The 57671-nt window shown below is 41.0% G+C and carries 50 protein-coding genes, 2 pseudogenes and 1 riboswitch (2 of these 53 running past the window's edge); of the genes and pseudogenes, 21 read left to right on the top strand and 31 right to left on the bottom strand.

The window, feature by feature from the left end:
- The 9 genes and pseudogenes from PR809_RS08460 to purM form a co-directional block, all read right to left on the bottom strand.
- A protein-coding gene (locus tag PR809_RS08460) for an MdtB/MuxB family multidrug efflux RND transporter permease subunit (protein WP_206276861.1) crosses the window boundary here: on the bottom strand, positions 1–1287 show its beginning. Its footprint begins 1836 nt before the window's first position; the window shows 1287 of its 3123 coding nt (coding positions 1–1287); the start codon lies at positions 1285–1287; the stop codon falls past the left edge of the window.
- A complete protein-coding gene (locus PR809_RS08455; protein ID WP_102139817.1) occupies positions 1287–2531 on the bottom strand; it encodes an MdtA/MuxA family multidrug efflux RND transporter periplasmic adaptor subunit in 1245 nt (414 codons plus the stop codon). The genes PR809_RS08460 and PR809_RS08455 overlap by 1 nt, the downstream gene beginning before the upstream one ends.
- A 248-nt stretch (positions 2532–2779) precedes the next feature.
- Positions 2780–4132, bottom strand: coding sequence for an MFS transporter (locus tag PR809_RS08450; RefSeq protein ID WP_102139818.1), 1353 nt, complete (start codon positions 4130–4132; stop codon positions 2780–2782).
- Positions 4133–4717: 585 nt separating this feature from the next.
- Positions 4718–6004 (bottom strand): annotated as a pseudogene (gene mgtE, locus PR809_RS08445) (magnesium transporter); the annotation flags it as partial.
- A gap of 360 nt (positions 6005–6364) precedes the next feature.
- Complete coding sequence (locus PR809_RS08440) at positions 6365–7894, bottom strand: exopolyphosphatase (RefSeq protein WP_206276769.1); 1530 nt, start codon at positions 7892–7894, stop codon at positions 6365–6367.
- Positions 7895–7898: 4 nt separating this feature from the next.
- A complete protein-coding gene (ppk1, locus tag PR809_RS08435) occupies positions 7899–9968 on the bottom strand; it encodes a polyphosphate kinase 1 (RefSeq protein WP_102139821.1) in 2070 nt (689 codons plus the stop codon).
- A 54-nt stretch (positions 9969–10022) separates the two neighbouring features.
- Entirely contained in the window at positions 10023–10610 is a 588-nt protein-coding gene (gene speG, locus PR809_RS08430; protein ID WP_102139822.1) for a spermidine N1-acetyltransferase, read from the bottom strand.
- Between the two features lie 236 nt (positions 10611–10846).
- On the bottom strand, positions 10847–11485 hold the full coding sequence (gene purN / locus PR809_RS08425) for a phosphoribosylglycinamide formyltransferase (protein ID WP_206276768.1): 639 nt from the start codon (positions 11483–11485) through the stop codon (positions 10847–10849).
- Positions 11485–12525 carry a phosphoribosylformylglycinamidine cyclo-ligase gene (purM, locus tag PR809_RS08420; protein ID WP_195697230.1) on the bottom strand — a complete coding sequence of 347 codons (1041 nt, stop codon included), beginning with the start codon at positions 12523–12525 and terminating at the stop codon, positions 11485–11487. The genes purN and purM overlap by 1 nt, the downstream gene beginning before the upstream one ends.
- A 352-nt stretch (positions 12526–12877) precedes the next feature.
- On the opposite strand from purM, the gene upp reads away from it, so the two are divergent.
- The 3 genes from upp to hda all read left to right on the top strand — a co-directional run bounded on the left by upp (position 12878) and on the right by hda (position 15727).
- On the top strand, positions 12878–13504 hold the full coding sequence (gene upp / locus PR809_RS08415; RefSeq protein WP_004253541.1) for a uracil phosphoribosyltransferase: 627 nt from the start codon (positions 12878–12880) through the stop codon (positions 13502–13504).
- Positions 13505–13602: 98 nt separating this feature from the next.
- Complete coding sequence (gene uraA, locus PR809_RS08410; protein ID WP_206276767.1) at positions 13603–14898, top strand: uracil permease; 1296 nt, start codon at positions 13603–13605, stop codon at positions 14896–14898.
- A 109-nt stretch (positions 14899–15007) separates the two neighbouring features.
- Positions 15008–15727 (top strand): DnaA inactivator Hda, encoded by a 720-nt coding sequence (hda, locus tag PR809_RS08405; RefSeq protein WP_102139826.1) that lies wholly within the window; start codon positions 15008–15010, stop codon positions 15725–15727.
- A gap of 43 nt (positions 15728–15770) precedes the next feature.
- Here the strand turns inward: hda and arsC are convergent, their stop codons facing one another.
- Both arsC and PR809_RS08395 read right to left on the bottom strand, forming a co-directional pair.
- The gene (arsC, locus tag PR809_RS08400; RefSeq protein WP_206276766.1) at positions 15771–16127 is read right to left on the bottom strand and encodes an arsenate reductase (glutaredoxin); all 357 of its coding nucleotides are present in this window, start codon (positions 16125–16127) and stop codon (positions 15771–15773) included.
- Between the two features lie 12 nt (positions 16128–16139).
- Positions 16140–17603: a beta-barrel assembly-enhancing protease gene (locus PR809_RS08395; protein ID WP_166264791.1), complete on the bottom strand. Its 1464-nt coding sequence runs from the start codon at positions 17601–17603 to the stop codon at positions 16140–16142.
- Between the two features lie 194 nt (positions 17604–17797).
- On the opposite strand from PR809_RS08395, the gene PR809_RS08390 reads away from it, so the two are divergent.
- Positions 17798–18862: an AI-2E family transporter gene (locus PR809_RS08390; protein ID WP_102139829.1), complete on the top strand. Its 1065-nt coding sequence runs from the start codon at positions 17798–17800 to the stop codon at positions 18860–18862.
- A gap of 47 nt (positions 18863–18909) precedes the next feature.
- Here the strand turns inward: PR809_RS08390 and bcp are convergent, their stop codons facing one another.
- Entirely contained in the window at positions 18910–19380 is a 471-nt protein-coding gene (gene bcp, locus PR809_RS08385) for a thioredoxin-dependent thiol peroxidase (RefSeq protein WP_004253548.1), read from the bottom strand.
- 14 nt (positions 19381–19394) lie between these two features.
- On the bottom strand, positions 19395–19952 hold the full coding sequence (locus PR809_RS08380; RefSeq protein WP_102139830.1) for a glycine cleavage system transcriptional repressor: 558 nt from the start codon (positions 19950–19952) through the stop codon (positions 19395–19397).
- Positions 19953–20239: 287 nt separating this feature from the next.
- Between PR809_RS08380 and dapA the strand changes: the two genes are divergently transcribed.
- The 4 genes from dapA (at position 20240) to purC (ending at position 24199) form a co-directional block, all read left to right on the top strand.
- Positions 20240–21148 (top strand): 4-hydroxy-tetrahydrodipicolinate synthase, encoded by a 909-nt coding sequence (dapA, locus tag PR809_RS08375; protein WP_102139831.1) that lies wholly within the window; start codon positions 20240–20242, stop codon positions 21146–21148.
- Between the two features lie 16 nt (positions 21149–21164).
- A complete protein-coding gene (gene bamC / locus PR809_RS08370; RefSeq protein ID WP_102139832.1) occupies positions 21165–22220 on the top strand; it encodes an outer membrane protein assembly factor BamC in 1056 nt (351 codons plus the stop codon).
- A 196-nt stretch (positions 22221–22416) separates the two neighbouring features.
- Positions 22417–23064 carry a hypothetical protein gene (locus tag PR809_RS08365; RefSeq protein WP_241098748.1) on the top strand — a complete coding sequence of 216 codons (648 nt, stop codon included), beginning with the start codon at positions 22417–22419 and terminating at the stop codon, positions 23062–23064.
- A 421-nt stretch (positions 23065–23485) separates the two neighbouring features.
- Complete coding sequence (gene purC / locus PR809_RS08360) at positions 23486–24199, top strand: phosphoribosylaminoimidazolesuccinocarboxamide synthase (protein ID WP_102139833.1); 714 nt, start codon at positions 23486–23488, stop codon at positions 24197–24199.
- 238 nt (positions 24200–24437) lie between these two features.
- Here the strand turns inward: purC and PR809_RS08355 are convergent.
- From PR809_RS08355 to PR809_RS08335, 5 genes and pseudogenes are all read right to left on the bottom strand, one after another.
- Positions 24438–25073, bottom strand: a pseudogene (locus PR809_RS08355) (energy-coupling factor ABC transporter ATP-binding protein); the annotation flags it as partial.
- On the bottom strand, positions 25060–25923 hold the full coding sequence (locus PR809_RS08350; protein WP_206276764.1) for an energy-coupling factor ABC transporter ATP-binding protein: 864 nt from the start codon (positions 25921–25923) through the stop codon (positions 25060–25062). The gene PR809_RS08350 and the pseudogene PR809_RS08355, both read right to left, overlap by 14 nt.
- The gene (locus PR809_RS08345) at positions 25914–26618 is read right to left on the bottom strand and encodes an energy-coupling factor transporter transmembrane component T (protein WP_168222846.1); all 705 of its coding nucleotides are present in this window, start codon (positions 26616–26618) and stop codon (positions 25914–25916) included. Before PR809_RS08345 ends, PR809_RS08350 begins: the two co-directional genes overlap by 10 nt.
- Entirely contained in the window at positions 26619–27200 is a 582-nt protein-coding gene (locus PR809_RS08340) for an ECF transporter S component (RefSeq protein ID WP_125891130.1), read from the bottom strand. It lies immediately after the preceding gene.
- 36 nt (positions 27201–27236) lie between these two features.
- A complete protein-coding gene (locus PR809_RS08335; RefSeq protein ID WP_206276763.1) occupies positions 27237–27662 on the bottom strand; it encodes a PPC domain-containing DNA-binding protein in 426 nt (141 codons plus the stop codon).
- 577 nt (positions 27663–28239) lie between these two features.
- On the opposite strand from PR809_RS08335, the gene PR809_RS08330 reads away from it, so the two are divergent.
- Together PR809_RS08330 and PR809_RS08325 are read left to right on the top strand one after the other, a co-directional pair.
- Positions 28240–28692, top strand: a complete 453-nt coding sequence (locus PR809_RS08330) for a DUF441 domain-containing protein (RefSeq protein WP_102139838.1) — start codon at positions 28240–28242, stop codon at positions 28690–28692.
- Between the two features lie 7 nt (positions 28693–28699).
- Positions 28700–30721, top strand: a complete 2022-nt coding sequence (locus PR809_RS08325; RefSeq protein WP_206275954.1) for a tRNA(Met) cytidine acetyltransferase TmcA — start codon at positions 28700–28702, stop codon at positions 30719–30721.
- Here the strand turns inward: PR809_RS08325 and PR809_RS08320 are convergent.
- Positions 30702–30893, bottom strand: coding sequence for a YpfN family protein (locus tag PR809_RS08320; protein ID WP_125891127.1), 192 nt, complete (start codon positions 30891–30893; stop codon positions 30702–30704). The genes PR809_RS08325 and PR809_RS08320 overlap by 20 nt on opposite strands.
- A gap of 342 nt (positions 30894–31235) precedes the next feature.
- Here PR809_RS08320 and PR809_RS08315 point away from each other — a divergent pair, with 342 nt between their 5' ends.
- Positions 31236–31628, top strand: a complete 393-nt coding sequence (locus tag PR809_RS08315) for a DUF454 family protein (protein WP_102139840.1) — start codon at positions 31236–31238, stop codon at positions 31626–31628.
- Positions 31629–31682: 54 nt separating this feature from the next.
- Here PR809_RS08315 and PR809_RS08310 read toward each other — a convergent pair whose 3' ends face one another.
- The 4 genes from PR809_RS08310 to PR809_RS08295 form a co-directional block, all read right to left on the bottom strand.
- Positions 31683–32351, bottom strand: a complete 669-nt coding sequence (locus PR809_RS08310) for a M15 family metallopeptidase (RefSeq protein ID WP_102139841.1) — start codon at positions 32349–32351, stop codon at positions 31683–31685.
- A complete protein-coding gene (dapE, locus tag PR809_RS08305) occupies positions 32348–33478 on the bottom strand; it encodes a succinyl-diaminopimelate desuccinylase (protein WP_206276002.1) in 1131 nt (376 codons plus the stop codon). Before dapE ends, PR809_RS08310 begins: the two co-directional genes overlap by 4 nt.
- Positions 33479–33491: 13 nt before the next feature.
- Positions 33492–33863, bottom strand: a complete 372-nt coding sequence (locus PR809_RS08300; RefSeq protein WP_168222845.1) for an ArsC family reductase — start codon at positions 33861–33863, stop codon at positions 33492–33494.
- A 146-nt stretch (positions 33864–34009) separates the two neighbouring features.
- Positions 34010–34630 carry a LuxR C-terminal-related transcriptional regulator gene (locus PR809_RS08295; RefSeq protein ID WP_206275955.1) on the bottom strand — a complete coding sequence of 207 codons (621 nt, stop codon included), beginning with the start codon at positions 34628–34630 and terminating at the stop codon, positions 34010–34012.
- A gap of 539 nt (positions 34631–35169) precedes the next feature.
- On the opposite strand from PR809_RS08295, the gene maeB reads away from it, so the two are divergent.
- From maeB to PR809_RS08270, 5 genes are all read left to right on the top strand, one after another.
- The gene (gene maeB, locus PR809_RS08290; protein ID WP_102139844.1) at positions 35170–37449 is read left to right on the top strand and encodes an NADP-dependent oxaloacetate-decarboxylating malate dehydrogenase; all 2280 of its coding nucleotides are present in this window, start codon (positions 35170–35172) and stop codon (positions 37447–37449) included.
- 119 nt (positions 37450–37568) lie between these two features.
- Positions 37569–38435 (top strand): ChaN family lipoprotein, encoded by an 867-nt coding sequence (locus PR809_RS08285; protein WP_206275956.1) that lies wholly within the window; start codon positions 37569–37571, stop codon positions 38433–38435.
- Positions 38436–38580: 145 nt separating this feature from the next.
- Entirely contained in the window at positions 38581–39384 is an 804-nt protein-coding gene (locus PR809_RS08280; RefSeq protein WP_206275957.1) for an energy transducer TonB family protein, read from the top strand.
- A 12-nt stretch (positions 39385–39396) separates the two neighbouring features.
- Positions 39397–41529: a S9 family peptidase gene (locus PR809_RS08275; RefSeq protein ID WP_206275958.1), complete on the top strand. Its 2133-nt coding sequence runs from the start codon at positions 39397–39399 to the stop codon at positions 41527–41529.
- A gap of 140 nt (positions 41530–41669) precedes the next feature.
- Complete coding sequence (locus PR809_RS08270; protein ID WP_206275959.1) at positions 41670–43928, top strand: TonB-dependent receptor domain-containing protein; 2259 nt, start codon at positions 41670–41672, stop codon at positions 43926–43928.
- A 62-nt stretch (positions 43929–43990) separates the two neighbouring features.
- Here the strand turns inward: PR809_RS08270 and xseA are convergent, their stop codons facing one another.
- Positions 43991–45358, bottom strand: coding sequence for an exodeoxyribonuclease VII large subunit (gene xseA / locus PR809_RS08265; protein WP_206275960.1), 1368 nt, complete (start codon positions 45356–45358; stop codon positions 43991–43993).
- Between the two features lie 171 nt (positions 45359–45529).
- Between xseA and guaB the strand changes: the two genes are divergently transcribed.
- The gene (gene guaB, locus PR809_RS08260) at positions 45530–46996 is read left to right on the top strand and encodes an IMP dehydrogenase (RefSeq protein ID WP_102138717.1); all 1467 of its coding nucleotides are present in this window, start codon (positions 45530–45532) and stop codon (positions 46994–46996) included.
- Positions 46997–47081: 85 nt separating this feature from the next.
- Positions 47082–48659 carry a glutamine-hydrolyzing GMP synthase gene (guaA, locus tag PR809_RS08255; RefSeq protein WP_206275961.1) on the top strand — a complete coding sequence of 526 codons (1578 nt, stop codon included), beginning with the start codon at positions 47082–47084 and terminating at the stop codon, positions 48657–48659.
- A 124-nt stretch (positions 48660–48783) separates the two neighbouring features.
- Here guaA and PR809_RS08250 read toward each other — a convergent pair whose 3' ends face one another.
- Positions 48784–49266, bottom strand: coding sequence for a glutathione peroxidase (locus PR809_RS08250; RefSeq protein ID WP_206276000.1), 483 nt, complete (start codon positions 49264–49266; stop codon positions 48784–48786).
- A 645-nt stretch (positions 49267–49911) separates the two neighbouring features.
- Positions 49912–51006 (bottom strand): porin, encoded by a 1095-nt coding sequence (locus PR809_RS08245; protein ID WP_102138697.1) that lies wholly within the window; start codon positions 51004–51006, stop codon positions 49912–49914.
- A gap of 379 nt (positions 51007–51385) precedes the next feature.
- Between PR809_RS08245 and alr the strand changes: the two genes are divergently transcribed.
- Together alr and PR809_RS08235 are read left to right on the top strand one after the other, a co-directional pair.
- The gene (gene alr / locus PR809_RS08240) at positions 51386–52615 is read left to right on the top strand and encodes an alanine racemase (protein WP_206276001.1); all 1230 of its coding nucleotides are present in this window, start codon (positions 51386–51388) and stop codon (positions 52613–52615) included.
- 218 nt (positions 52616–52833) lie between these two features.
- Positions 52834–53571 (top strand): phosphatase, encoded by a 738-nt coding sequence (locus PR809_RS08235; protein ID WP_166264831.1) that lies wholly within the window; start codon positions 52834–52836, stop codon positions 53569–53571.
- Positions 53572–53684: 113 nt separating this feature from the next.
- Here PR809_RS08235 and PR809_RS08230 read toward each other — a convergent pair whose 3' ends face one another.
- Entirely contained in the window at positions 53685–54155 is a 471-nt protein-coding gene (locus PR809_RS08230) for a GNAT family N-acetyltransferase (RefSeq protein ID WP_166265033.1), read from the bottom strand.
- Positions 54156–54290: 135 nt separating this feature from the next.
- Here PR809_RS08230 and rlmA point away from each other — a divergent pair, with 135 nt between their 5' ends.
- Complete coding sequence (gene rlmA, locus PR809_RS08225; protein WP_102138693.1) at positions 54291–55115, top strand: 23S rRNA (guanine(745)-N(1))-methyltransferase; 825 nt, start codon at positions 54291–54293, stop codon at positions 55113–55115.
- 32 nt (positions 55116–55147) lie between these two features.
- On the opposite strand, the gene mntP is transcribed toward rlmA, so the two are convergent.
- From mntP to PR809_RS08205, 4 genes are all read right to left on the bottom strand, one after another.
- Positions 55148–55729 (bottom strand): manganese efflux pump MntP, encoded by a 582-nt coding sequence (gene mntP, locus PR809_RS08220; RefSeq protein ID WP_102138692.1) that lies wholly within the window; start codon positions 55727–55729, stop codon positions 55148–55150.
- A 46-nt stretch (positions 55730–55775) separates the two neighbouring features.
- Positions 55776–55920, bottom strand: a riboswitch (yybP-ykoY riboswitch).
- Positions 55921–56071: 151 nt separating this feature from the next.
- Positions 56072–56530, bottom strand: a complete 459-nt coding sequence (locus PR809_RS08215) for a DUF986 family protein (protein WP_004911283.1) — start codon at positions 56528–56530, stop codon at positions 56072–56074.
- A gap of 89 nt (positions 56531–56619) precedes the next feature.
- The gene (locus PR809_RS08210; RefSeq protein ID WP_102138691.1) at positions 56620–57471 is read right to left on the bottom strand and encodes a PTS mannose transporter subunit IID; all 852 of its coding nucleotides are present in this window, start codon (positions 57469–57471) and stop codon (positions 56620–56622) included.
- A 12-nt stretch (positions 57472–57483) separates the two neighbouring features.
- Positions 57484–57671: the end of a PTS mannose/fructose/sorbose transporter subunit IIC gene (locus PR809_RS08205; protein WP_004253851.1), read on the bottom strand. 616 nt of this gene lie beyond the right edge of the window; only the last 188 of its 804 coding nucleotides appear in the window; its start codon lies beyond the right edge, outside the window; its stop codon occupies positions 57484–57486.

Genomic DNA, 57671 nt, shown 5'->3' with positions numbered 1-57671 from the left:
CAGTGGTTTATCGCCTTGCTCTAAGTAGCGGGAAATATTTTCAATCACCACTATCGCATCATCGACCACAAAACCGGTGGCGATGGTTAAAGCCATTAGCGTGAGGTTGTTGACAGAAAAACCACAAAAGTACATCACAGCAAAAGTACCAACGAGCGACAGTGGTACGGCAATGCCTGGTATTAAGGTGGCAATTCCATTGCGTAAAAACAAGTAAATCACCATCACCACGAGGGCAATAGCTAACATTAACTCAAACTGTACATCATTAACGGACGCTCGAATGGTACTGGTTCTATCAGTTAAAATATCGACATTAACCGATTTAGGTAAACTTTCAATTAATTCAGGTAACAGCGAACGAATGGTATCGGTGGTTTCAATCACGTTAGCGCCGGGCTGCCGCTGAACATTGATCACAATCGCTTGTTCATTATTCGCCCATGCCCCTAAATAGGCATTTTCAGCCCCTTGTGCAATCGTTGCGATATCACCTAAACGTACAGGTGCACCATTTTGGAAGGCCACAATAAGCTGACGATAGTCCTCAAGTGACTTCATTTGGTCGTTAGCAGAAAGTGTAACCGCCCGCGTTGGGCCATCGAAACTCCCTTTGGCGGAGTTGACGTTCGCATTGTTAATGGCAAGGCGGATCGTTTCGCTATCCAGCCCTTTGGCTGCCATGGCTTGTGGGTTTAAATTCACGCGAACAGCAGGTCGCTGGCCACCCGCTAAGGTGACTAAGCCTACCCCATTAACTTGGGATATTTTCTGGGCAATTCGCGTTTCAATAATATCCTGTACCTGCGTTAACGGCATTGCATCAGAGGTAACCGCTAAGGTGAGAACAGGCGGGTCAGCAGGGTTAACCTTATTATAAATCGGAGGATAAGGTAAATCAGAAGGCAGTAAGCTACTGGCGGAGTTAATCGCAGCTTGAACTTCTTGTTCCGCAACCTCTAGAGGTAACGTTAATTGGAACATTAATGTGATAACTGATGCTCCCCCTGAGCTTTGCGATGACATCTGTTTAAGACCCGACATTTGCCCAAACTGGGTTTCCAATGGCGCAGTCACCGCAGAGGTCATCACATCGGGGCTGGCTCCCGGGTAAAGGGTAACAACTTGAATTGTCGGGTAATCGACTTCGGGCAGGGCTGAAACAGGTAAGAAGCGATAGCCGATGATCCCTGCAAGTAATATAGCCACCATGAATAATGTGGTAGCTACAGGGCGCAAAATAAATAAACGAGAAGGCCCACCGCCTTTTAACATTTCAGGCTGCATTACGCTTTCTCCGCGCTATTCGGTTTACCTTTGCGAGGCTCTTTTTTGGCAATGCTTTCAGGGGTAACGACTTCAACCGTTGTGCCATCGGTGAGTTTATCAACACCATCGGTGATGACTTTGGTATTTGCAGCAAGTCCGCTTTCAATAACCACTTGCTGGCTGTCTTGCATACCCACGGTTACATTGTGTTTGCTGACTTTATTATCATCACTTAATATCCAGACATAATGGCCTTCATTACCCATTTGCAGTGCTGCTGTTGGGATCACCACAGCATTTTGTAGCGTTTCAACTTGCATTTTTACGTTAACAAATTGATTTGGAAAAAGTTTTTCTTCTTCATTAGTAAAGCGCGCTTTTATTTTCAGCGTGCCTGTCGCGGCATCAATTTGGTTATCAGTACTGAGTAGCTCACCACTTGCGATTAGCGCGATATTGTTTCTGTCCCAAGCTTCAATCAACACTTTCTCACCAGAGGATTGGGCCTGTTGGATTGCGGGAATATCGCCTTCAGGTAACGCAAAAAGGACATCTGCAGGTTGAGTTTGCGTGATAACAACAAGAGGGGTTGAGGTTCCCGCAGAGATAAAGTTTCCGACATCCACTTGTTTTAAACCAACACGCCCTGAAATTGGAGCGGTAATTTTACTGTAGGTTAACTGAAGTTTGGCGTTGTCGACGGCTGCTTGGTCGACTTTAATACTGCCTTGAGCCTGTAAGACCGCCGCTTTTTGGTTATCTAGCTCTTGTTGCGAAATCACTTTAGTACCAGCAAGCTTTTGATAACGAACTAAATCTAATTGTGCATTCGCTAATGTTGCTTTGTCTTTAGCCAATTGGCCTTCCGCTTGTGATAGCTGAACTTCAAATGGGCGAGGGTCAATTTGTGCCAATAAATCTCCCTTATTGACGTGTTGCCCCTCGGTAAAATACAGCTGCATTAACTGGCCTTCAACACGGCTGGTTACTGTGACAACATTTGCAGCCTGTACTGTGCCTAAACCTGATAAAAAGCGAGGAACAACTTTTTGTTCAGCCACGGCAAACTGCACAGGAGCTAAAACACGTGGTGGGCGGCCCATTGCGCTTCGCTGTGAATTCGGTTTTGCTACCGCATCAGTAGATTGTGTATCTGATTGTTTTTCTTGATGATAAAAATACCAAGAAGCGCCAGCTGCCGCAATAATGGCAATAAAAATGGCAGAGCGAATAAAAGGTTTACGTTGTTTTTGTTTATTCATTTTGGGTAATTCGCTTAACTCAAAAAAGTGGATGAGATCCGTCAGGCTGTATACTAAAAAACTAACAAAAAAGAGTCAGTTAGACATATTAGTAGTTTAACGTGATAGGTACAAAGAAAAATGGAGGAAATATGAATAAGTGTCAATTTCTGTACTTATCGGCTTCTGCGCTTGTAAAGGTGGGAGTAGGCGAAATTAACTTTTTTATGAAATAGATTTGCACCCTAATAAATAGGGTGCAATAGATTTTATAGACTAGAAGTGTTTAGGACTGCAGATTTTTCGTTTGAAGGCTCAGAATTGACGGTCCACCCCTTCCAAGATAATGGGATAAAGGCCACAGCAACCGCTAATAATGAGACGCCAGCGACATAATAAGCCGGTGCCATGTGAGACTGCTGCAACCAAGCTCCGGTCAATATTGGTGTTAAACCACCAAAAATTGCATAAGCCACATTGTAAGCGAATGACAGGCCAGAGTAGCGAATTTCAGGTGGAAATGCGCGGGTACTGATAATCGGTGTGGTTGCAATCGCACCAACAAAGAAGCCCATCAAACCATAGTTGAAAATCAACGTACTTGCAGCAATATCAGTGGATAATGACGAATAGAAGTAAATTGCGGTTACGGCTAATCCACCCCACGATAAAGTCATTGAGGTACGTGTGCCAGTTTTATCGCCTAACCAACCCCAGAAGATACAGCCTAATGTTAAGGTTAAAGTCGCTGCACAGTTGGCTTGCAATGCAATATTACGGTCAATGTTATAGATCCCTTTTAACACAACATCAGGTGTCATCAAAATGGTCACAACGATGGCGGTTGATAATGACCACGTCAGTGCAGCGGTGATCATACAAGCTTGTTTATGAGATTTAATGACGGTTTTGACTGGTAACTCTTGTGATAAGGCTTTTTTGGCTGCCAGTTCTTTGAATATCGGAGTTTCTTGTAAAAAGCGACGTAAATACACAGAAATAAACCCAAAAATACCACCAAGAATAAATGGAATACGCCATGCAAAATCATGAATTTCAGTTGTGCTATAAGAACGCTCAATAATAATGGCGACGATAGAGCCTAATAAAATACCACCAGTGATCCCAGAAGTCAGTGTACCAACCCCTAAGCCATAGCGTTGTTTTGGTGTATGTTCTGCAATGAATACCCAGGCACCTGGCATTTCACCACCAATCGCGGCACCTTGCATAATGCGCATTAACAGCAGTAATAATGGCGCGGCAGCACCAATGGTTTCAAAAGTAGGTAAGAAACCAATAACAAATGTTGGAAATGCCATTAAGAAAATACTGAGGGTAAACATTTTCTTGCGGCCAATTTTATCCCCGAAGTGAGCCATAATAATGCCACCAAGAGGGCGGGCAAGGTAACCTGCTGCAAATAGACCCAGTGTTGCCATTAGTGCGAGAAATTCGTTATCCCCTGGGAAAAATAGCTGGGAAATAATTTTTGCGTAAAAAACAAAGATAACGAAGTCGTAAAACTCAAGAGTTCCCCCTAAAGAGGACAAGCCTAATGTTTTATAGTCTTCTTTGCCCAAAGGCCTCGCAGAGGGCTGGCTGGCGGTTTGCGGTGTCATTATAGTTTCCTTCTAACTACCTGAAATACTAAATTGCATAAATTCAAAATAATAAGCATTGGCTCATAATAATGAGCTAATCATTTTTATTGGTGCAGATAAGAGGTATAAAACGTTGGGTGGGTATAACTTAGTTTAATACACAGTATCTTTTTTGCATGTGTATATTTATAGCAGGAAATTCTATATTCTGTAAACCTCAACCCCAAAAACAAGCTCAACATTCCAGTTAGTTTGCTTTTGTTAGGTTATTGATTTGGTGTGACGATAAATAACCTTATATGATGTTAATAATATTAATTTTGCAGAATATCGTATATTTAAATTAGCCAGTTATAGTGTTAATAATATTTAATTTAATAAATTCTTACTGAATTATAGTAAGTAAATATTACCTAATTATTTTCTATTATAATTAATTTTATTAATCAAGATAAACTAAATAACTATAAAAGCATTTAATTAGCAGATAAATGAAATGGCTGTTTGTGGAATTTTGGTTTTTTAGCTGGGTTTTATTGTTGGAGGGAGTGTTTTGTAAATCGCACGCGCCCAGCAGGGATACAGGACGCGTGCAAAGCAAATTTAAACGAGGAAAAGAGTGGCTAAACCAAGGAAAATAAAGAAACCGCCTGTATCTGTGATAGCGGTGATCATCACGCTAGAACCGATAGCAGGGTCCTTGCCCATTTTCAGCATAATGAGTGGGATCAGCACCCCCATAATCGCGGCCATTAACAAGTTTAAGATCATCGCTAATGTCATGACTGCGCCCATAGCGATATCGCCATACAGGAAATAGGTGACCACACCCATTATTCCTCCCCAAACAACCCCATTAATAAAGGCGACACCAAGCTCCCTTAACATTAAGAAAGAGAAACTGTTGTTTTGTATTTGGTGCAGGGCAATGGCACGAACAATCATGGTAATGGTCTGGTTCCCCGTATTACCGCCAATTCCTGCAACAATAGGCATTAATGTGGCAAGGGCAACTAATTGGGAAATCGTATCTTCAAAAACGCCAATCACACGTGAAGCGACAAAGGCGGTACATAAGTTAATGGCTAACCATGTCCAACGGGTTTTAACGGCTTGGCCGACAGGGGCGAAAACGTCTTCTTCAGGGCTTAACCCCCCCATACGACGAATGCTGTTATCGTTTTCTTCACTAATATTATCAACGATATCTTCAACCGTCAGGCGGCCCATTAGTAGGCCGCTGTTATCGACAACAGCCGCAGAAATTAAGTCATAACGTTCGAACGCACTCGCTGCATCTTCGCCTTTTTCATCCGGTAAGAAGGTCACAGTGTCGGTTTTCATAACGTCAGCGACTATTTTTTCAGGGGATTGCGTTAAAATAGTGGTTAGTGGCAATTCACCTTGTAGATAATTATTGTTATCGACAACGAAAATTTTATCGGTCGCTTCTGGAACCTTGCCACGTTGGCGTAAATAACGTTGAACTGTCTTTAACGTTACATTTGGGCGTACGGTGACGAATTCAAAATCCATCATTTGGCCGACGCTATCTTTCGCATATTGTAAAACTTCGCGAATGCGGCTACGTAGGCTAGGTTCTAAGTAGGTAAGGAGCCGACGCATGGTGTCACGGGGTAAATGCTCAGCAATATAGGCTTGTTCGTCGACATGTAAGCTAGCAACTGCGCGCAATAGCTCTCTGTCAGACATATCCTTGATTAGGCTATCCCAAACAGAAACGGAAGCCTCAACTAACACTTCACCACGTTCGTTGTTATCAACAAGACGCCATAACGCAAGACGCTCATCATAAGGGAGCATTTCTAAGATATCGGCGATATCCGCAGTGTGTAAATCAAGTAGCAATTCTTTTACAAGACTAATTTTTTCACTAATTGCTTTGTCATCAATACTGACGTGTTGGTCATTTTCAACAAGCGCATGGACGAACTCTTCGTCGTCTAAAAATAGCGTCAGGATTTGCTGGCGAATATGTGCCAGTTTTTGTGAATGCGGGTTGACTGTTGGCAACGCATCGGTTGAGAAAGCAGATTGTGACATTTTAATCCTTAAAGCAATAGCAGCGCAAAAGCGCTTTTTATGAATTCGCCTGCGAGCGGACGAAATTTATTATCATTATTGTCGCCTATTTAAATAATATATCAAATAGTTGAGTCAAATAAGCGGTGATTTTCAAGTCATCAAAGATGAATAATAAGAACAAATCACTACAATAATGGCCGCAAATTACTCATTTTCTGCACAAATAGTTAACGACCAACCGGGAACATCTTCCCAATAGCCACTTTCCTTTTCTAAATCTAATAACATCAATGCATTTTGCGCGAGATATTCAGATGGTAAATAAAGAGTCCAGTGCCCATCATCCGTTTCTATCCGTAACGAAGAAGGGATTGTTGTAGATTGGCGTTGATTATTTAACAAAATGGCTAGCCGCAAAATTTGAATAAGCGGCATAAATTGTTTTCTTTTAAATAAATTAAATTTAGGGATATCGTCATACTTGATAGCCCTTCGATGGTTTCGCACCAATGTTGCCAGTAATAACTGCTGTTCTTGGTTAAAACCCGGTAAGTTGGTATTTTGCAATATATAAGCAGAATGGCGGTGCATGCCACTATGATTAATACTTAACCCGACTTCATGAAGCATAACCGCCCATATTAAAATGGATTCCAATTGTGGATTGAGCTGCTTAGGGTTTTGTTGCCCCCACTGGAAATAGAGCTCTTCCATCGTTTTTAATACGCGTTTAGCTTGCTCCCTATCGATATTATAGTGCTCAGCAAGGCTTAATGCAGTACGCTGACGGATATCTTGGTGGCGAAAGCGGCCTTCCATTTCATATAAAACACCTTCACGCAATGCACCATCAGATAAACGTAACTCTTTAATTTCTAAGGAATCAAATACGGCAAGTAAAATGGCTAAACCTGGAACAAATACGTGTTTACGTTCATTAGAGAGACCGAGTATATTTAGTGCGCTAAATGACTTATATTTCAACGCCATTTGCTTGATTTCGATAAGGCGTTCACGGGTGATAATACCGTCTTTATAGCCTAATTCTTGTATCACACTATGGGCAGCTTTGATGGTGCCAGAGGCGCCCATCGCCACATCCCAAGTTTGTTTCTTAAATAAAATCGCGGTGCTTTCTAGCTTTAAGCAAGCCCCTAGGTAGGCTCGATTAAAAAACTCAGGGTTAATTTCTTCATTTGGGAAGTAAGTGCGAGCAAAGCTCACACAGCCCATTCGGCGGCTTTCAATCAAAAGCGGTTCAAACTTTTCACCAATGACTAACTCAGTTGAACCTCCACCGATATCAAGTACTAATTTGCGACCTTTCTCGGGTTGGGTATGTTCAACGCCCATAAAAATCAATCGAGCTTCTTCTTGGCCTGAAATGATTTCAATAGGATAGGGCATGATTTCTTTAGCGCGTTGTAAAAACAGTTTTACATTGGTTGCGACACGTAATGAATGGGTGCCAACAATACACACATTTTCAGGGGAAAAACCTTGCAACCGTTCGGCAAACAACGCGAGGCAGGCAAGCCCACGCTCCATGGCTTCTTCACTTAATTCATTCGTGTCACTCAGGCCATCCGCTAGGTGAACACGTTTTTTTAAACGGGTGAGAACTTGCAATGCACCGTTAACAATACGGGCAATGACCATATGAAAACTGTTGGAGCCTAAATCTATAGCCGCAATTTCTTGTGGTCTCGGTGTTGAGGCGTCGGTTATTGGCATATTTTTAAGCTCTTGTATCAGGTGTTTCGATTGATTTTAAATAATCATACACAGCAAGCTGGGCTTGGATTTTTCGTTTGTTTCCGCGTGGAACATAATGATTACTTAAATCTTTGTCAACATAACGTGCTTTTACGGTATCGCTAAATTGCAGCTCTAAAATATCCAACACCCGCTGTTTCAAATGTGGGTCGACTAAGCTAACGGCAACTTCAATGCGGTAGTCAATATTGCGCGTCATCCAGTCAGCGGAGGAAATAAAGACTTTTTCGTCACCCGCATTGGTGAAAACATAGACACGGTCATGCTCAAGGAAGCGGTCAACAATACTGGTTACTTGAATATTTTCACTGTAGCCAGCTTGACCCGCCACTAAAGAGCACATCCCCCTGACTAACAAACGAATTTTGACACCCGCATTGGAGGCATCATACAGTTTGTCAGTTAACTCTTTGTCGACTAAGTTGTTGATTTTTAATGTGATGCCACTGGGCCGTTCAGCGAGCGCATTCTCGATTTCTTGGTCAATTAAGGCCATTAAACGGATCCGTGTATTTTGTGGAGACACCATTAAATTATCGAAAGTCACTGGGCGGTAAGGGTTCTCAATAAAGCTAAATACCCGACGAACTTCGTTGGTGATCAGCTCATTTGCAGTAAGTAGGGAGTAATCGGTATAAAGCCGAGCAGTTTTTTCGTTAAAATTACCCGTACCAATATGGGCATAGCGAACGATTTGGCCTTCTTCCATGCGTGAGATAATAAACAATTTCGCATGGATTTTAAGCCCAGGCGCAGAAAAAATAACATGCACGCCCGCCTCAGTTAACCGTTTAGCCCAATGAATATTGGCGGCTTCATCAAACCGCGCTTGTAACTCAACGACCACCGTGACTTTTTTTCCATTATGGGCGGCATGGATAACGGAATCGATAATACGTGAGTCTTTCGCGACACGGTAAATATTAATTTTAATCGACAATACATTCGGGTCAAAAGACGCTTGGCGCAATAATTCTAAAGTATGTTCAAAGGTATAGTAGGGATAATACAACAGCACATCACGTTCACGAATGGCATCGAAACCGTTACGGAAATTATCAAACCAACGATGACGCAGCCTTGGCAATGGCTTGTTTAATAAGTTTTTATTTCCCTCGTTCGGGAAGTTAATAAAATCTTTAAAATTGTGATAGCGACCGCCAGCAATCACGGAGTCATCACTGGATAACCCCAGTTTTTCACGTAAAAGAGCAACCATTTCGTCAGGCATATCACGTTGATAGACAAAACGGACAGGCTCAGCGGTTAAACGCTGTTTTAATGTGGATGACATTATCTCAAGTAAGCTCGATTCCATCTCTGTTGCGATGTCGTACTCTGCATCACGCGTCATTTTCATCGAATAGGCATTGAGCTTATCGTAATCAAAGAAGCCTTTGAAAATTTCATCCAGTGTATAACGAAGGATATTGTCAATTAAAATCATTGATTTGCGACGCTTTGGCATTTCAGGCGGTAGGTTAACAAACCGAGGTACTTTATCGGATGGAATTTCCAATAGCGCATATTGAATTTGGTTACCATTGATGATTTCAACGGCAAGATAAGTGTAGTCATCTTTTAGAAATTCAACGAGATTGGTATCAGGGTTAATTAATATTGGCGTAATATGCTGACGCAGATTCTGCCGGAAATATTGACGTAACCAAATCTGCTGGCGTGGAGAAATTTGGCGTTCGTTAATCAAGAATATTTGATTACGCGCCATTTCCAATAGTAAGTCATTATAGAGAATGTCGAACTCTTGTTCTTGTTTGGCGACTCTTGACTGAATTCTCTTTAGCAAGTGGCGAGCACCGCTTGCCGAACCCCGTTCTTCATTAATTAAAATACGGCGTTTGACGTCGGCGAAGCGGACTTTATAAAATTCGTCTAGGTTATTGGAATAAATTCCCAAAAAACGCATTCGTTCAATAAGAGGGTTACGCTTGTCGGCTGCTTCTTGTAAAACACGTTCGTTAAAAGACAGCCAGCTTAACTCTTTTTCATGATAGAGACGTTCTTGGGACATTCTAACTCCGTATTAGACTCTTGTTACTTTATGGCTATGATACCAGTCAGTTAGCTAAATGTGTTGTTTAATTGCTTTATCTTGGGTAATAACACTTTCTGGGTTTGCAAGTTGTTGTTTCATCGTAAAATACTGCTGCTGAAAAATACACATACGGATAGCAGTATGATAACGACCATTAACAAAGAATTCGTCGATCAGTTCGCCTTCAGTATGGAAGCCTAGTTTATTATAAATATGGATAGCTTTGACATTTTCTTTATCAACAATAAGATAAAGTTTATATAAGTTTAGTACGGAAAACGCGTAGTCCATTGCTAATTTTGCAGCGCGACTCGCATAGCCATGACCTTGATGGCTTGGTGCAATGATAATCTGAAATTCAGAGCGTCGGTGAATATAATCAATTTCTACCAATTCGACTAGGCCAACTTTCTCGCTATCATTTTCTACAATAAAGCGGCGTTCCGACTGGTCATGAATATGTTTATCGTAAAGATCGCTTAATTCAACAAAAGCTTCGTAAGGTTCTTCAAACCAATAACGCATAACACTGGCATTATTATCAAGCTGGTGAATAAATGCTAAATCTTCACGTTCAAGTGGGCGCAACCTAAACGGATGAACTTGCCCGGTAGTCATAAAAATACCTCTATTTAGTTAGGAAAAATGTTTTGTTTTTCGATTATAAGGATAACATTTATTTGCGATAAAATAATGACGCAGCACAGAGAGATTATCACCTTGTTGAAAAATAATTCATTTTACTTAGGGGGAAGCGGTTTAACTCAATACTGTTCTATGTTATTCCATGTGAAATAAGACGAAAAAAGGGTGGATATCCACCCTTAAGTTTATATTTTTCGCGGTTACGAAAGTTACTCGTTAGCATAACCTTGCTGCGGTAAAATTTTGTTATCTAACACGGCTTTGTCATTTTGCATCGTTAATCGGCCACTGATGAACCACTCAACGACTAAAGGATAAATCGCATGTTCTTGGGTTTTTATCCGCTCGATAATATCGTCTTCGCTATCTTGCTCAAAGATAGGCACTTTGGCCTGTAAAATAACCGGCCCGCCATCCAGCTCTTCAGTAACGAAATGAACGGATGTACCATGCTCTTTATCCCCATTTTCCAACGCTTTACGATGTGTGTGTAAACCGGGGTATTTAGGCAATAAAGAGGGATGGATATTGAGTAATTTACCCGCAAAATGGTTGACGAATTGGGCTGATAAAATGCGCATAAAACCGGCTAACACGACTAAATCAGGCTGAAATTGTTCAACTTGTGCGAGTAAGGCAGCATCATAGGCTTGGCGGTCAGTATACTGTTTCGCATCTAAATAACAGGCTGGGATCTCAGCCTGTTGTGCTCGAACAAGACCATAAGCATTTTCTTGATTGCTGATAACAGCAACAATTTGAGCGCCAATTGCCCCAGAGTGGCAGCTATCAATCAATGATTGTAAATTACTGCCACTGCCAGAAATGAGGACAACAATTTTTTTCATTAGCGGATCACAACCTGCTCTTCACCTGCGGGTAATGCACCAATGGTACCGATTTGCCATGCGTTTTCACCAAGTTTGTTCAGCAGAGCAAGCGCATTTGCGACTTCCTGTTGTGGCAGGGCAATAATAATACCGACACCACAGTTGAACGTACGGTACATTTCGTGAGTGCTAACATCACCAGCTTGCTGTAGCCAGTTAAAGACAGCTGGCCATTGCCAGCTGCTACCGTCAATAATGGCTTGTGTGTTGTCAGGCAGTACGCGAGGAATATTTTCCCAGAAACCACCGCCAGTAATGTGGGCAATTGCATGGATATCACTGTTTGCGATCAGTTCTAATACATTTTTAACGTAAATGCGTGTTGGCTCTAATAAGTGATCAGCTAAAGGTTTCCCATCTAATTGTGTTTCTTCTGGGTTAGTTTGACTGACTTCAAGGATTTTGCGAACTAACGAATAGCCATTTGAATGAGGGCCGCTAGACGCTAAGGCAATTAAAGCATCCCCAGCACTCACTTTGCTGCCATCGATGATTTCTGAGCGTTCAACTACGCCAACACAGAAACCAGCCACATCGTAGTCTTCACCATGGTACATCCCCGGCATTTCTGCGGTTTCACCACCAACTAACGCGCAACCCGATTGTTTACAGCCTTCAGCGATACCAGTGATCACACTCGCAGCGGTATCAACGTCCAGTTTACCGGTCGCGTAATAATCAAGGAAAAACAGAGGCTCTGCGCCTTGAACGATCAAATCATTGACACACATAGCGACAAGGTCAATCCCAATAGAGTCATGACGTTTTAAATCCATTGCTAAGCGTAATTTGGTACCGACACCGTCAGTGCCTGAAACTAAAACAGGCTCACGGTATTTTTGCGGTAGGGAACATAATGCACCGAATCCCCCAAGTCCGCCCATCACTTCAGGGCGGCGGGTTTCTTTTACGACACCTTTAATACGTTCAACCAAGGCGTTACCCGCATCAATATCAACACCGGCATCTTTATAGCTGAGAGAGGTTTTATCAGTCACTACGGCCCCCAAGGCAATTACATTTTTGAGAAAAATAACATCATTGACATTATTCTAACAGGCTAGGCAAACGTTTGCGATAGCTTTGTGTTGGAAATTTTTGGGTACTCATAATCAGAGGATATGAAAGCTAAAAAGCAGTACAGAGAAATAATAAATAGTTTTATTTAAATCAAATTTGCGGTTTGGCCAATTTCAACTTAACTGATATGAGGTATAATTTTAAAAAAAATTGTGTTAATCGTTGTTGTTTTGACCAAAATCAAGCGTTATCTAGTGGCAACTAAAGCTAAAAGAGGTATAATCCGGCGATTTTTTTGTCCGCCGCCGTCTTAAATAGTAGGAGAAACCCATGAAGATCGTTGAGGTAAAACACCCTCTCGTTAAACATAAACTCGGCCTGATGCGAGATCATGATATAAGCACTAAACGCTTTCGTGAACTGGCCTCAGAGGTTGGTAGCCTACTGACTTATGAAGCAACTGCTGACCTTGAAACTGAAAAAGTGACTATCGATGGTTGGTGTGGTCCTGTAGAAATAGAACAAATTAAAGGTAAGAAAATCACTGTAGTACCAATTCTCCGTGCTGGTATTGGTATGATGAATGGTGTATTAGATAGTATTCCAAGTGCACGTATCAGTGTGGTAGGTGTTTATCGTGATGAAGAAACACTGCAGCCTGTCCCTTATTTCCAAAAACTCGCATCTAACATTGAAGAACGTATGGCATTAGTCGTTGACCCAATGTTAGCAACGGGTGGCTCAATGATTGCCACCATTGATTTATTAAAAAATGCGGGTTGTACCTCAATTAAAATCTTAGTCCTTGTTGCCGCGCCAGAAGGTTTAAAAGCTTTGGAAGCTGCGCATCCAGATGTTGAATTATACACTGCTTCAATTGATGAGTATTTAAATGAAGAGGGGTATATCGTTCCGGGTCTCGGTGACGCCGGCGACAAGATATTTGGTACTAAATAATGATAAGCCGACTGAGAAGTCGGCTTTTTTTTGATTAATTGTAGAGACTCACTGCTTATTCAGTGATTAGCCATTTCGCTAAAAGAGGATAAAGTCACATGACTCGTCGCACCATCAGTGTTGAAGAAAGACCACCATTATTACAAACTATTCCACTGAGCCTTCAACATCTGTTTGCTATGTTTGGCGCAACCGTTATCGTACCCATTCTGTTTGGTGTAAACCCCGCGACAATTTTGCTGTTTAATGGGATAGGAACGCTGCTGTATCTATTTATTTGTAAAGGGCAGATCCCAGCTTATTTAGGTTCAAGTTTTGCATTCATTTCCCCTGTACTGATTTTGCTACCATTAGGTTATGAACTGGCACTTGGCGGTTTTATTATTTGCGGTGTGTTGTTCTGTATCGTTGCATTGATTGTTAAAGTTGCAGGAAGAGGGTGGATTAACGTGATGTTCCCTCCAGCGGCAATGGGGGCAATCGTGGCCGTGATCGGTTTAGAGTTAGCTCAAACGGCTGCAGGCATGGCAGGGCTGTTGCCTAAAGATGGCGCAGTGGTTGATTCAAATACGTTAATTATCTCCCTGACGACGTTATCAGTCACTATCCTCTGCGCTGTCGTTTTCCGTGGGTTTCTAGCCATAATCCCGATTTTGATTGGTTTTTTATCGGGTTATGCTTTGTCCTATTTTATGGGTGTTGTGGACTTCACGCCTGTTATTGAAGCGCCATGGTTTGCTATCCCGACATTTTATACACCACGCTTCGAATGGTTTGCCATTTTAACTATTTTACCTGCGGCTCTAGTGGTAATTGCTGAGCACGTAGGGCACTTAGTTGTCACTGCGAATATTGTTGAACGTGACTTAATGAAATCGCCAGGTTTACATCGCTCAATGTTTGCCAATGGGTTCTCTACAGTGATTTCAGGTTTCTTTGGCTCAACACCGAATACGACTTATGGTGAAAACATTGGGGTAATGGCCATTACCAAGGTATACAGTACTTGGGTGATTGGTGGTGCTGCAATTATCGCCATTTTATTATCTTGTGTCGGTAAGTTAGCAGCGGCTATTCAGTTAGTGCCGGTTCCTGTAATGGGCGGGGTTTCACTCTTATTATACGGGGTGATTGGTGCATCAGGTATTCGCGTGCTAATTGATTCAAAAGTAGATTATAACAAGCCACAGAATTTGATTTTAACCTCAGTGATTTTAATTATTGGTGTCAGTGGCGCGGTTATCCATATTGGGCAAGCTGAACTTAAAGGTATGGCACTGGCAACGATAGTCGGGATCTTTATGGCATTATTGTTCCGCTTTATTACGTTTGTTAGGCCTGAAAAGCAGTTTGTGACATCTGAAGTGCAAGAGCTTGATAGCAATAAAAAATAAGCCACAGTAACTTCCATATTGCCGTTCGATTGTTCGAGCGGCATTTGGTGACCGTTGTTATTCATCTATCCGTATTTTTTATGGTAAACTGCGAGATGAAAATTGATTTATACAGCCAGAGGCGCTTCTGAACACACCATCACAGCTTTCATTACCACTATATCTGCCAGATGATGAAACCTTTGCAAGCTTTTATGCAGGGGAAAATGGGGCGTTGCTGTCTGCTATTCAGTCTGCTATTAATCAACCGCATGGTAGTTATATCTATTATTGGTCGCGAGAAGGTGGTGGGAAAAGCCATTTATTACATGCGGCTTGCGCAGAACTGTCTGAACAAGGTATTGCAGTCGGTTATGTCCCTCTAGATAAGCGTGCGTATTTTGTTCCTGAAGTGCTAGACGGTATGGAGCATTTATCACTCGTTTGTATTGATAACATTCAGTGTATTGCGGGTGATGAAGAGTGGGAAATGGCGATTTTCAATCTATATAATCGTATTTTAGAAATCGGCCGCACTTGTTTGTTAATTACTGGGGATAGGCCTCCGCGGCAAATTGAACTGAAATTACCCGATTTAGCCTCTCGCCTTGATTGGGGGCAAATTTATAAACTGCATCCACTCAGTGATGAAGATAAGATTTGGGCTCTTCAATTACGCGCTCGTATTCGTGGTTTCGAGTTACCAGAAGATGTGTGCCGTTTCGTGTTAAAACGCCTAGATAGGAAAATGGGAACTTTGTTTGATATTTTAAACAAACTTGACCATGCATCCATCGTTGCTCAGCGCAAATTAACGATCCCTTTCGTAAAAGATATTTTAAAACTCTAACCGATTAAATGAGTTGGCAGCTATATAGCTGCCAAAACAGAGATTATAAAATTTCACACACCTGCTCAGGTGGACGGCCTAAACGTGCTTTATCCCCATTAACAACGATAGGGCGCTCAATCAACTTAGGGTTTTCATGCATCGCTTTGATGAGTTGATCTTGAGTTAAAGAGTCATCGGCTAATTTTAACTCTTTATATAACTCTTCTTTGGTACGCATTAATTGGCGTGCGTCTTTGAACCCTAGCATTTTAAGCAGTTTTTTGATTTCAGCCGCGCTTGGAGGAGTATTTAAATATTCAACCACGGTTGGCGTGATGCCTTTATCTGTTAAAAGGGTTAAGGTTTCACGGCTTTTAGAGCAACGTGGGTTGTGGTAAATCTTAATTGGATCCGTCATTATTTTAATTCCTTACGGTTTTGCATTTTGATCGCGTAATTGTAGTTTTCGAAGCGCATCAATGCGAGCGTCATAGCGCTGTTGTTCGTAACTGCCTAAACGGCTTTGGCGGCTAGCATCGCTGAGATAATTAATCGCAATGTCATAATTCCCTCGTAATGCCATTCCTTCTGCGTAAGCAGCAAGTTCTTCAGTACGTTTACCTTGTTTTGCGGATGCCTCGGCCAGTAAATCCCAGCCAATTGGGTCATCAGGGTAATCAAACGTATATTTATTCAACAAGGTTGTTGCTTCTTTATACTGATGATTGTTAATCAACGCATTGGCTAAGTTGACTATAAATACGGTGTTTTTCGGTGCTTTTTTCAATGCATTTTGTAAACGAGAGACCGCTCTAGATACTTGATGTTGTTCAATATCGACATCCGTCATACTATCGATAAACCAAGGGTTATCGGGTTGTTTCGCTAATAGTTCTGTCAGGATTTTCCCAGCTTCTGCGTACTTTTTGTCTTGGGAAAGGAGTAATGCTTTACCATACTGAGCCGCAATCTGTTCTTGTGCAGAACCTTTACCATAATTCTCAATGATTTGGTCTAAAGCATGGTGTTGATCTGTGCTATACATGGCCAAAATACGAACCCGAGCTAACATAAAATCCAGTGATGAAGGCACACTCACTTTAGGGTATTGGTTCGAGCGGTTTCTGGCATCCGCTAAACGGCTATCCGGTAAGGGGTGCGTTAGCAGGATTTCAGGGGGCTTAGACATATAGCGGGTTTGGTCTGACATGGTTTGCATGAAATCAGCCATGGCATGTGGGTCAAAACCTGAGCGTCGTAATGTTTGTAGGCCAATGCGGTCTGCTTCTTGCTCATTGGCTTGGGTAAAGCTTATCATGCCTTGCTGCACCCCAGCCATCGTGCTGGTTAATGCTGCAAAACCAGCTTGAGGGTTTGCCATGACTAACAGTAAAGAACCAATAGTCCCAGCAATCGCGAGAGGCGTGGTGCTTTTCTGATCTTCCATCATTCGCGCGAGATGCCTTTGCGTGACGTGAGATATTTCGTGCGCCATGACGGAGGCTAACTGGCTTTCATTTTGGCTGTACCGAAATAATGCAGAGTGCAGCACGACATTCCCCCCAAAATAGGCGTATGCGTTAATATTGGGGTTGTTGACTAAGTAGAACTTAAACGGTGTTTTAACTGAGTCTGCATTTTTCACTAACCGCATGCCAAGTTTGTTAACATATTGGGTTAACAATGGGTCATAAATAAGAGGGGTGCTGGCGCGAATTTGGCGTGTGATTGCATCTCCCATAATAATTTCTTGGTTGATACTAAGAGTGCCTCCCGCCGTCGTTCCTATATCGGGTAAGGTATCTTCAATTGCGCTATAAGCAGGTAAAACTGCACCGTTCATTAGCGCAGCGATCATGAAAGCCAATAATGGATATTTTAAAGTTTTCTTCATGAAACGTGAGTATCCCATACAACATTTTAATTTAGGGTAAGTACCGACTTTATTTCGGGTATATTTAAGTAAGGCACCTAAAAACGCGAAAAGTTTAAAACACATGATAGCAAAAGCTATCGTAAAATCTGTTCTTCGGTATAATTTTCGTTACTTTAGGAACTGTCCTTTGTGTTATTCCCCAGGAGCAATAAATGCTGGAATTGTTTTTACAGTGGTATCGTCGGCGTTTTGCTGACCCACAAGCCATAGCCCTCTTTACATTACTCGTATCAGGGTTTGTGATCATCTTCTTTTTCAGCAGTATACTGGCTCCGTTGCTGGCGGCAATTGCTTTAGCTTATTTGCTTGAATGGCCAACAAATTTATTACAGCGCATAGGGCTATCCCGTTCAGTTGCTGTTGGTATCATTTTGACCTTATTTGCCGGAATAAGTGCCATGGTTATTTTAATTATTGCGCCAACGGCATGGCAGCAAGGGATTAATTTGATGGCCGATCTACCAAATATGGTAAACCGGTTCAATGAATTTGCACAGAAACTGCCAGAACAATATCCCGCATTGGTTGATGTTGGCATCATCGATATGATGGCAGATAACCTCCGTAGCCGTATGTCAGGTATTGCAGACTCAGTAGTTAAAGCGTCAGTTGCTTCGTTAATTGGTATTTTTACTTTAGCGGTTTACTTAGTTCTCGTGCCATTGATGACATTCTTCCTTTTGAAAGATAAAGAACGCATTAGCAAAAGTTTTCTCAAGTTGTTACCCAAAAACCGTTTGTTAGTGGGGAAAGTTTGGGTTGAAATGAATGAACAGATCACCAACTACTTACGCGGAAAAGTCACAGAAATGGTGATTGTTGGGGTGGCAACCTATTTATGCTTTGCATATTTTGACCTGCGCTATTCTGTATTGTTATCGGTTCTAGTCGGGGTGGCGGTATTAATCCCTTATATTGGTGCGGTAGCGGCTACGATCCCAGTGGTTATTGTTGCGCTCTTTCAGTATGGTGTTGGCAGCGAGTTTTGGTACTTAATGTTGGCATATTTAGTGATCCAAGGTTTGGATAGCAACGTTGTTGTGCCTTTATTGTTCTCTGAAGCGGTGAATTTACATCCACTTGTGATTATTTTATCTGTTGTGATTTTCGGTGGGTTATGGGGCTTCTGGGGGGTGTTTTTTGCAATACCGTTAGCAACACTGATTAAAGCGGTTATTCATGTATGGCCGGAAGAAACAACGGAACCAACAAACTAGGTTAGGAATAGTGCTGTATGGGGGCATACAGCACTATGCAGTGACGATTAAGCGTGTGTATTAATGTAATCAAGCACGATTTCGTGGTGGTTACTGGTTTTAAAATTGTCAAAGACGTGCTCTATTTTCCCAGTAGGGTCAACGAGGAAGCTAATACGATGAATTCCATCATAGGTTTTCCCCATGAATTGTTTTTCACCCCAAACTCCAAATTGCTCACATACTTGGTGGTCTTCATCTGATAATAAAGTGAAGTTCAACATCTCTTTTTCAGCGAAACGAGACAGTTTTTCTGGCTTGTCTGTGCTAATACCTAATACCTCGACACCTTTCGCTTTAAGTGTATCCATTTCATCACGTAGACCACACGCTTGAACAGTACAGCCAGGCGTCATCGCTTTAGGATAAAAGTAAACTAATACGCGTTGACCCTGATAATCAGAAAGATTGATGAGCTCACCATCTTGGTCAGGAAGGCTAAATTGAGGCGCCTTATCACCGGCTTTCAATGGGTTCATTACATATATCTCCGTTAACTTTGCATATTGGGGTTGTTAACAATACTTATGTTGCCTTTGGCATTTAGCATTGTACACAGTTGTTGAAATTTATTTTTTATAATTATGCCATTATCGTCCAACGGGTCGTGTGCAGTAATCTGAATCTCCAGTTGAGCGGGCATATCATTATTGGCTGGTTGTGTTTTAGAAACAAGCTCTGCGATATTACACTGCGAAGTTGTGAATAAATTTGTGAATTGCTCGACAATACGAGGTGCATCGTCGACAACAATATTCACGGTTACGGTTGATGGGTAATAGGTTGTTTGGACACTCTGGGTTCTTTTCATTACGATGAGCAAATCAAGCTCAGCGCCTTTAGGTGGTAATGTTGCCTCTAAAAGGGTGATCGCATTCCAGCTGCCGGATAACATCATAATAAAGGTGAATTCCTTGCCAAACATCGCTAAGCGACTATCTTCAATATTACAGTCACACTCGCTGACGAGGCGTGTAATGGTATTCACAATGCCCGGACGATCTGTTCCCAGCGCAGTAATGACAAGAAATTGCTGTTCAGTCTTAGGCAAAGTCTATTCCTTAGTATTGTAATTATGTCAGTTAAATATTTGATTAGAATATCGCCGTAAAATTCGGGCATTAAAAACTGACTGACTATGAAGGTAAGGAAACCATAAAAAAGGGAATCTGCCAAGAGGGGAAATAGACTCTTGCGAGAAATATCAGTGAATTATTACTTCTATTTAAGTTAATGTCCTCGGCATTAACAAAATTCATTAAATTCTTGCTGTTGGGTGGTTTTCTTCTTTGAAATGAAAAAGTAACATGGGGGTTCAATTATTGAGGGGGTATCGCTATGGCTAATGGAAACGCAAATTATAAAGATTTTTTAACGGGAAGCATTGTTGCAGTTATCACACCAATGGATTCGGCAGGGCGTTTAGATAAAGCCAGCCTAAAAAAATTGGTGGATTACCATGTTGAAAGTGGAACAACTGCTATTGTTTCTGTTGGTACAACTGGCGAGTCAGCAACCTTAACGCATAAAGAGCATGTCGATGTCGTAAAAGCGACACTCGAGTTAGCAGATGGCCGTATTCCTATTATTGCAGGTGCGGGTGCAAATGCGACAGCGGAAGCTATTTCTCTGACAAATGATTTTGAAAACAGCGGTGTAGTTGCTTGCCTGACAGTAACACCTTATTATAATAGGCCTTCTCAGGAAGGGTTATATCAGCATTTTAAAGCAATATCAGAAAACACCAGCTTGCCACAAATTCTTTATAATGTACCATCACGGACGGGCTGTGATATGTTGCCTGAAACCGTGGGGCGTTTAGCAAAACTGGCGAATATTGTTGCAATTAAAGAAGCAACAGGGAACTTAGCTAGGGTTCATCAAATCAAAGAACTGGTTGATGATAATTTTGTACTGTTAACAGGTGATGACGCAACAGCACTTGATTTCATGCAACTGGGTGGTCAAGGCGTTATTTCAGTCACATCCAACGTTGCTGCACCGCAGATGGTAAAAATGTGTGACTTAGCGCTTGCAGGCAAATATACTGAGGCGCGTGAATTAAATAAAAAACTGATGGGGCTTCATCTTCAGTTATTTGTTGAACCAAATCCAATTCCAGCGAAGTGGGGCTGTCATCGCTTAGGTCTGATTGCAGATGGTACATTACGGTTGCCAATGACACCGTTAACCACCTCAGGCCAGCAAAAAGTTGAGGAAGCCTTGAAGCTCGCTGGGTTACTGTAAAATTTAGGAAATTTTAATGGCAACATTATTGCAAAAATCGAAGGTTATGAAGGTTGCTGGCCTGTCACTTGTCGTGTTACTGGCAGCCTGCTCCAGCGATCAGCGCTATAAACGTCAGGTCAGTGGTGATGAGGAATATCTCAATGCTGCGCCATTGAAAGTGTTGAATGTGCCACAAGGGCTGACATTACCAGAACAAAATGGTGAGTATGATATCCCTAAAGCCACATCAACAGGGGCAATAGGAAAAGCGTTAGACATTCGTCCACCAGTACTGACAATTTCGCAATTAGCGGGTTCTCGTACAGAGGATAGCGCTCAAGCAAGCCGTTTGTTGCTAGAAAATACACCTGAAAATAGTGCGCTTTGGTCACAAGTTACAATGATCTTAGAGCAAAGAAATATTCCAGTGTCCTCTAAAGATGATGGTTCTCGCTCAATTGAAACCGATTGGGTGAAATGGGACCGTGCAGATGAAAACGTTCCAATTGAAAGCCGCCATAAAGTCACGGTACAACCCGAAAACGGTATGATGGCATTGACGGTAACAAGCTTAGGTTTACGTCAAGGTGGAGAGACAATTACCGATGTTGTCGAAACTCAACGATATAACAAGCTGTTATTGAATGAATTAACCGATAACTTATATACGTTACGTGATACCTCAAACAAAGGTAGCATTCAAAACGCGTATGGCATTATAGATGTTCAAACGGGTAGTGATGATACTGGCTTACCTTTAATTGTCGTTCGTGCACCATTTGACGCAGTATGGGAGCGTTTACCTCACACCTTAGAAAGTGTTGGTATGAAAGTGGGTGACCGTACACGTTCAAGTGGTTCTGTAATGGTGACTTACAAAGGTTTAAGCAGCTCAGAATGGCAGGCTTTGGGCATTGATGACCCAACTGTGCCAGAAGCAGACTATAAAGTGCAGGTCGGTGACTTAAATAACCGTAGTACACTGCAATTTATCACCACTAAAGGTGTGCCTTTAACACAAAAACAAAATGATGAAATGGTTGCCGCGCTGAAAGCAGCGTTTAGTAAAGCACCCGCTAAAAAGTCATAATTCAACATTTTGAGATTGTTAATTAAACCGTAGCTTAAATACAAGCTGCGGTTTTTTTATTTATGAGTAATTTTAATCGCGTAGTGGCGTTATAAACATCAATTATTGATAGGGCTAAATTAAGTTTGATGGATTTGTCATCCCACTATTTTCGGATATACTTCAACGAAAATCGCTAACATCAAGGAGAAGAGGGATGGATAATCACGCGATGAAACCCATCAAAAATAGTCGTGATTGTATGCCAAGGAAAATATCAGGGGCTGAGTTTAACCAAAAATTGAGAATAACAGCCAGTAATATAGAAAATACACAGTGTTTTCTAACTAAAGGGGTAATAGACTTTAGTTTGCAGGGGTTTGATATACCGGAAGGTTACCGACTCGTAAAATCACTCAGGAAACAACAATATCGCTTGATTGCTAATGGGGAAAAGCCGGAAACTCTTTATCTCGTTGAACTAAAATTTCGCAAAGACATTGTGATCGGGAAGATAACGTGCACACAAATTAAAGTTTGGCGAAGCACTGCTCATCAATATATTAAAATTATCAAAGATTTACCTCGTCAGTTTTTTGCTTACCTTCTTAATACATATTGCATTATGGTAACCGATGAAGAGCAAACAGATGCAGGTCAACGTTTTTGGGAAACCATGATCAATTGGGCATTTGATAAAAAATATTATGTTTATGCCTCAAATGGTGAAGAAGAAAACCGCCTATTGATCCCGATTAAAGATATGGATGATTTTTACTTAAATTGGATGGAGTTGTATTGGGGGAAAGATATTGATATTCATACACATAGGTTGGTGGCCATCAGTAAAACGCCCTTAATCTAAATAGAATAACCTCTCTAATGATTTATTCTCTGTATTTGGTTCATGTTATTTCTATCGTAATTTATATGCTTAGCTAATTATTAATTGGCCTTTCGTTAGTTTTAATTTTTTCCTCTCTGCAACGCTAATTTTATTTTTCATATTTTCACCTAAAACAAATGGACAAAAAATCAGTGTTTATGGTTAAGTAATCGTTTGCGTCTGCCCGGGAATTTTATTATCATGATTAGCAGTGAATTATAAAATATTGAATATCAGCTAGTTAGCGTTTCGCATGGTGAATTTCAGTAACTAACTGAAACAGAGCAGAAAATTAACAATGAATAGGCCATTTGGTGGGTTTTTGTTCTTCTGTTACTTATCTGAATCTGCTGTGCAGGTTGATTTTGTTTAGTTTAATCACATCTCTGGAGTGTGTAAGATGCAAAAGAAAGCTGAGTTGTATCGTGGTAAGGCAAAAACAGTCTATACCACAGAGGATCCTGATCTACTGGTTCTGGAGTTCCGTAATGATACATCAGCACTCGATGGTGAACGTATCGAGCAGTTTGACCGTAAAGGTATGGTAAATAACAAATTTAACCATTTCATTATGAGCAAATTAGAAGCCGCCGGTATTCCAACACAAATGGAAGCATTATTGTCTGACACAGAAGCTCTGGTGAAAAAGTTAGATATGGTGCCTGTTGAGTGTGTGATCCGCAACCGTGCAGCAGGTTCACTGGTAAAACGCTTAGGTGTTGAAGAAGGCATGGAGTTAAACCCGCCTTTATTTGATTTATTCTTAAAGGACGATGCCAAGCACGACCCGATGGTGAATGAATCGTACTGTGAGACATTTGGCTGGGTGAGTAAAGAAAACTTGGCAAAAATGCGTGAGCTAAGCTACAAAGCCAATGAAGTGCTCAGTAAAATTTTTGCTGATGCAGGGTTAATCTTAGTCGATTTTAAACTGGAGTTTGGCTTGTATAAAGGCCAAGTGGTATTAGGCGATGAATTTTCCCCAGACGGTAGCCGTTTATGGGACAAAGAAACGCTAAATAAAATGGATAAAGACCGTTTTCGTCAGAGCCTTGGCGGCTTAATTGAGGCTTACGAAGAAGTCGCTCGTCGTATTGGCGTACAATTAGATTAATCGATTTCCTATAATTTGAATGAAATTTTAGCCTGCATTGCAGGCTATTTTTTTAGCTATAAACTCAAGACGGCTATTGGCGGATCAAATGAGTGATCCATGAAGCGAGAGCGGTATCCGTGGTACTCATTTTTAGTTGCTGACTAAGTGACATCAATGTCGGTGCAGGAAGTGGGCTTTCAACTTGTAACTCAGGATGACCTAATACTTCCAGTGGTTGACCATCAGCAATTAGATTACCCTTTGATAGATGCAATACACGCTGAAAATGGCGGGCAACAAAATCAAGGTCGTGGCTAATCGAAACGACAGTTACCCCTTTTTTTCGTTGTAATGTTAGCCAATCTTCAAATTTTCGCATCCAAAAGGCATCAAAGTCACGGCTTGGTTCGTCAAGTAGCAATAGCTTAGGGGAAACAGCCTCTAAACAAGCAACAGCAACCATCCTACGTTGGCCTGCGTGCAAATCTAAAGGGTGTTTACCCGCCACGTCGGATAGGTGGCAAATTTCAAGTGCCTGATGTACTCGGTCTTGAATATCACGTTTATGATATTTCTGGCGTTTTAAGCCAAACGCAATTTCATCACGCACACGACTATGAAAAATTTGTTTCTCAGCTTCTTGGAATAAAATGCCGATATGGTTGGCTCTTTGTGGTGAAGAGAGAAGGTTAAGCGGCTGGCTATCAAGCCGAATGTCGCCTTGTGTGGGGTGTAATAACCCCGCTAAAAGGCGCAACAATGTTGATTTTCCTGCACCATTATCCCCAACCAAAGCAACCCATTCACCAGGGTGAATAGACAGAGATAAAGATTGTATATTATCAATGGTTGAATTTGGCCAACGATAACTCAGATTGTTAAGCTGTAACATATTGCTCCTTAAACATCTGTAGCAATCGCGCTTCATCGTGGGGAATATTTCCTTGCCAATGCCCTAATTTGACCAGCTCACCTACCGCCCGCCATGCATCTGGCATATTGATTGTTTCAATAGTATCAAGAAAAACATCATTTAAACTGCCTGTTGCGACCATTTTCCCAGCTTCTTGAAAGGCTTGGCCTGTACTTAGCAAAAGGAATGAGTCACAGAAACGGATGGCCGGTAGTAAGTTACGTTCAAAAAAAATAATGCTGCAGCCCGTTTGTTCTGTATAGCGTTGTAATTGGGCTAAAATGCGTTGTGTTGCACTTGGGGTTAGTCGACTAAACGCTTCATCGAGTAAAAGGAGTTTAGGCTGCATCGCTAATGCACTGGCTAACACAACGCGCTGTGCTTCACCGCCGGATAAGGTGGCAGGATGACGCGTTCGCAGTGCCTCACAAAATGTGAGTTCAATGGCTAGTTCAACTCGCTCACTAATTTCTTCGGGTGTTAAACCGAGGTTCTCGGGGCCGAATGCAATTTCCTGTTCAACGGTAAACGCGCAGCCTGAGAGTTGTAATTGGGGGGATTGCTGAACAAGTTGGCGTGAAATAGACACCTGAACCACCACGTTATCAGCTAAAGGCGCTTGCAATACCTCTGCGGTTCCTTCAATTTTTCCCTGGATAAGCTCATTGTGCCAACCTGCAATTATTTGTGCTAACGTGCTTTTTCCACTGCCGTTACCACCTAATACACATAGCCATTGGCCTGCTTTAAGCGGAAGGTCAATTGGCCCTAATAGGGACTGTTCCGCGCCTTGTGGAATGAAGCGCATTTGTTGTAAATTCACCACCACAGAGAAAGACCGCCTTCAATAACAATTAACAAAACTAACCCATACCTGAGCAAGGCTTGGTGGGTGCTATCCACCGGTGGGTTCAATGTCGTGCGTTTAGTACAATAGCGAAAGCCACGCATATCTAATGCAGCGCCACGAATACTCAGTTCACTCAAGGTATTACTGGCAAGTGGAAACAATAGGGCAGGTAACGATGTAATACGTTGCCAAAAGCGACCATCAAGAGGAACGCCTCTGGCTATTTGTGCTTCACGGATGGTGCCTAATTGTTGACGAAGTTGTTCGGCAAGTAACAATGGGCCAGCGAGTAGGTAAGCGAAACTCGCAGGTAAACGGCTAGCAAATAAAGCCCGAATAAAGCGTTCAGTCGGTACATATTGCAGCCAAAGTTGAGAAGCACTAATAATCGTTAATAACTTAAACCACAATGCCAACGCAAATTCAGGGCGGCTATTTTTTAAAGTGGCTCCAGTTAATAGCTGAGCTAGCCATCCACCATGAATTAACCAAAGCCCTGCAGCCATGGGAAGCATAATCCATGCAACAATCTTCCAACGGTGGCGGGCTGGCCGCCAAAATATTAAAGCAGCGAAAGTGCTGCAACCTAGCAGAATTAATGGCCAACCCAATGGTAAAAAAAGCGAAGTTATACTGAGCCAAAACCAAATTGTCAGCGAGGTAAATGGATGCATCTAACGGACCTTAGCCATATTTGGGTAATTACGTTGAACGCGTTCTGGTAACTGTCGAACCAGTAACCAAGCAATAATGGCTGATGCAACTTTATCTGCAATATTGGCGCCTAATACCGTAATTGCTACTGATTCTAATAAGTTATCGCCAACTGCATGAAAATACGCGACAAAAAAGTCAGCTCCACTACCAGTTGTTCCTGCAAATAAGTAAGTGCGAATGGGAACAGCAACGATCATTAACGCAAAAGTAATCACAACACCGGATAAGATCACTCTTGGTAAGGTGCGAAAACCACCTGCACGGGCTAATAACCCAGCACTCAGGCCAATCATCATTGCTACAGGGGCAAAAGCCGCTGCAATTGGGCCACTGAGTAAACCCCATAATAAATTCGTTAATAAGCCACTCAATAATGCAACCCAAGGGCCAGCTAATAATGCACAAATTAGCGTTCCGATAGAATCTAAAAATATAGGCAATTTTAGCATCGAACTTAATTGGCCAATGACCATATTAATGGCAATAGAAAACACAATTAAAGTCAGAGTGCGACTAGAGATAATCGACGTTTTACCCATGACAAAGTCATTCCTTACAGTAATAAAATAATAAAATTAACGAGACGTGATAATCAGCTCTTCATAACCAGACAACGGGCAAGGTTCACGAGTAAAATTAACTTTCTCAAGTTCCCCAATAACCAGCTCTAATGTGGTTCTAACAGTACAACCCGGCATCATATGACCACCAAGAACTTTTCCGTATTCATCAGAGACAGACAAATGCAGGTGTTCACCTTGGGCATCTAACGTGCCAATGAATGAAACAATTTCAAACTTTCCGGTTGTTTGAAAGGTATTCTCTTGGCCTGCAAAACGCAGTGCAACGTCAGTTAAGCTGCCGACACTACTGACAATAAATGCAGCTTTTAGGCCATGCTGCTCAATTTTTTGTCTTAATGTTAAGATCACATCTTCGCCAGGGACTAAGCGGATGGCAATAAAACGAGCGTTTGAATAGGGTGATAAAAGTTGATTCATATTATTAATCCTAATAATTGTGCTTGCGCTGAGCGTCGCACAACCATTGAAATCACTAAAATTATAAATAATGTGAAGTTATGATTTTTCAGTATTAATTGGTCGTGATTATTATACGCAATTGAGATGGATTGTCTGGCGGTAAAGGTATTTCGGTCTATCTTCAGCAAAAGGCACCATAAGTTGGTTTTTATAATGATAAATATAAAAAAAAGCGAGAAGTAAAAAAATAAACAGTGATGAATATTCCGAATATTTAGCTTAAGTTTTATCGATGGTCAGGATTATCCGTATTACCATGTTAATTTTTGTTCAATTAAGGGAGGCGCCGTCAGATATTCTGAGTGACTATTTTTCTAGAAGCATTAAATAGCGAATAAAAAATAGCTCAAATGTCACATTTTGGTTAATTAACTGTGCAGAGATAGTGGCTTATTATTAATTAAAAATATCGTTATAAAAATAAAAAGAGTTGGCGTTAATATTTGCTTCTTTGATGATGAGCCAATAACATGTTTTTAAGTCAGTCGATTGACTGCAAATAAATTATAATTGTGCGTTTTACAGGGACAAATCTATGAGTCATGTTGATCCAACACTAATCATTCTCTTGGTATTAGCTGGGTTAGGTATTATCAGTCATAATATGACAGTCACCCTTGCGATGCTATTTTTATTGGTAGTCAGAATAACACCATTGAATAATTATTTTCCATGGATTGAAAAATATGGTTTAACCATTGGCATACTTATCTTAACTATCGGCGTTATGACACCAATTGCGAGCGGCAAAATAACCGCTAGTGAGGTATTGGGCTCATTTTTGAATTGGAAATCGATTCTGGCAATTGTTATTGGGATCGCCGTTTCTTGGCTGGGTAGCCGAGGCGTCACATTAATGACCCATCAACCGTCTACTGTTGCAGGCTTACTTGTTGGAACCGTGATTGGTGTAGCCTTATTCCGTGGTGTGCCTGTGGGGCCTTTAATCGCGGCAGGGATATTGTCATTATTAATTGGTAAATCATAGCATTACGATGTTGAAATTACTTCCTGTTATTATCGAGCAGCTGCATCTGGTTGGCATGCGTCGTCTTATGGTTCTTTCTGGCGACAATGTGTGGGTGGAACAGCAACTCAACGAAATTCTAACAACTATTGATGGCGACTGGTTAACGATTTCATCAAACTTGCCTCACGGTGTTTCCCCTGAAAATGCCCATCTATTATTGGGCCGTGAATTTTTGCATGGCATCTTTGATGTGCGTGAAGGCTTTCATAGCGAAGCGCTAGCCATGCTTGCTGGCACGTTAAAAGCAGGGAGCTTGTTAATATTATGCACCGCACCGCAATCTGAGTGGGCGACAAATAATGATATCGACAGCCTTCGTTGGAATGAACAATCTGGGGTTATTTCGACACCGAATTTTGTTCACCATCTGCAACGGACTTTTGAAGCATCCTCTGATATTTTATTTTATAAACAAGGGGATAAACCTGATTTTCCATTGCTAAAAAACAAACCGTTATGGCAAGCACCTACAGGCCAGCCAACAAAACAACAGCAACAAATAATTAGCCAATTATTAAGCGCAGAACATGGAATTTGGGGCTTAATAGCGCCAAGAGGGCGCGGAAAATCGGCAATAGCAGGCATGTTAATACAACAATTTGGGGGAGAGTGTTGGTGCTGTGCACCCGCCAAAGTGGCGACGGAAGTATTAAGCCGACATGCAGGCCAACCGATTAACTTTTGGTCACCTGATAACTTATTAGCCTACTGCCGCAGCAATGAAAAAATAACAGCAGATTGGCTGATCATCGATGAAGCTTCCGCTATTCCTAATTATATTTTACGAGAGCTGGTTGAGTATTTTCCCCGTGTTTTATTGACCACAACCGTCGATGGCTATGAGGGAACAGGGCGTGGTTTCATGTTGAAATTTTGCGCAAGCCTAACGCATTTCAGGTTATTGCAACTTGATAGCCCTATGCGCTATGCGGCTAATGACGCCTTAGAATCATGGGTTAATAGCGCTCTATTACTGCAAGAGCCCACCTATCAAACGGTTATTACTGAAACTGTTGAATATAAAGCGTTAACTCAGGCGTCATTAGTAGAAAATAATGAAAAACTAAGCGCATTTTATGGCCTATTGATGAGCGCACACTATCGAACGTCACCATTAGATTTACGACGACTATTGGATGCTCAGCAACAACATTTTATGGTGGCAAAAACCGAGTCTCATGATTGTGCTTATTTAGGTGCATTATGGATGGTGGATGAAGGACAATTAACCGAATCATTGAGTTGGCAAATATGGGCTGGTCTTCGTCGACCTAGAGGGAATTTGGTTGTCCAGTCATTGGCTGCTCACAGTGCTTTTCCTAATGCGGCACAGTGGCAATCTCGCCGTGTAATGCGTATTGCGGTTGATGCGCACCACCGTAGGCGCCAAATTGGTTTAACGCTGTTAGAAAAACAAAAAACAGTTGCTACAGAGCAAGGGTTGGATTTTTTATCTGTTAGTTTTGGGCTAACACCTGATTTAACGGCTTTTTGGCAAAAAGCCGGTTTTAGGCTGATACGCATTGGCACTCATAAAGAAGCAAGCAGTGGCTGTTTTACCGCAATGGCTATTCTACCGATATCAAACCGTGCATACCAACTCTGTGAACAGGGGGAGTTACGGCTAAAACGTGACCTATATTGGCGCAGTGATTTACAAGAGTTTGCTTTCACAACAGACTCACAACAGCAATTAACGACAGATGATTGGGTTGAACTCATCGGGTTTAGTGAGTTTAAACGGCCCATTTCTGCGAGTGAAAGTGCGATTCTGCGTTTATTGAAGGAAGAAAAAAACGGGCTTTCGCTTCTCAGACGGCATTTGGTGTCATGTGAACCCATCGCACAGATTTGCGCAGATGTTGGTATAACAGGGCAAAAGCAATGGCTACAACGAGTAAGAGAAGAGGTTGGTATACAGGTAAAACAATACCAACCCACGCTGTTAGCGGAGATAAAGCAAAAGGTTATTTCTTCTTGTCTTTAGGCCAATCGTCTTCATCATCCCAAAGGTGGTTATTATCTTGATGTGGGGGAATTTCTGGCTTGTCATCTAAAAACTTTTTGGGGTCCAATTTCATCATTTCTTTGACTGAATTCCAGATAAGCCCCACTAACAATAGTATGATTATCCACCAGTAGTCTGCTAACCATTGCATACATTACCTTCCATTCGTCATTCTTTGAGCTGTCTGTGCGTTGATATCGCTCAGTTACCCTAGTCACATACTTTTGTATGCTCCTAGGGATGCCTTCACTCATCGCCTTCATACAACTCAAATAATTTAGAATGGGTTGAGAGAGCCATTCTTTGAGCTGTTTGTGCGTTGATATCGCTCAGTTACCCTAGTCACTGCTAGTAATAATCATTCCAACAGGCAAAAGCGACTTTTCATTAAGCTTGTTTACCATTAGAGTATACCATTGATATTATTATGAGTTACCACAAAATTTATGCGGTTTTTACCATTTAATTTATTTATTAGAGAGGAGGAGTAATTTTGAAAAAATTGTTCCTCATTGTTATTGGATGGTTAGCTGTTGCGCTGGCTTTTGCTGGCGTCGTTCTTCCTGTTTTGCCGACTACGCCTTTCTTATTGCTGGCGGCATGGTGCTTTTCTCGTTCATCTCCACGCTTTCATCATTGGTTATTATATCGCTCTTGGTTTGGGGGGTATATCCGTCATTGGCAAAAGCACAGAGGGCTACCTAAAGGGGCAAAACCCAAAGCAATTATATTGATAATACTCACTTTTTCATTATCAATCTGGGTTGTTAGTTATGTATGGTTGAAAATTGGCTTATTGGCACTGTTGTGTTGGCTGCTTATTTTTATGTATCGACTTCCAGTTGTTGATGAACAAATTTCCACGAAAAATAAAAAAGCCTCATAAATTATGTAATGTAATTTATGAGGCGTGATAGAAGTTGCTTTGCTAACTTAGGGGTTATTCAGGAGCTCTAATATAGCGTTCGAATACATAATCTAAGTTACTGTTTAACCAGTTTTTCCCGCAAATATCCTCTTGTTCTAGAACTTGCTTAATCACTTCTGGCGTCAATAGCTGTTCAGCTTCATGGGATAACGGCCAGTAGCTAATATGCCAAGGTTCATAGGCAACCCCTGCATTTTTGGCAGTAAAAGGGCGATAAAAATCAAATGTCGCCATATTATCCGTGAGCCAGTGATTTAGTTCAGCAAGGTAGCCGCCAGTTTCATACTCCCAAGGTTCTAACTGCAATGTTTGCCCAGCTGGGATACGTAATGGGTCATACACGTCTATTTCGGTTCCCCAATGATGACGGCTTGCACCGGGTAATGCAGACCAATGCAAAATCGCCTCACAAAGCTCACCTTCAGAAAGGGCTGTAATATCTAGAGGTTGGCTCTGTGCATCAAGAACAGGGCGAAGGCCGGTGAATTTTTCATTCCAAATTAACTGTTGACGTGAAAAATCACGAAATGCACTTGCTGATTGTAACTTGAAGCCTGCTTTTACCGCTGCTTGTTGCATGGCTAAAAATGCTTTGGTGGCATTAAACTGTAGCCGATGAGAGCCGCCAAGTGTCACTAGATGGTCCGTGGAACGGCCTGTTAGCATTGCGATGGTGATCATAATAACAATAGCTCCATGACTCGCTCATAAATTAAGGCCAATTGTTGCAAGTCTTTGACACTCACGCATTCATCAACTTTATGTATGGTGGCATTCAATGGGCCGAGCTCAATCACTTGAGTTCCCATTTGGGCGATAAAACGACCATCCGATGTTCCACCACTTGTCGATAACTCTGCGTTAAGACCTGTCAGTTCATGAATTGCTTGCAGAGTTGCAGTGACAAGTTCTTGTTTTTCAGTCAAAAATGGCTGCCCAGATAATGACCATTCAATTTTGTATGTAAGGCCATGGCGATCTAACATACTAGTGACCCTGTCACGTATTTGTGTGTCGGTCAATTCTGTGCTGAAACGAAAATTAAATTGAATAAATAACTCTCCGGGGATCACATTACTTGCCCCAGTACCTGCATGGATATTGGCAATTTGCATGGTAGTGGCAGGGAAGAACTCATTGCCGTTATCCCAGATAGTTGAGGTGAGCTCTTGCAAAAAAGCGGTTGAGCGGTGCACCGGGTTGTCCGCTAAATGGGGATAGGCAACGTGTCCCTGTGTACCCAAAATAGTTAAGTTCGCTGTAATAGAGCCTCTACGTCCATTCTTTATGATGTCGCCTAATTGTGATTGGCTTGACGGCTCACCGACTAAACAGTAATCAACGCGCTCATTACGTGCTATTAATGTTTCAACAACTTTAACCGTGCCATCCAGCGCAGCAGCTTCTTCATCAGATGTGATTAAAAAGGCCAAGCGTCCCGGATGATGAGGGTGTTTTTTGACAAAACGCTCTGCTGCGACAACCATTGCTGCGACTGAACCTTTCATATCAGCAGCACCACGGCCATATAGATGTTGATTTATAATTGTTGGGTTAAACGGCGGAGTCTGCCAATTTTCGCTATTGCCTGCCGGTACAACATCGGTATGACCTGCGAATGCAAGGGTTGGCCCCTGAGTACCTCGATGTGCCCAAAAATTCAATGTGTCACCAAAATGCATGGGTTCAACAGTAAAACCAAGTTGGTTTAAGCGCTCGGTAAGTATTGCTTGGCAGCCTTGGTCATCGGGGCTGATAGAAGGGCGAGTAATTAATTCTTTGGCAAGCTGAATAACGGGGCAATCCATTATATCCACCTGATTATCGAATGAAGTTTTGGTAGTCATTAGCGTTAAACCCAACTAAGTATTGGTTATCTGGAGAAACAAGTACGGGCCTTTTGATCATGGCAGGCTCTGCAAGTAGTACTTTTTTTGCACTGTCTGCGTCAACAACTGCATTCTTTTCATCGTCAGTCAGTTTACGCCACGTTGTTCCCCGTTTATTGACTAACACTTCCCAATCAATATGTTCCATAAAGGTAGAAAGTAATTCATCGCTAATACCATCAACACGATAATCATGAAACTGATAGTTAACGCCATTATCTTCTAAGTAACGGCGTGCTTTTTTAATGGTGTCACAGTTTTTAATTCCGTACATGATATAAGGAGAGTTAGATGTATTTGGCATATGATTTTCCTCAAAAAAACTAGCGATAATCCTTACATAATGAGGCAAAAATCACTTGGGATCTAGCCCAAACTTGAGAAATATATAATAACCTTATAATTAAAAACTATGTGACTTAGCCTCGACAATTAATATATTAAAAAAAATTATCTTGAGCGCATATAAATTAAACTAGCTTCTAGACGAGAGCGAACGCGTAACTTTTTAAGAATATTTCGAATGTGAACTTTAACAGTCTCCTCAGAAATAAAAAGCAAATTAGATATTTCACGATTTTTCAAGCCGACAGCCAGTTCATGTAAAATTTCAGATTCTCGTTTCGTCAGTGCTGATAGCGGATCATTATAATTATGACGTGAAATAAGATGTTGATATATTTTTTCACTAAAAACCAATTGCCCTCTAGAGGCCTTCTTCATGCTATAAAATAGCATGTCAAGTTCACTGCTTTTCAATAAATAACCTTGTGCACCTGCATCAATAGCACCATATATATCTGTTTTAATTGTTGATGCAGATAACACTAGTAAGTAACTGTCATTGCAGTGTTTACGAAGTAATCGCATGGTTTCAAATGTTTTAATACCTTGAATATTGGTATCGATGATAATGAGATTAGGCTGTAGGTGCCTTGCGATACTTAAGGCTTCGTAACAACAAGAGCACTCTGCTGTGACACTAAAGTGTGTATCTGTATTTATGAGCTGACGCAATCCCAAGCGTATAATAGGGTGCTCATCAATAATCATTACTGTATATTTAGACATAGAGGGTTCCTTTTTTATGTCTCAAACGTCAAAGTCTAGTTAAGTATTCCCCATAAAATAGACAATCTGATTTCAATATGTTTATTATATTTAATAAGTATATTAATAATTATAAAACTAGTTTGGTATATTATTAATGTTACTTCTTTAATTAATTTGAATAGCTATGCTAATAAAATAAGGTGTTTATCGATAATACATTAAAATCAGAAAATTCATATCTAATATTTAAATTAAAATTAAAAATAAGTGGTTTTGAAACGGAATTACACAGTGTTGTTAGGTAATTAATTATTTATATATATTACCATCATGAAATTAACTATAAATTATTTTAGTTTTATTTTTAATAATTAAAACGGTATTGCGATATAATCAAAGCGATTACGTTTTACTCTAATAGTGGCCTAACTCTATTGTCACTGAAAGGCTGTAACTGAAAGATTTTTCTGGAAATTGCAGGTATGATCATGATTTGCTAGTGAGATGTGTTTATACTGTTATCGCTCTTACCTTACTTATTTTGAAAGGACTTGACGATGGATGATAAATTAAAACAAAGTGCTCTTGATTTTCATGAGTTTCCACATCCTGGGAAAATTACGGTTACCCCAACTAAACCCCTAACAACCCAGAGAGATCTCGCATTAGCATACTCACCAGGTGTTGCAGTGCCATGTCTTGAAATTGCAGATGACCCACTTAAAGCTTATCGTTACACGGCTAAAGGTAACCTTGTCGGGGTGGTGTCTAATGGTACTGCTGTTCTTGGGTTAGGTAATATCGGTGCTTTGGCTGGTAAGCCCGTCATGGAAGGGAAAGGTGTACTATTTAAAAAGTTTTCTGGTGTTGATGTCTTTGATATTGAAGTTGATGAAACCGATCCAGACAAGCTCGTGGATATCATAGCATCTCTTGAGCCGACTTTTGGCGGTATTAACTTAGAAGATATCAAAGCACCAGAATGCTTTTATATTGAACAAAAACTCCGTGAGCGGATGAAAATCCCTGTATTCCATGATGACCAACACGGAACGGCGATCATCTGTACTGCCGCTGTCATTAATGGGTTACGGATTGTTAAAAAAGAGATTGGTGATGTTCGCCTAGTCGTTTCTGGCGCAGGGGCAGCATCAATCGCTTGTATGAATCTATTAGTCGCGTTAGGGTTGAAACGCGAACATATCACCGTCTGTGATTCCAAAGGGGTGATTTATAAAGGCCGTGACGAGCGCATGGATGTGACTAAAGCCGCGTATGCAATTGAAGATAACGGTCAACGTACTTTAGCGGATGCTATTCCTAATGCAGATATTTTCTTAGGTTGTTCAGGTCCTCGCCTTTTAACGCCAGAAATGGTGAAAACCATGGCAAAAGATCCACTGATCTTAGCATTGGCTAACCCTGAACCTGAAATATTGCCACCGTTAGCGAAAGAAGTTCGTCCTGATGCCATCATTTGTACCGGTCGCTCTGATTACCCAAATCAGGTTAATAACGTGTTATGTTTCCCATTCATTTTCCGTGGTGCGTTAGATGTCGGTGCAACAACGATAAATGAAGAGATGAAACTGGCTTGTGTGTACGCCATTGCAGATTTGGCATTGGCAGAACAAAGCGAAGAAGTGGCTTCAGCGTATGGCAATCAAGATCTATTCTTTGGCCCTGAGTATATTATTCCGAAACCATTTGACCCACGTTTGATTGTTAAAATTGCACCGGCTGTGGCAAAAGCGGCAATGGACTCAGGGGTAGCAACACGTCCAATTGAAGATTTCGATGCTTATATCGAAAAATTGAACCAATTTGTTTATAAAACAAACTTATTTATGAAGCCTATTTTCTCCCAAGCGAAGACTGCGAAAAAACGCATTGTTTTAGCCGAAGGGGAAGAAGAACGTGTATTACATGCCACTCAAGAGCTGGTTTCTTTAGGTTTAGCTTTCCCAGTTTTAGTTGGGCGTCCAAGTGTGATTGAAATGCGTATTCAAAAACTTGGCCTACATATTGAGTTAGGTAAAGATTTTGAAGTGGTCAATAATGAAAATGACCCGCGTTATAAAGAGTATTGGCAAGAATATTACCAAATCATGAAACGTCGTGGTGTTTCCCAAGAAATGGCACGCCGTGCAGTGATTAATAACCCAACCTTAATTGGTGGGATCATGGTGTTACGTGGTGAAGCTGACGGGATGATTTGTGGTACTGTCGGAAGTTATGGCGAACACTACGAAGTGGTTAAAGAACTGTTTGGTTTCCGCGAAGGTGTTCACACCGCTGGTGCAATGAACGCATTATTACTGCCAACGGGGAATACATTCATTGCAGACACTTATGTCAATGAAGACCCTTCACCGGAAGAGCTAACTGAAATCACGTTAATGGCAGCGGATACGGTAAGACGCTTTGGTATTGAACCGAAAGTCGCGCTGTTATCGCGTTCTAGCTTTGGCTCTTCAGATTGCTCATCAGCACAAAAAATGCGTGATACGTTATCGATGATCAAAGCACGTGACCCACATCTTGAAATTGACGGCGAAATGCATGCGGATGCCGCATTAATTGAGTCTATCCGTAAAGATGTGATGCCAGATAGCCCATTAAAAGGTTCAGCAAATTTATTAATAATGCCAAATATGGAAGCGGCACGTATTAGTTATAACTTACTGCGTGTGACTAGCTCTGATGGTGTGACTGTCGGGCCGGTGTTGATGGGGGTTGCGAAACCTGTGCATATTTTGACACCAATTGCGTCGGTACGCCGTATCGTGAATATGGTTGCTTTAGCGGTTGTTGAGGCTCAAACAAATCCTCTCTAACGGTTAATATTAGTTAATCCCTTTTAAAGGCTTCTATGGTTTCATAGTGGCCTTTTTTATTGAAAATGATTCTCATTATCTGTATCTTGTGGGTTTGACTACACAAGACGGAAAGCATAATGATTTCAATTAGATTGACCTCTCGAATAGCCACTTTGATAGTTGGGTTATTCTTTCTTATTGGTTGTACACAAAAAGTTGAACCGACAACCGTACAATTAGATAACCAACTAACAGTTAGTAACCAAATTATTGACTTAGCAACAGGTAAGTCTTTAACTCCTCAACAATTAATTGAGCAGCTTGCTCAATCTCCACGTGTGATCGTGGGAGAAAAGCATGATAACCACTATCACCACCAAATTGAGCAGTGGCTTGTACAAGAAATGCCAAAAATACGTCCTCAAGGCGCGGTTCTACTCGAAATGCTGACACCTTCACAGCAAAAGGGCGTGAGCCGTGTACAGGCACAGATGCAAAGTAACCCCTATATTCGTGACGAAAAGTTACAGTCTGCCTTAAATTGGAATAGCGGCTGGCCTTGGGAACAATATGGGTCTTTAATCCGCCATTTGCTGAGCTCACCTTATCCACTATTGTCTGCAAATTTAGACAAAGAAGAGGTGCTTGCCGCCTATGCTAACCCGTCATCGATAGCGGGGCAGTATTCTACTCAGCCTATTGTTCAAGAACTTATCAGCAAAACGATTGAAAGTTCTCATGGTGGGGAGCTTACAGCGGAACAAGTTATAAAAATGACGTTCGTACAGCAGCTGCGTGACCGTCGTATGGCAGAGTCGTTATTAAATGCGCCTACACCAGCGCTTCTGTTCGCAGGTGGCTACCATGCAACAAGAGCTATTGGTGTCCCCTTGCATGTGCAAGATCTCGCCCCTGATGAACCAATGAAAGTGTTAATTATTTCGGAAAGAGGGGAAGAAATAGACCACTTACATGCGGATTTTGTGTGGTACACACCTAAATGATGACTAAATAATAGCAACCTAATGATTTCAAAAAAGTTAATTTTGTGAAGTAATCTTTATTTTCATTAAGAAATGATTTCCATTTTCATTTGTTATTAATTATCATTTGCGTTTATGTGAGAATACGTAAGTATGAAAGATAAAAATGAGTATAACAACATTTGAAAATGAGTATTTAAAGCGAACGACAAAGATGAGTGGTTGGCTCGCATTGGCAATCGCTCTTCATGTTGTGGTTGTTGGCGTGTATTTATGGGTAACTCACAATCAACAATGGGAAGAGTTATTTCCACCGCCATCCGTGGTCATGGAAATTTCGATTGAGTCGCAAGCGGTGCAATTGACAGAAGCTAACATTGGTCAGTTACAAGAGTTGTCTGTGGCGAGTGAAGTTCATGAGGCACCGTCTGAAGATAAAATTATCCCACCCCTAGCAGTCAATGAGCAGGCAGAAGTGCAAGTGGCTAAGGCGGTGAGTAAACAGCGAACAGTTGAAGTCAAAAAACAAAAACATGAAAAGCAGGTGGTTGAACAAAAACAAGCGACTGATTCAAAAGCCAATGATGCTCCTGTCACCAGTGATGCAGCAGCACCATTACAGACGCAGAAAATTGCGGCAGAATTTAATAGCCAGTCACAATCGATAGAGAACGCGAAAAGGCTGTGGGAAGCTCAAGTATTGGGAAAACTAAATAAATACAAGCGGTTCCCTGAAGATGCCGTAAGGCGAGGGCGAGTTGGTCAATCAACCGTGACATTCACGGTTGACCCACAAGGTTTTTTACTTGGTAGCGACTTGGTGAGTTCATCTGGAACGCGATCTTTGGACAGAGAAGCGTTGCAGGTGCTCTCAAGGGCGGCACCGTTACCTGAACCACCAGCCGAAATTTTAATTAATGGGCGGGTAACAGTCAGGATCCCTATTGATTTTACTCTTAATGAAAAATAGATTGGATTAATTATGCGTAATAAACTCACTGAGTTTTGTCTTATTACATTACTTGGTTTATATGCAGCCACTAGTGCTGCGGAGGAAAGAATGTCAGCACCAATAGCACAAAAGCAACCTCATACCATTACCACTCACGGAGATGTCCGTGTTGACAACTATTACTGGTTAAGAGATGACCAGCGTGAGTCTCCCGAAGTTATCGAATATTTAACGCAAGAAAATAATTATACGCAGCAACAACTTGAAAAAGGTGAGCCGTTAAAAAAAGAAATTTACGATGAACTATTTTCGCGTATGAAGCAGGATGATGAATCAGTTCCTTATAATTATAATGGTTATACTTACCGCTCACGAGTGGTTGCAGGTAAAAACTACTCTATATATGAAAGACGCCCGGTAAATAGCCAGGGTGAATGGGCTGTATTAGTTGATGGTAATGAACGTGCAGAAGGCACTGAATATTATCGTATGGGCGCATTAGCGATTTCGCCAGATAATACCACGCTTGCCATCGCTGAAGATCGCCAAGGGCGTAATGAATTTGTCGTGTCATTTCGCAAAATTGATGAGAGCGAGTGGCAAGAAAATGTGTTAACCAATACATCAGGTAATATTGTTTGGGCCAATGACAACCAAACGCTATTCTATGTGAATAAGGACAAGCAAACATTGCTTCCTTATCAAGTCGTTAGGCACCAATATGGCACACAGCAAACTCAAGACAAACTGGTGTACGAAGAAAAGGATGATACTTTTTACGTTAGTTTATCGAAATCAACTTCAAAAGATTTTATTTTAATTGGTATCACGAGTACTGAAACCTCTGAATATCGGTTAATTGATGCAAACAAGCCACAAAATGACGCTAAAATCTTAAAACCTCGTCAAACAGGTGTTGAGTACTATCCTGATCATTTCAACGGTAAATTCTATATTCGTTCTAATCACCAGCACCCATTATTTGGTTTATATATTGCAGACAATATTTCAGCTCCGTGGGCAAGTTTTATAGCAGCACGTGATGGGGTTGACCTTGAAGGTTTTGCTTTATTTAATAATTGGCTAGTGATAGAAGAGCGCCAAAATGGCTTAGTAAATATTCGCCAAATCAGCTGGTTAACGCATAAAGAAAATCAAGTAAGCTTTGATGACCCAACGTATATGGCATGGATTAGTAATAACCCTGAGCCTGATACAGACATATTACGCTACGGCTATTCATCAATGACCACACCGTCTTCAGTATATGAAATTAATATGCTGACTCAAGAAAAGCAGCTTTTAAAACAAGAAGAAGTTAAAGACTTTAATAAGCAAAACTACCAAAGTGAGCGTATTTGGGTTACCGCACAAGATGGAGTAAAAGTTCCGGTTTCCTTGGTTTATCGTAAAGATCTCTTCAAACATGGCCAAAATCCATTGTTAGTCTATGGTTATGGCGCTTATGGATATGGTATTGACCCTTCATTTAGCTCATCTCGTTTGTCTTTACTGGATCGTGGCTTTGTTTACGCGATTGCTCATATTCGTGGTGGTGGTGACTTAGGTAAAAATTGGTACATACAAGGCAAAACAGTCCACAAGATGAATACTTTTACTGACTTTATTGATGCAACCAAAGGGTTATTATCAGAAGGTTATGGTAAAGCAGGGCATGTGTATGCCATGGGCGGAAGTGCTGGTGGGCTATTAATGGGCGCTGTAGTGAACATGGCACCTGATTTATACGAGGGTGTTGTTTCCGCTGTTCCATTTGTTGATGTGGTGACCACAATGTTAGACCCGTCAATCCCATTGACCACTGGGGAGTATGATGAATGGGGTAATCCTGAGAATGAAGAGGACTACTGGCGAATTAAAGCGTATAGCCCTTATGACAATATCAAAGCACAGCATTATCCGCACATATTAGTGACGACAGGGCTACATGACTCACAAGTTCAATATTGGGAACCTGCAAAATGGGTGGCTAAATTGCGAGATATTAAACAAGGCAATTCATTATTATTATTAGAAACGAATATGAATGCAGGGCATGGTGGTAAATCGGGCCGCTTTAATGCGTTAGATGATATTGCTCAAGAATATAGTTTTATTCTTATGCTTGAAAATAAAGATAAATATTTTCCTTATTTAAAATAATAATTAGCCTATAAAATTGAGGTTATTTCAGGTCAGCAACAATATTAATGACATTGTTGCTGAGCCTTTTCACAGGCTTTATTTGCCCTGTGTTAGCAGTGTGAGCGTATGACACACAGTACGTTTACAGGAATGGTTTAATGAATAATAAAACAATAATTATGGTAGCTGGCTTTATTGCCACTGGCTACCAAGGGATTGCTTTGGCTGAAAATACACAGCAGCAAAATAAGCAGAAAGAGGGTGTGGTTAATTTTAGCCAATTAAAAGTTTCAGGTGCACAAAAACAAACACCATTAGTCAAGGCATTGGAAAAACCGGGGGCTTACAGTGCGGTGGGGACAGAAAATAAATTGCAGTCGATGGATAAAATAATCCGCACCATGCCAGGGACTTATACGCAAATGGATGCTAGCCAAGGAACGGTTAACGTGAATATTCGCGGGTTAAGTGGTTTTGGTCGCGTGAATATGATGGTTGATGGTATCACTCAAAGTTATTATGGTAATTCCCCAAGTAAGTACACACACGGGATGCAGCCAAGTAATGATTTTGGCTCATTAATAGATCCTAACTTTATAGTGTCGGTAGAAGTAGAAAAAGGACAGCTAAATGGCAGTAATAGTGTCAACGCCTTAGCGGGGAGTGCAAATTTCCGCACTATCGGTATTGATGATGTCATTTTCAATAACAACTTATATGGCCTACGTAGTAAGGCCAGTTGGGGAGATAATGGTCTCGGTTATAATGGCATGGTTGCAGTTGCAGGAAAGACATTATTACAAGATGATGGCTATTTTGGCGGTTTAATTGCGGTTAGCGGCCATAATATTCCTGGTAGTTATAAGAATGGTGATGGGTTTGATAGTGATGAATTTGCCACAGACCCATCATTTAAACAAAAACCACAATCCCAATTAGCCAAACTGAAATATAAACCTAATGACAGTCATGAATTAGAATTTAGTGGCCGTTTCTTACAAAATAAATTAACTAGCAGAAAGATTAATAGTGATGACTATTACCTTAAATATAAATACACCCCATTAAATGAATTAATTGATGTGGAAATATTGGCAAGTCATGGAAATAATCAGCAGAAACTCCAAGGTGATCCCGTTGGTGGCGCGTACAGAGATGCCATATCTAAAAATAAATCAGATAGTATAAATTTATCCAATACTAGCCATTTTTCTTATGGCGACGTGGATTATAAATGGCAAGTTGGTTCGAAATTAATGAAAACCAAGTACAGTAAGGAAGCTCAATCTGTTGAAGACCCAAACACCCAGAAAAATAATCCATTTGCACCAAGCGGAACACAAGATATTGCCAGTGTATATACTCAGTTTGAAGCGAAATACGATATCTACACAGCGATATTTGACCTTAATTACCTCAATTATAGTGTGAAAGGCTATAAACCTGAGTGTGATGCAACAGAGAAATGTTTTCCTCAAGAAGCCAGTAATCTGAATATTAAAGATAGCGGAATTAACCCTGGAATATTATTATCCGCACAACTCATTCCTGAATTCCAACCCTTTGTTAGCTATGCTCATTCAATGCGAGCACCAAATTCACAAGAAGCTTTTTTCTCCTCAAATGGTGGCCAGACTATGAATCCATTTCTTAAGGGGGAAAAATCGAAAACTTGGCAGGTTGGCTTTAATAGCTTAAAACCTGATTTAGTGGTGGAGGGTGACCAATTTAACCTGAAAGCATTGTGGTTTCATACTCAGGTTAAAGACTACATCACGAGTAAAGCTTTCATTCTTTGTCGTTCCAATCCACGGGATGAATTTGATTGGTGTTTAGTCAATGATGATGTATGGGATAAAGAGAATCCACCCATGTTTCAGCGAGCAGAAATGTATGTGAATGACCACCGAGATGTGAATCTACGAGGGTATGAACTGCAAGCCAATTATGATGCAGGTGTATTTTACTCAATGATTTCCTATACCAAAGAGTCAGGGAAACAACCGGTTTCTATTAATAGTACCTCTGCATTTAGTGCTGGGGACTTTACGCAATTACCCGACTATTACCTAACATTAGATTCAGGTGTGCGTTTGCTGGATGAAAAGCTGACACTGGGGTCAACGATAACATGGACAGGGCCGTCTAAGCGAATTAGCCCAGTTCTTGATGCCGACCAAAATGGTGACGCTATGACGGAAAAATACGAAAAACAGCCAACCATTATTGATGTATATGCAGATTATGAAATTAATAAAAACGTTAAGTTGATGATGACCATTAACAATGTGACAAATAAAAACTATACCGATGCATTAAATCGCGCAAATTCGGGTGCAATTATGGAAGAACGAGGGCGAAATAACGAAACGGGTAGAGGGCGTACCTATATGATAGGTGGGCAGGTGCGTTTCTAATCAACATATAAATTTAACACCACTTATCTCGTTATTTTTATCGAGATAAGTGGATAAAATAATTATTTCGATACTCTTTTGACGTTAACCTTCTCAATGTGGGTGACTTGGCTTTCAACCCAGCCATCATTAAGGCGTGTTTTCAACGGTTGGCCGACTTTCACTTGGCTGGTTTTTTTCAACACAGTGCCTTTAGCGGTTTCACTGATACTAAACCCGCGAGCTAGGGTGGCTAATGGGCTAACCGCTTCCATTTTCGAACAAGCCACTGCGAATCGCTGGCGATAGCTATTGACCAAATGGGTAACCATATTTTGCAAATGATATTGCGTCTGTTGCAGCTGGCGTTGTTGTTTTTGCAGATGTGGGCGCAAATCATTTTGCAGTAAACGACGATTAACTTTCTCGAATTTAGCCGTTGAACTTTGTAGTTGCCGCGTCATCGACTGCGCCAACTTTTGCTGCAATAAATTGAGCTGGTTATGTTGCCTTGCCAACCGCAATTGCGGGTGCTGCTGCTGTAGGCGGTGATGCAAGCGTGCGAATCTTTGTTGTTGACCTGCCACGTAATAATCCATCGCTATTTCAAGGTGTTGCTGTGCTGATTTTAGCTGGCGGAGCATTTCCAATTGATTACGGCTAACAAGCTCAGCGGCGGCTGACGGGGTTGGCGCTCTTACGTCCGCCACATAGTCGGCAATTGTCACATCGGTTTCATGGCCAACAGCGCTGATTATAGGTAGTTGGCTCGTAAAAATAGCTCTAGCAACGATTTCTTCATTAAATGCCCATAAATCCTCAAGTGAACCGCCTCCGCGACCGACGATCAACACATCGCATTCTTGACGTAAGTTTGCTAGCTCAATCATTCGAGCAATTTGTGCTGGCGCCATCTCACCTTGAACGGCCGTTGGGTAGATGATGATAGGCAGGGAAGGGTCACGACGACGTAAAATATTTAAAATATCATGTAGGGCTGCACCCGTTGCCGAGGTAATGATACCGACAGACTTAGCAGGGCTAGGGAGCGGTTTTTTATGAATAATATCAAATAAGCCTTGTGCGCTTAGCGTTTGCTTTAATAGCTCAAAACGCTGTTGCAGTAACCCTTCACCGGCGGGCTGCATGCTTTCAAGGATTAATTGATAGTCGCCTCGTGGCTCATACAAGGTGACTGTCGCTCTGACTAACACCTGTTGACCATTCTGGGGGCGGAAAGTGACACGCGCATTTTGCCCACGGAACATTGCCGCACGAACCTGAGCCCGATCATCTTTTAAGGTTAGATACCAATGACCGGAGCTGGGCTGCGAAAAATTAGAAATTTCTGCGGTTAACCAAATACGACCCATTTGGTTATCAAGAAGTTCTCGAACCGTCTGGTTAAGCTTGCTAACAGAGTAAATTGCGCTATTTTGTGATGTCGACATGTGAGCCAGATCAAATTTTAAAACAATGACTTAATCGTTAGATACTAACCTAGCCATAAGAGTTATCAAGTTTTTTTTCAAAAAAACGCTGGAAGCAACCGTTTTCGGTGTGTATAATGCCGCGGCAATATTTTATACCTTTCCATAACGCTGCCTGGTGGGATATTGCCTATGTTACGCATTAAAAAAGAAGCACTAACTTTCGACGACGTTTTACTCGTTCCTGCACACTCAACGGTATTACCAAATACTGCAGATTTATCAACTCAACTGACTGCAAACATCCGCCTGAACATTCCTATGCTTTCTGCAGCCATGGATACTGTCACTGAATCTGACCTTGCTATCGCATTAGCACAAGAAGGTGGCATTGGCTTCATCCATAAAAACATGACTATTGAGCGCCAAGCGGAAGAAGTTCGCCGCGTGAAAAAGCATGAAAGTGGTGTGGTTACTGATCCTGTCACCGTAACGCCAGATACGACCATTCGTGAAGTACAAGAAATGGCTGAGCGTAATGGGTTCGCGGGTTATCCTGTTGTTGCTAAAGACAATTCACTAGTCGGTATCATTACAGGCCGTGACGTCCGTTTCGTGACAGATTTAGACCAACCTGTTACCGCAGTGATGACGCCAAAAGAGCGTTTAGTGACCGTAAAAGAAGGCGAAGCACGCGAAGTCGTTTTGCAAAAAATGCATGAAAAACGTGTAGAAAAAGCCTTAGTGATCGATGATAACTTTCATTTGTTAGGGATGATCACCGTTAAAGATTTCCAAAAAGCAGAACGTAAACCAAACGCGTGTAAAGACGAGCAAGGCCGTTTACGTGTTGGCGCTGCAGTTGGTGCTGGCGCAGGAAATGAAGAACGTGTTGATGCGCTGGTGGCCGCTGGCGTTGATGTTTTATTAATTGACTCATCACATGGTCATTCCGAAGGTGTACTACAACGTATCCGTGAAACTCGCCAAAAATACCCTGATTTGCAAATTATTGGTGGTAACGTTGCAACAGCTGAAGGGGCTAAAGCCTTAGCAGATGCCGGTGTTAGCGCAGTTAAAGTGGGTATTGGTCCGGGTTCTATTTGTACCACACGTATCGTGACAGGCGTTGGTGTACCACAAATCACAGCGATTGCAGAAGCGGCAGAAGCGCTTGAAGGTACTGGTATTCCTGTTATTGCGGATGGTGGTATTCGTTTCTCAGGCGACATTTCTAAAGCTATCGCGGCAGGCGCAGCCTGTGTGATGGTCGGCTCAATGTTCGCAGGAACTGAAGAGTCTCCGGGAGAAACCATTTTATTCCAAGGCCGTACTTACAAAGCATACCGTGGTATGGGTTCACTTGGTGCGATGTCTAAAGGTTCGTCAGACCGCTACTTCCAATCGGATAATGCAGCAGACAAATTAGTGCCAGAAGGGATTGAAGGCCGTGTCGCGTATAAAGGCCGTTTAAAAGAAATTATTCATCAACAAATGGGTGGTTTACGCTCCTGTATGGGGCTGACCGGCTGTGGTACTATTGATGCATTAAGAACAAAAGCAGAATTTGTTCGCATTAGTGGTGCGGGTATCCAAGAAAGCCACGTCCATGATGTTACTATCACGAAAGAGTCTCCAAACTACCGTTTGGGGCAATAATCGATAAAGTTTCTCAGGGTGGCGCATGCGTTTGTTTGCGTCACCGATTCTTATTTTTGACTTGAATTTTTGGAATTCTCCTCAAATGACAACAAATATCCATAAACATCGCATTCTTATTCTTGATTTCGGCTCGCAATATACACAGCTGATCGCTCGTCGCATCCGTGAAATTGGCGTTTACTGTGAACTCTGGGCGTGGGACGTTACAGAAGAACAAATTCGAGGATTTAATCCAAACGGTATTATTCTTTCTGGTGGACCAGAAAGTACGACTGAATCAGATAGCCCACGTGCCCCTGATTACGTATTTAATGCAGGCGTTCCTGTATTAGGTATTTGTTATGGCATGCAAACCATGTCAATGCAGTTGGGTGGTGCAGTTGAAGTCTCTGGTGAACGTGAATTCGGTTATGCTAATGTTGAAATCACTGAGCAATGTGAATTATTCCATGATATTCATGACTCTCTGAACGAAGCGGGCAAACCAGTACTTGATGTCTGGATGAGCCATGGTGATAAAGTGACTGCAATTCCAGCAGACTTTAAAACCATTGCCAGCACACCAAGCTGCCCATATGCCATCATGGCAAATGAAGAGAAAAAATTCTACGGTGTTCAATTCCACCCAGAAGTGACTCACACTCACCAAGGCCTAAATATTTTAACGCGTTTTGTGAAAGATATTTGCCAATGTGAAGCCCTGTGGACACCAGCTGCAATTATCGAAGACACAGTAGCGCGTTTAAAAGAGCAAATTGGTGATGACCACGTACTGCTTGCATTATCGGGTGGTGTTGATTCATCGGTTACGGCATTGCTATTAAACCGCGCAATTGGTAAACGTTTAACCTGTGTGTTCGTTGATAACGGTTTATTGCGTTTAAACGAAGCAGACCAAGTAATGGAAATGTTCGCAGGTAAATTTGACCTAAACATCATCCATGCAAAAGCCGAAGATCGCTTCTTAAATGCATTAGCGGGGATCAGCGATCCAGAAGCTAAACGTAAGAAAATTGGCCATGTGTTTATCGAAGTATTTGATGAAGAGTCATCTAAGCTGCCTAATATCAAATGGTTGGCTCAAGGGACGATTTACCCAGACGTTATCGAATCAGCAGCATCAGCAACTGGCAAAGCGCATGTTATCAAGTCTCACCATAACGTAGGTGGCTTACCGGATGACATGAAGCTTGGTTTAGTTGAGCCATTAAAAGAGCTGTTTAAAGATGAAGTGCGTAAGATTGGTTTAGAGTTAGGTCTGCCGTACGATATGTTATATCGCCACCCATTCCCAGGCCCAGGCTTAGGGGTTCGCGTGCTAGGTGAAGTGAAGAAAGAGTACTGTGACTTACTACGCCGCGCAGACGCTATCTTTATCGAAGAACTGCACAAAGCGGATTTATATCATAAAGTTAGCCAAGCATTTACTGTATTTTTACCTGTCCGCTCTGTCGGTGTTATGGGTGATGGCCGTAAATACGACTGGGTTGTTTCATTACGTGCAGTTGAAACCATCGACTTTATGACCGCGCATTGGGCTCATTTACCTTATGACTTCCTAGGCCGCGTTTCAAACCGCATCATTAATGAGGTCGAGGGCATTTCAAGGGTTGTATATGATATCAGCGGCAAACCGCCTGCGACCATTGAGTGGGAATAATCCCGCAATAAGAATTAGCTAGCAGTGACTGGCAAAATAACGACTTAAGCCCATGTAAAATTGGGCTTTTTTGTTTTTTTAGTCTTTAATAGCATTCGATTTAATTAAGCAAATTAGTGAACACTTAAATTTGAAGTGCCGAAAGGATTATTGCTTCCATTTTTTCAGGGGTAGTGAATGGTGCGAAGCGTTTGAGCGGTTTACCATCACGCCCGATCAAGAATTTAGTAAAGTTCCACTTGACTCGCCCACCCATTAGACCTGGTAGCTCGTTTTTCAGGTAACGGAATATTGGGTGAGCTGAGCTTCCATTAACGTCGACTTTTTCGAACATTGGAAAGCTCACTTCGTAGTTAATAAAGCAGGTCTGCGCGATTTCCTCAGCCCCACCGGGTTCTTGTTTGCCAAACTGATTACAGGGGAAACCCAGCACCACAAAGCCCTGAGGAGCATATTTCTTGTAGAGTGATTCTAAACCGTTGTATTGTGGTGTAAAACCACAATGACTGGCGGTATTAACGACGAGAACAACCTTACCAGCGTAGTCTTTCATAGAGATAAGTTGCCCGCCGAGACTCGTCGCTGCTAATTGATGAAAGGGGGCCATAGTAGGATCCTTAGAGTAGAGCCAATCGACATAAGCCAATATAGCCGCTGATTGTGTGGTAGGCCTGAAATCTTGAGCCGGTTATATTGGCAAATTCTAAAGGTAAAAACAACATACTGGCTGTCCTCCCATTGATTGAAATATTAGCTCTTTATTTTAATCCCGCTATAAACATTCGCTGGCTAAATAATGATATCAGCCCGTGTCAAAGTGGAGGGAGCTTATGGCATCAACAGCCTCTCATGTTCCTTTGCAACCAACTCAGTCCCATCTTTTGGGCAGTAAAATGCGGCAAAATAGCCATGCCAATACCCGCTTGGACTGCGCTAAATTGTGCTGACATCGTACTATTAGTGAGCCGGCAAGCCCTTCAGTTTCTTACTGGTGCCTTTTTTATTAGTACCAAAGACGTTAGAAAAAATAGGTATACCATTATAGGAATTTATTTAGGAAAAGGGGGCCTCTATGTATGGGATTAGATACTTTTGTATCTTGCAACTGTTTTATCGAGGGTAAAGCAACAAAACTTCCCGTTCTGAGGGAATAAGCCATGAAGATGATGAGAGATATTTTTATTGTCAAAGCTCACCCGTAAAAAAGCGCCTGTAATTTACAGACGCTTTTGCTTTTCACTCAATTCTAAAATTAGAACTGATACACTAACCCTAAGCCAAGGACATTATCGGTATTGACTTTGTAATGGTCGGTAAAATCATTATCATTTAATAAATTGATTTTATAGTCGATGACAGCACTTAGATTTTTATTGAAATCATATGCAGATCCGACAGCGATATAATTTACTAGTTCTTTATCACCAAAGCTGCCCAAGTTTTTACCTTTGGAATAGTTATAGCCAATTGATGGGGTTAAACCGAAGTCAAAAGAATACAAAGCAACCACTTCAAGGTTCTGAGTTTTATTTGCTACTGACTCCATATTATCATTACCAAAACGGCTCATATTAAGCGTTTGGCCATACATGACTGCGAGATACAGGTCTTCGTATTCAAATTTTCCCCCGACGTTCCAAGCTTCAGCGCGTTTACCAGTCGCACTGCTAGTTGTGGTATCTTTTTGTTTTGGTGTACGGGAAGATGAGGAATAACCACCGCCAAGGGAAATACCATAACCTAATTCATAAGCTGTAGATAAACCAAAACCATCTCCGTTATCGGTTAATTCATCACCGGATGACAGGTTTTGTTCGCCATTTTTACCCTGATATTGTAGTGCAAAGCTTAAACCATCAATGTAACCAAAGGCATTATTATTGCGATAAGTGAGTAAATTGCGGTTACGGCTTAGCATGTAGTTATCTTCTTGATCCATCGTATCCGCTCCCCAGAGAGGTAATACGTCTGTCCAAGCATTGGTATCATAGATAACTCCATAATTGCGGCCATAATCAAGGGAGCCGTAATCTGCAAATTTTAAGCCTGCATAAGCTAAACGATTGCTATTTTCTTCAGTTGATTCTGATTGGTTAGTTTTAGTTTCCCATTCAAAACGCCCAAAGCCAATGAGCTGGTCGGTGATTTGTGTGTCACCTTTTAGCCCCAATCTGACACGTGAGTCATCACCATCTTCGCCACTACGGCTTTTAGCAATATGATGGCGAACATCGATTTGCCCATACACATCAAGCTTATTACCATCTTTATTGTACATTTCAGCGGAGTTAGCAACATTAGTAGTAAGTAGTGTTGGAATAATGAGTGCGAGTAATTTGTACTTCATAATATAGCCTTATGGATTGAGTGATATTTAGCAACCGGTCCTAATTGATAGTTATTATCATTTAAGCATTTTAATTCGCCAAATAAAAAATGTAACAAAATTAAATATTAGTGAAATATTATGGCTAACTTATTAAATAATAAAAATAATTTAATTTATGGTGATTTCAACCAAATGTTTTATTTTTAGAAAATTAAAATCAATATGATGTAAGAGCTATGTTTATACTTAAGTGGTTTTTTATGCATAAAATATGAATTATTACTTGTTTGAAGTGCTAAGGTTGGTATTATTTGAATACCGATATATATTTTTTTTTATATAACTCAGAAACATCAAAATGATTTTGGTAAAAATCATTAGAAATAAGGAATGACACGTGGCTTTTCGTTTGAAGTATCTGGCATTACTCCCTTTATTCGTTGCTGCGACAGCTTGCCAGCAACCAAATAATATTAAAACACCAGTAGAAACCTATGCATCACAAAGCCAACCTGCGGTGGTTAATAACGCATGGATTGAAATATCTCGCGGTGCATTGGATTTTAATATCAAAAAAGTACAAAACCTATTAGGGGATAACTCTTCTCTGTGCGCAGTTTTGAAAGGGGATGCATATGGGCATGACCTTTCTTTAGTTACACCAATAATGATTGAAAATAACGTGCAATGTATTGGGGTAACAAATAATCAAGAGCTTAAAACTGTGAGAGACTTAGGCTTTAAAGGTCGCTTAATGCGAGTGAGAAGTGCGACAGAGCAAGAAATGGCTCAAGCAACACAATATGAGACGGAAGAGTTAATCGGTAATTTAGAAATGGCGCAGCGCTTGAATGCGATTGCGAAAAAGCAACATAAAGTGATCCCTATCCATCTAGCACTGAACTCGGCAGGTATGTCCCGTAATGGGCTAGACGTTAGTAATGTCTCTGGCTTAGATGAAGCAAAACAGATTGCGGCGTTATCACAATTAAAAATTGTGGGCATTATGTCTCATTATCCAGAAGAGGATGAAGCTCAGATCCGTAAAGACCTTGCGAAATTCAAAAAAGAGTCTCAACAAGTATTGGATGTTACAGGGTTAAAACGTGAAGACATTACATTACATGTGGCGAATACTTATGCAACCATTACTGTACCAGAATCATGGTTGGATATGGTACGTGTAGGCGGCATTTTCTATGGTGATACAGTTGCGACTAATGATTATAAACGTGTAATGACGCTGAAATCGAGTATTGCTTCTGTCAATCATTACCCGAAAGGTAATACGGTAGGTTATGACAGAACCTATATCTTAAAGCGTGACTCAGTATTGGCAAATATTCCTGTCGGTTATGCGGATGGCTATCGCCGTGTATTTAGCAATGCAGGACATGCATTGATTAATGGTCAGACAGTTCCTGTTCTAGGAAAAACATCAATGAATACGGTTATGGTTGATGTTACTGATTTAAAAAACGTTAGCCCAGGAGATGAGGTTGTATTTTTTGGTAAACAAGGCAATGCTGAAATTACTGCCGAAGAGGTTGAAGATATCAGTGGTGCATTATTTACTGAAATGTCGATCTTATGGGGAGCGACCAATAAACGTATCTTAGTTGACTAAACTGATTTTTAACTCAGTATGTTTTAACCCGCAATGAACGCGGGTTTTTTTATCCTAAAAGCCTCTTCGGATTTTATCCAATATATCGCAATATGTTGATAAAATGCTGTTTAGCTCAATGACTATCGAAACTTTTAGGCTGATATGTTAGGTTGATAGAGTCTTTTTTGAGCGGATTGACTCAGAAGGGAAATAAAAGAATTAGAAGGATATCATTTATGTATCAAGTTGATTTACATGCTCATACCATTGCCAGCACCCATGCATATAGCACTGTTAATGAATATTTTGCTGAAGCAGCTAGTCGTGGTGTCAAACTCTTTGCAATTACCGACCACGGGCCTGAAATGCAAGATGCTCCACATGAGTGGCATTTTGGTAATATGCCTATCTTACCCAGAATTGTGGATGGTGTCGGTTTATTGTACGGTATTGAGGCGAATATAAAGAACAAGTTGGGTGAGACAGACTGCAATGAAAAGATCTCTCGCCATTTAGATATTATTTTAGCGGGTTTCCATGAACCAGTTCTTGAGCCTCAAAGTTTAGCTGATAATACAGAGGCCATGATTGCCACGATCCGAAGCGGCAAAGTACAAATAATTACTCACCCAGGTAACCCTAAATACCCTATTGATATCAAAGCAGTAGCACAAGCCGCTAAAGAGTGTAATGTTGCTTTGGAAATGAATAATTCCTCATTTTTGCATTCAAGAGCGGGCAGCCAAAAAAATTGCTTAGAAATTGCTAAGGCAGTTAAAGAGGCTGGCGGGTGGGTAGCATTAGGTTCAGACTCCCATTTTGCGGGGTATCTCGGCCGTTTTGATCGCGTGGTTGAAATGTTGGAATCAATTGATTTTCCGCAATCGCAAATTTTAAATGTTTCCCCTCGCCGTGTATTGGACTTTTTAGAGTCCCATGGACGTAAGCCTATCCCTGAATTTGCTGATTTTTAACTGTTATATAAAACTGTAGTCACAGGTACTGTTGATCACAAATATAGTCAGTCTTGAATAGAAATAAAGCCACTAAATAGGTTAGTGGCTTTTATCTCCAGCTATACTGAAAGTTATAATTCAATTTCCATTCGAATACAATTTAACTCGGCTTGTGCAAGAGAAGAGTAATAGCTACCATTTTTAATCGAAATAAATCCATGTTTCTGATAAAAGCGTTCCGCATTCGGTGATGAATCTAATACTAATTTTTTAATGTTTCTCTTTTTGGCTTCAGCTTTAATGGCATCTAATATTAAGCCAGCAGCTCCGCAGCCAGTGTATTGTGGTAGAGTAAATATTGCTTCAACACTGTCAGCCTCTAAATTAAGATAGCCAGTTGCAATGGGGTCATCATTCTTATTTACCGCGACAAAGAATGGGTTATTCTTCACAATACATATATAACTTACTGGCATTTCATCAGGTGTCCAGGCACTGATCGTTTTTGCATCAAAACTCGTTGTGCATCCATGTCGAATGGCTTGGTTACGTATAGACCAAAGATGTTCTGCTTCATCGGCTGTTGCTAACCTAATTTTCATCATGAGACACATCGCTAATGTTTTTTTGATTACTTTTATAGAACAAAAAATACAGTTAAAAAGCAAGATATATAACAGAAAGAAAACTAATTTGAATATGGTATACTCACCCTTATTTTTAAATCAGTGACTTTTATGAATTATCAATGCCCCCTTTGCTTTACACCGCTAAACTTGATGCATAACAGCTATCGCTGCGCAGAAAACCACCAATTCGATTGTGCGAAAGAAGGTTACGTTAATTTGTTGCCGGTGCAACATAAACGATCTAAAGATCCCGGTGATAATGCTGAAATGATGCAAGCGCGTAGGCAATTTCTCGATGCAGGGCATTACCACCCGATGCGTGAAAAGGTGGCAGAAAAAATTATTCAGTTTATTCCATCATCTAATACTAGTTTGTTAGACATAGGGTGTGGGGAAGGGTATTACACAGACTATTTCTCTCGAGAACTAGAAAAATATTTTGAAAAATATACAGTTTTAGGCCTAGATGTTTCGAAAGCAGCGATTCGTTATGCGGCGAAGCGGTATAAATCCGTTCGTTTTTGCGTCGGTACAAGTCATCGCTTGCCATTCTCAAATAACAGCTTAGGTGGAGTTGTCCGAATTTACGCGCCCTGCAAAGCACAAGAATTAAGTCGTGTATTAGTTTCTAAAGGTATGTTAATTACCGTTACGCCTGCGGCAGAGCATCTGCAAGAATTAAAAGCGTTAATTTACGATGAGGTTAAGTTACATCCAACCAAAGACGAAGATTTACCCAATCTTTCGCTAATAGATAGTTGCCAATTAAATTATAAAATGGCATTGACAGGGCAAGAAGCTTATGAATTGTTGATGATGACCCCATTTGCTTGGCGTGCATCAGAACAGGTCAAAGAGAATTTGCAACAAGCTGAAGTGAAAGAGTATACGGCTGATTTTTTAATTCGTGTTTATCAATCTGATGCAGAGTAAGGTTATTGCCCCCATATAAGGGGGCACAAAAACTAATGGGCGTACATAAATAACTCAAGATGCTCAAATAAAATATTAAAACCAATACCTATTAGTACCAACCCACCAATAATTTCTGCTTTTTTTCCGAGTAATGGGCCAACATAGCGGCCAATCATCATACCGATAGTTGCCATAATCATCGTCATTAAGCCGATAGTCATGGCAGTATGAACAATATCTACTTGTAAGAAAGCTAAACCGAGACCAATAGCCATTGCATCAAGGCTGGTGGCTATCGCAGAAAAAATAAGGTTTGTTGAGCTATGACTAGTGGGTTTAGAACAGCATTCTTCATCTTTTGTTTTAATGCTCTGCCAGATCATTCTAGCACCTAAAACAAACAATAAACCAAATGCAATCCAGTGATCCCAGCGGATAACATATTGACTAGCTAAGATCCCGATCCCCCAACCAATAATGGGGGTTATGGCTTCAATAAAACCAAAAATAAAACCGGTACGGAGGATTTCTCTAAAGCGGGGTTTATGAAGTACTGCACCTTTACAAATAGCGACAGCGAAGGCATCCATTGACAGGGCAAGGGCTAAGATAAGGGTAGCATAGAAACTCATAATAGAACCTCGGTTGGGTGATTCCATATACACATAAATTACCCCCAACCAAAAGGCTTATTTATGTGTCTATGGTCTTGCCAACCGAACTTTGGTGTCCGCACCACGTTTGAAACCAAACGAGTATGTTGATACGGACTTTCTGGTATTATATATAAAACCAGAACAGGCTACTCCCCAATGACGTGGAAAGAAAGATACCATATTTTATATTAAAGGCAACACTTAATTAATTGTGGATATTAAATGTTAGTGAGAATTATTATCAACAAGGTTATTGGTAAAAATAGGGTTAATTAAATTGATAATTAACCCTATTTTTAATGCCAATATAAAAAGCGCTTACTTATGATTAATGAGGAATTCATAAATTCGTTGTAAATCATCAAGATGTGATACTTGGATATTAATTTTCTTTTTTTCTAAACCTATTATTAATACACCGTCTTCGGATAAATTCATTGTTTTTATTCTGTCATACAAAATAAATGCATTAGCAAAATAAAAACCAGTTTGTTTGAAGAATAGCTTAGGTGTTCTTATAAATGCCAAATAGATTGACATAAAAATAGTAATCAATAATAAGTAAGTGGTTAATAAATTACCATGACGTACAATATTTGTATAAATAACGATACAAATTAGAACAATAAAAATAATAGCATCAGCTCGATGTTTTCTTTTTAGATTAATTTTTAATAAGGTTTTACCCTTTAGCAAATGCTGAATGAATTCATCATAAATTGCATAAACAAGCATGATCAAAATGATTATAGCAAGAATGGCATCATTGAAGGTCATTTGTGAGCCCTTGGATAAGTAGACATAATGCAGAGCTTAAAATTAAAAAAGGGAGGCTGCAACCTCCCAATTCAAATAATGATGGAAAATTATGGCGCTAAGAAGTTCAGCCAAGCACCTAGGATACCCAAGCCAAAGAAGCCGATAATAATCCACAACGCGTTAACTTTACGACGTAACAACCACATACAGGCGAAAGTCAGCAATAGAGGCACTAAGCCTGGCATGAGTTGATCAAGGATCATTTGAACGGTGGTAATATCTTCAGTACCCGTTGTAGGGTTTTTGATCCGTGACACTTCAAGTGGAATATTGACATGTGTCCATTTGTTTACCAAAGCCCCCATAACAAATAAACCAAGGATTGATGCTCCTTCGGTTAGTTTTTGTAGGAAACCACCACCAATGTCTTGAACAATATCAATCCCTTTTTTGTAGCCGTATGACACACCATAGTAAAGGGTTAATAAACGTACAAGGTTAAACAAAACAAAGAACAGGAGAGGGCCAAGTAAGCTACCTGTCATTGCGATACCTGCACCGAGAGCCGCAAATACAGGGCGAACAGTTCCCCAGAAAATTGGGTCACCCACACCGGCTAATGGCCCCATTAGACCAACTTTGATACCATTTATTGCACCGTCATCAATGTCAGCACCATTGGCACGCTGCTCTTCCATTGCCATTGTGACACCCAGAACAGGCGCTGCAACATACGGGTGAGTATTGAAGAATTCAAGATGGCGCTTAATGGCTTGTTTTCTATCATCATTATTTTCTGGGTAAAGACGACGAATAACTGGAACCATTGAGTAGCAGAAGCCTAGGGCTTGCATACGTTCAAAGTTCCAAGAACCTTGCAACAGGTTAGACCGTAAGAATACGCCGCGAATATCGCTTTGTGTAAGCTTTTTAGCTGTCGGTTTTGTGATATCTACCATTATACGTTCCTCCTAGTCTAACTCATTATCAAGGTTGTTATTACTACTATTCCCTTGGGTAACAACAGTTTGTGATTTATTGTATTTTGGACTGAGTTGGATATACAAAATAGCCATAACAGTACCGATCACCCCAAGTGCAACTAGGTTGAAGTCAGTAAATGCTGCGGTAACAAAGCCTAAGTAGAAGAATGGCATTA

This window comes from Providencia sp. PROV201, from assembly GCF_028479545.1.
Lineage (GTDB): Bacteria > Pseudomonadota > Gammaproteobacteria > Enterobacterales > Enterobacteriaceae > Providencia > Providencia huaxiensis.
Note: the sequence above shows the minus strand (reverse complement) of the source record. Positions and strands in the feature narration are given on the sequence as shown.

Coding starts and splice junctions, on each gene's coding strand:
- uraA (WP_206276767.1), top strand. CDS start 13,603: ATGACTCGTCGCACCATCAGTGTTGAAGAAAGACCACCATTATTACAA.
- maeB (WP_102139844.1), top strand. CDS start 35,170: ATGGATGATAAATTAAAACAAAGTGCTCTTGATTTTCATGAGTTTCCA.
- PR809_RS08210 (WP_102138691.1), bottom strand. CDS start 57,471: ATGGTAGATATCACAAAACCGACAGCTAAAAAGCTTACACAAAGCGAT.
- PR809_RS08270 (WP_206275959.1), top strand. CDS start 41,670: ATGAATAATAAAACAATAATTATGGTAGCTGGCTTTATTGCCACTGGC.
- PR809_RS08440 (WP_206276769.1), bottom strand. CDS start 7,894: ATGCCAATAACCGACGCCTCAACACCGAGACCACAAGAAATTGCGGCT.
- PR809_RS08300 (WP_168222845.1), bottom strand. CDS start 33,863: ATGCCAAATACATCTAACTCTCCTTATATCATGTACGGAATTAAAAAC.
- PR809_RS08365 (WP_241098748.1), top strand. CDS start 22,417: ATGGATAATCACGCGATGAAACCCATCAAAAATAGTCGTGATTGTATG.
- PR809_RS08215 (WP_004911283.1), bottom strand. CDS start 56,530: ATGACCTTCAATGATGCCATTCTTGCTATAATCATTTTGATCATGCTT.
- bamC (WP_102139832.1), top strand. CDS start 21,165: ATGGCAACATTATTGCAAAAATCGAAGGTTATGAAGGTTGCTGGCCTG.
- PR809_RS08230 (WP_166265033.1), bottom strand. CDS start 54,155: ATGAAAATTAGGTTAGCAACAGCCGATGAAGCAGAACATCTTTGGTCT.
- purN (WP_206276768.1), bottom strand. CDS start 11,485: ATGAAAAAAATTGTTGTCCTCATTTCTGGCAGTGGCAGTAATTTACAA.
- PR809_RS08335 (WP_206276763.1), bottom strand. CDS start 27,662: ATGAATCAACTTTTATCACCCTATTCAAACGCTCGTTTTATTGCCATC.
- purC (WP_102139833.1), top strand. CDS start 23,486: ATGCAAAAGAAAGCTGAGTTGTATCGTGGTAAGGCAAAAACAGTCTAT.
- PR809_RS08320 (WP_125891127.1), bottom strand. CDS start 30,893: ATGCAATGGTTAGCAGACTACTGGTGGATAATCATACTATTGTTAGTG.
- ppk1 (WP_102139821.1), bottom strand. CDS start 9,968: ATGTCCCAAGAACGTCTCTATCATGAAAAAGAGTTAAGCTGGCTGTCT.
- PR809_RS08395 (WP_166264791.1), bottom strand. CDS start 17,603: ATGAAGAAAACTTTAAAATATCCATTATTGGCTTTCATGATCGCTGCG.
- rlmA (WP_102138693.1), top strand. CDS start 54,291: ATGAATTATCAATGCCCCCTTTGCTTTACACCGCTAAACTTGATGCAT.
- PR809_RS08450 (WP_102139818.1), bottom strand. CDS start 4,132: ATGACACCGCAAACCGCCAGCCAGCCCTCTGCGAGGCCTTTGGGCAAA.
- speG (WP_102139822.1), bottom strand. CDS start 10,610: ATGACTACCGGGCAAGTTCATCCGTTTAGGTTGCGCCCACTTGAACGT.
- PR809_RS08310 (WP_102139841.1), bottom strand. CDS start 32,351: ATGATCACCATCGCAATGCTAACAGGCCGTTCCACGGACCATCTAGTG.
- mntP (WP_102138692.1), bottom strand. CDS start 55,729: ATGAGTTTCTATGCTACCCTTATCTTAGCCCTTGCCCTGTCAATGGAT.
- PR809_RS08340 (WP_125891130.1), bottom strand. CDS start 27,200: ATGGGTAAAACGTCGATTATCTCTAGTCGCACTCTGACTTTAATTGTG.
- PR809_RS08325 (WP_206275954.1), top strand. CDS start 28,700: ATGTTGAAATTACTTCCTGTTATTATCGAGCAGCTGCATCTGGTTGGC.
- PR809_RS08250 (WP_206276000.1), bottom strand. CDS start 49,266: ATGGCCCCCTTTCATCAATTAGCAGCGACGAGTCTCGGCGGGCAACTT.
- arsC (WP_206276766.1), bottom strand. CDS start 16,127: ATGACGGATCCAATTAAGATTTACCACAACCCACGTTGCTCTAAAAGC.
- PR809_RS08330 (WP_102139838.1), top strand. CDS start 28,240: ATGAGTCATGTTGATCCAACACTAATCATTCTCTTGGTATTAGCTGGG.
- PR809_RS08285 (WP_206275956.1), top strand. CDS start 37,569: ATGATTTCAATTAGATTGACCTCTCGAATAGCCACTTTGATAGTTGGG.
- PR809_RS08295 (WP_206275955.1), bottom strand. CDS start 34,630: ATGTCTAAATATACAGTAATGATTATTGATGAGCACCCTATTATACGC.
- dapA (WP_102139831.1), top strand. CDS start 20,240: ATGGCTAATGGAAACGCAAATTATAAAGATTTTTTAACGGGAAGCATT.
- PR809_RS08275 (WP_206275958.1), top strand. CDS start 39,397: ATGCGTAATAAACTCACTGAGTTTTGTCTTATTACATTACTTGGTTTA.
- dapE (WP_206276002.1), bottom strand. CDS start 33,478: ATGGATTGCCCCGTTATTCAGCTTGCCAAAGAATTAATTACTCGCCCT.
- PR809_RS08235 (WP_166264831.1), top strand. CDS start 52,834: ATGTATCAAGTTGATTTACATGCTCATACCATTGCCAGCACCCATGCA.
- guaA (WP_206275961.1), top strand. CDS start 47,082: ATGACAACAAATATCCATAAACATCGCATTCTTATTCTTGATTTCGGC.
- PR809_RS08345 (WP_168222846.1), bottom strand. CDS start 26,618: ATGCATCCATTTACCTCGCTGACAATTTGGTTTTGGCTCAGTATAACT.
- PR809_RS08455 (WP_102139817.1), bottom strand. CDS start 2,531: ATGAATAAACAAAAACAACGTAAACCTTTTATTCGCTCTGCCATTTTT.
- PR809_RS08280 (WP_206275957.1), top strand. CDS start 38,581: ATGAGTATAACAACATTTGAAAATGAGTATTTAAAGCGAACGACAAAG.
- upp (WP_004253541.1), top strand. CDS start 12,878: ATGAAGATCGTTGAGGTAAAACACCCTCTCGTTAAACATAAACTCGGC.
- guaB (WP_102138717.1), top strand. CDS start 45,530: ATGTTACGCATTAAAAAAGAAGCACTAACTTTCGACGACGTTTTACTC.
- PR809_RS08390 (WP_102139829.1), top strand. CDS start 17,798: ATGCTGGAATTGTTTTTACAGTGGTATCGTCGGCGTTTTGCTGACCCA.
- xseA (WP_206275960.1), bottom strand. CDS start 45,358: ATGTCGACATCACAAAATAGCGCAATTTACTCTGTTAGCAAGCTTAAC.
- bcp (WP_004253548.1), bottom strand. CDS start 19,380: ATGAACCCATTGAAAGCCGGTGATAAGGCGCCTCAATTTAGCCTTCCT.
- PR809_RS08245 (WP_102138697.1), bottom strand. CDS start 51,006: ATGAAGTACAAATTACTCGCACTCATTATTCCAACACTACTTACTACT.